The 57,671-nt window shown below is 33.3% G+C and carries 50 protein-coding genes (1 of these 50 running past the window's edge); 14 read left to right on the forward strand and 36 right to left on the reverse strand.

The genetic code is table 11. The features are described 5' to 3' along the window. Nucleotides 1–101: 101 nt before the first annotated feature. The 4 genes from L3049_RS00005 (at nt 102) to L3049_RS00020 (ending at nt 3,556) form a co-directional block, all read left to right on the forward strand. Entirely contained in the window at nt 102–662 is a 561-nt protein-coding gene (locus L3049_RS00005) for a hypothetical protein (RefSeq protein WP_275107709.1), read from the forward strand. Between the two features lie 62 nt (nt 663–724). Continuing rightward, nucleotides 725–1,570 (forward strand): CPBP family intramembrane glutamic endopeptidase, encoded by an 846-nt coding sequence (locus tag L3049_RS00010; RefSeq protein WP_275107710.1) that lies wholly within the window; start codon nt 725–727, stop codon nt 1,568–1,570. Nucleotides 1,571–2,224: 654 nt separating this feature from the next. Beyond that, nucleotides 2,225–3,007, forward strand: a complete 783-nt coding sequence (locus L3049_RS00015; RefSeq protein ID WP_275107711.1) for a ribonuclease H family protein — start codon at nt 2,225–2,227, stop codon at nt 3,005–3,007. 123 nt (nt 3,008–3,130) lie between these two features. Next, entirely contained in the window at nt 3,131–3,556 is a 426-nt protein-coding gene (locus tag L3049_RS00020; RefSeq protein ID WP_275107712.1) for a DUF3859 domain-containing protein, read from the forward strand. Between the two features lie 93 nt (nt 3,557–3,649). On the opposite strand, the gene purU is transcribed toward L3049_RS00020, so the two are convergent. Together purU and L3049_RS00030 are read right to left on the reverse strand one after the other, a co-directional pair. Beyond that, nucleotides 3,650–4,510: a formyltetrahydrofolate deformylase gene (gene purU / locus L3049_RS00025; RefSeq protein ID WP_275107713.1), complete on the reverse strand. Its 861-nt coding sequence runs from the start codon at nt 4,508–4,510 to the stop codon at nt 3,650–3,652. A 433-nt stretch (nt 4,511–4,943) separates the two neighbouring features. After that, nucleotides 4,944–6,164: a 6-phosphofructokinase gene (locus L3049_RS00030; protein ID WP_275107714.1), complete on the reverse strand. Its 1,221-nt coding sequence runs from the start codon at nt 6,162–6,164 to the stop codon at nt 4,944–4,946. Between the two features lie 383 nt (nt 6,165–6,547). On the opposite strand from L3049_RS00030, the gene L3049_RS00035 reads away from it, so the two are divergent. Continuing rightward, complete coding sequence (locus L3049_RS00035; protein ID WP_275107715.1) at nt 6,548–8,470, forward strand: alpha/beta hydrolase family protein; 1,923 nt, start codon at nt 6,548–6,550, stop codon at nt 8,468–8,470. A 72-nt stretch (nt 8,471–8,542) separates the two neighbouring features. On the opposite strand, the gene L3049_RS00040 is transcribed toward L3049_RS00035, so the two are convergent. Both L3049_RS00040 and L3049_RS00045 read right to left on the reverse strand, forming a co-directional pair. Continuing rightward, a complete protein-coding gene (locus L3049_RS00040; RefSeq protein WP_275107716.1) occupies nt 8,543–8,923 on the reverse strand; it encodes a desulfoferrodoxin family protein in 381 nt (126 codons plus the stop codon). Nucleotides 8,924–8,981: 58 nt separating this feature from the next. Then, complete coding sequence (locus tag L3049_RS00045) at nt 8,982–9,614, reverse strand: peroxiredoxin (protein ID WP_275107717.1); 633 nt, start codon at nt 9,612–9,614, stop codon at nt 8,982–8,984. A 348-nt stretch (nt 9,615–9,962) separates the two neighbouring features. On the opposite strand from L3049_RS00045, the gene L3049_RS00050 reads away from it, so the two are divergent. From L3049_RS00050 to L3049_RS00060, 3 genes are all read left to right on the forward strand, one after another. Further along, nucleotides 9,963–10,778, forward strand: a complete 816-nt coding sequence (locus tag L3049_RS00050; RefSeq protein ID WP_275107718.1) for an alpha/beta hydrolase — start codon at nt 9,963–9,965, stop codon at nt 10,776–10,778. 61 nt (nt 10,779–10,839) lie between these two features. After that, on the forward strand, nt 10,840–11,928 hold the full coding sequence (locus tag L3049_RS00055; protein ID WP_275107719.1) for a toxin-antitoxin system YwqK family antitoxin: 1,089 nt from the start codon (nt 10,840–10,842) through the stop codon (nt 11,926–11,928). 26 nt (nt 11,929–11,954) lie between these two features. Then, nucleotides 11,955–12,581, forward strand: coding sequence for an MOSC domain-containing protein (locus L3049_RS00060; protein WP_275107720.1), 627 nt, complete (start codon nt 11,955–11,957; stop codon nt 12,579–12,581). 28 nt (nt 12,582–12,609) lie between these two features. Here L3049_RS00060 and L3049_RS00065 read toward each other — a convergent pair whose 3' ends face one another. Continuing rightward, nucleotides 12,610–13,344 carry a hypothetical protein gene (locus L3049_RS00065; protein WP_275107721.1) on the reverse strand — a complete coding sequence of 245 codons (735 nt, stop codon included), beginning with the start codon at nt 13,342–13,344 and terminating at the stop codon, nt 12,610–12,612. Between the two features lie 133 nt (nt 13,345–13,477). Further along, nucleotides 13,478–14,998, reverse strand: coding sequence for a M28 family metallopeptidase (locus L3049_RS00070; RefSeq protein WP_275107722.1), 1,521 nt, complete (start codon nt 14,996–14,998; stop codon nt 13,478–13,480). 167 nt (nt 14,999–15,165) lie between these two features. On the opposite strand from L3049_RS00070, the gene L3049_RS00075 reads away from it, so the two are divergent. Further along, a complete protein-coding gene (locus tag L3049_RS00075) occupies nt 15,166–15,885 on the forward strand; it encodes a protein-L-isoaspartate(D-aspartate) O-methyltransferase (protein WP_275107723.1) in 720 nt (239 codons plus the stop codon). A 5-nt stretch (nt 15,886–15,890) separates the two neighbouring features. Here L3049_RS00075 and L3049_RS00080 read toward each other — a convergent pair whose 3' ends face one another. The 5 genes from L3049_RS00080 to L3049_RS00100 all read right to left on the reverse strand — a co-directional run bounded on the left by L3049_RS00080 (nt 15,891) and on the right by L3049_RS00100 (nt 20,803). Further along, nucleotides 15,891–16,394, reverse strand: a complete 504-nt coding sequence (locus tag L3049_RS00080; RefSeq protein ID WP_275107724.1) for a hypothetical protein — start codon at nt 16,392–16,394, stop codon at nt 15,891–15,893. Nucleotides 16,395–16,425: 31 nt separating this feature from the next. Continuing rightward, the gene (locus L3049_RS00085; protein WP_275107725.1) at nt 16,426–16,824 is read right to left on the reverse strand and encodes a DUF302 domain-containing protein; all 399 of its coding nucleotides are present in this window, start codon (nt 16,822–16,824) and stop codon (nt 16,426–16,428) included. A gap of 88 nt (nt 16,825–16,912) precedes the next feature. Further along, entirely contained in the window at nt 16,913–17,407 is a 495-nt protein-coding gene (locus L3049_RS00090) for a hypothetical protein (RefSeq protein WP_275107726.1), read from the reverse strand. Nucleotides 17,408–17,553: 146 nt separating this feature from the next. Beyond that, nucleotides 17,554–20,421 (reverse strand): M56 family metallopeptidase, encoded by a 2,868-nt coding sequence (locus L3049_RS00095; RefSeq protein ID WP_275107727.1) that lies wholly within the window; start codon nt 20,419–20,421, stop codon nt 17,554–17,556. After that, nucleotides 20,414–20,803, reverse strand: coding sequence for a BlaI/MecI/CopY family transcriptional regulator (locus tag L3049_RS00100; RefSeq protein ID WP_275107728.1), 390 nt, complete (start codon nt 20,801–20,803; stop codon nt 20,414–20,416). The genes L3049_RS00095 and L3049_RS00100 overlap by 8 nt, the downstream gene beginning before the upstream one ends. 329 nt (nt 20,804–21,132) lie before the next feature. Here L3049_RS00100 and L3049_RS00105 point away from each other — a divergent pair, with 329 nt between their 5' ends. Continuing rightward, entirely contained in the window at nt 21,133–21,606 is a 474-nt protein-coding gene (locus L3049_RS00105; protein WP_275107729.1) for an aminoacyl-tRNA deacylase, read from the forward strand. A 49-nt stretch (nt 21,607–21,655) separates the two neighbouring features. Here L3049_RS00105 and L3049_RS00110 read toward each other — a convergent pair whose 3' ends face one another. From L3049_RS00110 to L3049_RS00190, 17 genes are all read right to left on the reverse strand, one after another. Continuing rightward, nucleotides 21,656–22,642 (reverse strand): N-acetylmuramoyl-L-alanine amidase family protein, encoded by a 987-nt coding sequence (locus L3049_RS00110; protein WP_275107730.1) that lies wholly within the window; start codon nt 22,640–22,642, stop codon nt 21,656–21,658. A gap of 78 nt (nt 22,643–22,720) precedes the next feature. Further along, a complete protein-coding gene (locus tag L3049_RS00115; protein WP_275107731.1) occupies nt 22,721–23,590 on the reverse strand; it encodes a DUF4249 domain-containing protein in 870 nt (289 codons plus the stop codon). Nucleotides 23,591–23,601: 11 nt separating this feature from the next. Beyond that, on the reverse strand, nt 23,602–26,193 hold the full coding sequence (locus tag L3049_RS00120; protein WP_275107732.1) for a TonB-dependent receptor: 2,592 nt from the start codon (nt 26,191–26,193) through the stop codon (nt 23,602–23,604). Between the two features lie 144 nt (nt 26,194–26,337). Then, on the reverse strand, nt 26,338–26,793 hold the full coding sequence (locus tag L3049_RS00125) for a hypothetical protein (RefSeq protein WP_275107733.1): 456 nt from the start codon (nt 26,791–26,793) through the stop codon (nt 26,338–26,340). Nucleotides 26,794–26,846: 53 nt separating this feature from the next. Further along, a complete protein-coding gene (locus L3049_RS00130) occupies nt 26,847–27,536 on the reverse strand; it encodes a hypothetical protein (RefSeq protein ID WP_275107734.1) in 690 nt (229 codons plus the stop codon). A gap of 17 nt (nt 27,537–27,553) precedes the next feature. Continuing rightward, complete coding sequence (locus L3049_RS00135; RefSeq protein ID WP_275107735.1) at nt 27,554–28,087, reverse strand: DUF3575 domain-containing protein; 534 nt, start codon at nt 28,085–28,087, stop codon at nt 27,554–27,556. Between the two features lie 16 nt (nt 28,088–28,103). Continuing rightward, entirely contained in the window at nt 28,104–29,081 is a 978-nt protein-coding gene (locus L3049_RS00140) for a FecR family protein (RefSeq protein WP_275107736.1), read from the reverse strand. Between the two features lie 74 nt (nt 29,082–29,155). Continuing rightward, the gene (locus L3049_RS00145) at nt 29,156–29,731 is read right to left on the reverse strand and encodes an RNA polymerase sigma-70 factor (RefSeq protein WP_275107737.1); all 576 of its coding nucleotides are present in this window, start codon (nt 29,729–29,731) and stop codon (nt 29,156–29,158) included. 259 nt (nt 29,732–29,990) lie between these two features. Then, the gene (locus L3049_RS00150) at nt 29,991–30,515 is read right to left on the reverse strand and encodes a hypothetical protein (RefSeq protein WP_275107738.1); all 525 of its coding nucleotides are present in this window, start codon (nt 30,513–30,515) and stop codon (nt 29,991–29,993) included. 188 nt (nt 30,516–30,703) lie between these two features. Beyond that, nucleotides 30,704–31,873: a DUF819 family protein gene (locus tag L3049_RS00155; protein WP_275107739.1), complete on the reverse strand. Its 1,170-nt coding sequence runs from the start codon at nt 31,871–31,873 to the stop codon at nt 30,704–30,706. 130 nt (nt 31,874–32,003) lie between these two features. Then, on the reverse strand, nt 32,004–33,278 hold the full coding sequence (locus tag L3049_RS00160) for a DEAD/DEAH box helicase (protein WP_275107740.1): 1,275 nt from the start codon (nt 33,276–33,278) through the stop codon (nt 32,004–32,006). Between the two features lie 92 nt (nt 33,279–33,370). Beyond that, nucleotides 33,371–34,375 carry a lysylphosphatidylglycerol synthase transmembrane domain-containing protein gene (locus tag L3049_RS00165; protein ID WP_275107741.1) on the reverse strand — a complete coding sequence of 335 codons (1,005 nt, stop codon included), beginning with the start codon at nt 34,373–34,375 and terminating at the stop codon, nt 33,371–33,373. Nucleotides 34,376–34,462: 87 nt separating this feature from the next. After that, a complete protein-coding gene (locus L3049_RS00170; RefSeq protein WP_275107742.1) occupies nt 34,463–34,876 on the reverse strand; it encodes a DUF5655 domain-containing protein in 414 nt (137 codons plus the stop codon). A 5-nt stretch (nt 34,877–34,881) separates the two neighbouring features. Then, on the reverse strand, nt 34,882–36,468 hold the full coding sequence (locus L3049_RS00175; RefSeq protein WP_275107743.1) for a carboxypeptidase-like regulatory domain-containing protein: 1,587 nt from the start codon (nt 36,466–36,468) through the stop codon (nt 34,882–34,884). Between the two features lie 10 nt (nt 36,469–36,478). Further along, nucleotides 36,479–37,501 carry a FecR family protein gene (locus L3049_RS00180; protein WP_275107744.1) on the reverse strand — a complete coding sequence of 341 codons (1,023 nt, stop codon included), beginning with the start codon at nt 37,499–37,501 and terminating at the stop codon, nt 36,479–36,481. Nucleotides 37,502–37,506: 5 nt separating this feature from the next. Further along, a complete protein-coding gene (locus L3049_RS00185; RefSeq protein ID WP_275107745.1) occupies nt 37,507–38,061 on the reverse strand; it encodes an RNA polymerase sigma-70 factor in 555 nt (184 codons plus the stop codon). A gap of 266 nt (nt 38,062–38,327) precedes the next feature. After that, nucleotides 38,328–39,629: a carboxypeptidase-like regulatory domain-containing protein gene (locus tag L3049_RS00190; protein ID WP_275107746.1), complete on the reverse strand. Its 1,302-nt coding sequence runs from the start codon at nt 39,627–39,629 to the stop codon at nt 38,328–38,330. A 220-nt stretch (nt 39,630–39,849) separates the two neighbouring features. Here L3049_RS00190 and L3049_RS00195 point away from each other — a divergent pair, with 220 nt between their 5' ends. After that, nucleotides 39,850–40,569, forward strand: a complete 720-nt coding sequence (locus L3049_RS00195) for a hypothetical protein (protein WP_275107747.1) — start codon at nt 39,850–39,852, stop codon at nt 40,567–40,569. A gap of 64 nt (nt 40,570–40,633) precedes the next feature. Here the strand turns inward: L3049_RS00195 and nadA are convergent, their stop codons facing one another. Continuing rightward, on the reverse strand, nt 40,634–41,560 hold the full coding sequence (gene nadA / locus L3049_RS00200) for a quinolinate synthase NadA (RefSeq protein ID WP_275107748.1): 927 nt from the start codon (nt 41,558–41,560) through the stop codon (nt 40,634–40,636). Nucleotides 41,561–41,665: 105 nt separating this feature from the next. Next, complete coding sequence (locus L3049_RS00205; RefSeq protein ID WP_275107749.1) at nt 41,666–45,058, reverse strand: sensor histidine kinase; 3,393 nt, start codon at nt 45,056–45,058, stop codon at nt 41,666–41,668. 163 nt (nt 45,059–45,221) lie between these two features. Between L3049_RS00205 and L3049_RS00210 the strand changes: the two genes are divergently transcribed. From L3049_RS00210 to L3049_RS00220, 3 genes are all read left to right on the forward strand, one after another. Then, on the forward strand, nt 45,222–45,983 hold the full coding sequence (locus L3049_RS00210; RefSeq protein ID WP_275107750.1) for a hypothetical protein: 762 nt from the start codon (nt 45,222–45,224) through the stop codon (nt 45,981–45,983). Between the two features lie 80 nt (nt 45,984–46,063). Beyond that, nucleotides 46,064–46,816, forward strand: a complete 753-nt coding sequence (locus L3049_RS00215) for a copper homeostasis protein CutC (protein WP_275107751.1) — start codon at nt 46,064–46,066, stop codon at nt 46,814–46,816. 17 nt (nt 46,817–46,833) lie between these two features. Beyond that, on the forward strand, nt 46,834–49,464 hold the full coding sequence (locus L3049_RS00220; RefSeq protein WP_275107752.1) for a transglutaminase family protein: 2,631 nt from the start codon (nt 46,834–46,836) through the stop codon (nt 49,462–49,464). 81 nt (nt 49,465–49,545) lie between these two features. Here L3049_RS00220 and L3049_RS00225 read toward each other — a convergent pair whose 3' ends face one another. From L3049_RS00225 to phoR, 6 genes are all read right to left on the reverse strand, one after another. Continuing rightward, a complete protein-coding gene (locus L3049_RS00225) occupies nt 49,546–50,727 on the reverse strand; it encodes a phosphopentomutase (RefSeq protein ID WP_275107753.1) in 1,182 nt (393 codons plus the stop codon). A 246-nt stretch (nt 50,728–50,973) separates the two neighbouring features. Then, nucleotides 50,974–52,587, reverse strand: coding sequence for an ABC-F family ATP-binding cassette domain-containing protein (locus L3049_RS00230; protein ID WP_275107754.1), 1,614 nt, complete (start codon nt 52,585–52,587; stop codon nt 50,974–50,976). A gap of 122 nt (nt 52,588–52,709) precedes the next feature. Beyond that, nucleotides 52,710–54,785 carry a tetratricopeptide repeat-containing sensor histidine kinase gene (locus tag L3049_RS00235; protein ID WP_275107755.1) on the reverse strand — a complete coding sequence of 692 codons (2,076 nt, stop codon included), beginning with the start codon at nt 54,783–54,785 and terminating at the stop codon, nt 52,710–52,712. A gap of 119 nt (nt 54,786–54,904) precedes the next feature. Continuing rightward, nucleotides 54,905–55,258, reverse strand: coding sequence for a hypothetical protein (locus tag L3049_RS00240; RefSeq protein WP_275107756.1), 354 nt, complete (start codon nt 55,256–55,258; stop codon nt 54,905–54,907). 166 nt (nt 55,259–55,424) lie between these two features. Then, nucleotides 55,425–56,411: an L-glyceraldehyde 3-phosphate reductase gene (gene mgrA / locus L3049_RS00245; protein ID WP_275107757.1), complete on the reverse strand. Its 987-nt coding sequence runs from the start codon at nt 56,409–56,411 to the stop codon at nt 55,425–55,427. Nucleotides 56,412–56,573: 162 nt separating this feature from the next. Then, nucleotides 56,574–57,671, reverse strand: the 3' portion of a protein-coding gene (phoR, locus tag L3049_RS00250) for a sensor histidine kinase (protein ID WP_275107758.1). The gene runs 696 nt beyond the window's last position; the window shows 1,098 of its 1,794 coding nt (coding positions 697–1,794); the start codon falls outside the window, past its right edge; its stop codon occupies nt 56,574–56,576.

A 57,671-nucleotide genomic window follows, 5' to 3' on the forward strand; every position in this document is an offset into this window, starting at 1 on the left:
GTAGGTAATTTTAAAAAATATCTTGCAATTTATTAGAATATGTAAGATGGAAAATGATTGGTAACTATCTTGTATTAATTAAATATATTGTGAATTAAAGTATGATTAAAAACTACAGGGAAGGTGTAATGCCAAATAGATTTCTAATTCTATTTCAGGTGATTATTACAATTTTGATAGCATATATTATTGATCAATATTGGATTTTAACATTTGTTGTACTGTATTTTTTCCCTCCAAGAAAGATTGATTTAATTAAATTAGATAATGAGAAAAAAATGATTGTTCATTACAATTTTAAATGGATAAAAAAAAGAGAAGTTTCTAGATCAAATGTACCAATTGATATTAAAAATATTCTTGTAAAAACTTACTATTCAAATATTCGTTATTACCCAGATGCAAGAAATCCTACTCCTTCTTATAAGAGTATAGTTTCTTATTGTAAGATTTACTTTTTTAAAATCGACAAAACAATTGTTGATATTAACATTGAAAAAATTAAAAATCACGAAGATGCAATTTTAATAGCTCAATATCTATGTGATGAGTTAAAATTGCCTTTGTATGAAAATGAAGAAGAATACATAGATCTGTATGAAATTGATAAGGAGATTTATGAAAAAACAGGAAAAGATGCTTGGAATAGATTAAATTTTTGAAGGTTCAATAATTAACATATCATAAGCAATAATAAAACTACCTGTAACAAAAGTTAAAATTAATGGGCGGTGACGCTCAACTTGATAATGTAACAAAAACTTTAAACGCAAGCGGCTTTGATAAGGCGGTAGTTGTAATTCGCCCTCAAATTTCAGCAAGACCGTTAAAAAATAACAATCAAAGAATGATATTAGTAAAGATGAAAAATGGTGAATTGAAAAATAATGAACGAATAGTTTATGGACTTATAATCACAATAGTAGTATTTGCAATAGCTGTATTTTCTGGGAGTAATATACATTTGAATATTGACTTTTTTCCTTCTTCATTTTTGACCCATTCCTTGATGTTGATTCTTTCAATTATTTTGATTTATAGTTTGAGAAAATATGTGAATTATAAGATTGAAGTGCCACAATTCAAAAAAATATTGAAACCTTTATTGTTTGGACTATTAGCGGCGATAATTGTTAATATTTTAATGACAGTTATAATAAAAATATTAGGAGGTACAGTTGAAGCACACTCTGCATTAGCTAAAATGACCCCATTACAGATTTTTGTTTTTGTATGTATTTATGCAAGTATAGCAGAAGAAATATTGTTTCGTGGCTTTCTTATGAATATACTAAAACCATTAAAAATAAAGGGAATAAAAATTTTCAAAAGAAATATTAGTATTCCTGTAATTATTAGTGCCGTTGCTTTTGGATTGGCTCATTTAATAGTAATTACAACTGGAGCAGGTGGATTTCTTTTATTAAGAATAGTTGTTTTTACAACAATTCTAGGGTTGATAGCAGGTTATTATCAAGAAAAATATGATAATAATGCATATGCAATTGTTGTTCATATGGCAGGAAATTTAATGGCTGTAATAGGAGCATTATTAATGAATTTAAATTAGACTCAACAACCATAAAATACAAACCGCCTCAGTAAATTGGGGCGCTTGTTGTTTGTAAGCTATTCAACGAGGATGATCTATTCATTTCTCCCGTAAAAAGATACTTCAACAAGCATTTCTTTACTGTTTTCACGATGAATTAATAGCTTCGCAGGTCTGTTTATTCAATTTCAGCCTTCGATGATGCGTATAACAAGGCTGTTTACTCCAATTTTCTCGTGAATTTGGCTTTCCATTCCTGTAAAATGAAAATCCGCCCCTTGTTTTTGCCATCGCAGATGTGTTTTTCACTATAACCACCCTTGTTTTCAAGTTTACACATCCGACAAAGGGACAACTAAGCTTAGTTGGTGTATAAACATACCTGTCAATGGCAAATTCAAGCAAGATTTTGACAACTGCAGCCTTGTCGAAGACCTTTTTCACATGTGAATTTGGCAGTGTAGCTGTGTTGGACTAAAAATCAGCCTTCGTTTTCAGATTACGGATTCTTTTTTGAATAGGTGAGATCTTTATTACTAGATGAGAGCTAATCAATTGTTGTAAATGTGTTAATCTACGAGAGGTATATTATTTCAAATGATTAAAAAATAGGAATGACTCAGGAAGAATATCTGAATTAGAGGTAAATTGCAATATAAAATCACTAGCAGATTGAAAGCAATAAAAATAAAAGTTCAGATTCAGACGATTAAAAAGCAGGAAATAGAATGTATACTTTCAGATGAAAAGGAAAGTATTCGTTTGATTTATTTCCCTGTGGAAAGGAATATTGTTTATTTCGAGGATTCTCATCTGGTAAAAGTAGTTCGTAAAATCGAGTTTCAGTTCGAGAAGGTGATCCGCTCGGCTATTCAAGGTAATTTAAGGCTTGGGCAAACGATTAATTGTGTTTTTTTTGATGGTTTTAATTTTCTAAAAGAAGCTGATTATCAAAATTATATTAGAGTTGATCGGCGTACCGAAAAGTTGAAAATTACCACTAGTAAAACGGAGATGGAAGACACTCATAAAATTTACGCCGATGGATCGTATATGAGTGAGTTAAAGCAGTCGGGTTATGGTGGTTTTATCGAAACTCCTGATGGGGAGCAAAAAATATATCATCAGTCTTTTAAGCAGGGAAGTAGCAATATGATGGAATTATTGGCTGTCCTGGAAGGAGTAGAGCATCTCGAATCGATTGAAAAAATACAAGTAAATACCGATAGTCGCTTTGTAATTCGTGGACTGGTGCAGTGGATTCATTTCTGGCAGCACAACAATTGGCAAACTGCTTTTGGTAGTGAGGTGAAATTTGCAAAATATTGGCAAAAAATAAATCGCCTTTGCGAAGGAAAATTGATGGAGTTTAAATGGATAAAAGGGCATTCAGGAAATGCGAAGCAAGATTTTTGCCATTGGTTGGCCAGAGAATCTACTAATGGTCAAAAATAAACGAATATCAATCTCAAACATTTTCTCTTGAAACCCTTTCAGATTAGTACTTGTGACAAAAAAAGCTGTAGTTTTGCAATTCTCACTTAAGGTGGGAGCATCAACCAGCATAAAATAATAACAATGAATATAAAAATAGTCGATTACGGAATTTGTAAAGCGATAGGAGAAACGAAGAAAGACATTGTTCGGGCTAGTGCAACAGGATACTATTTGCATTCTGATGATATGGAGTTTGTAGAAAAAACTGATCTTATTCATCCTAAGCTAGGATTGAGTTTTGGAATAAGCTATCAGTTCGAACAGGATTCGGAAGAGGCAGAATTGGTTGATTATGTGTGCAGAATAAGACATCCTAAGTTGGTTAATCCAATAACAAAGGAACAATTTACTGAATGCTCAGAGGAAAAAGATTGTTATACTGATGAGTTAGGCTATGACTTCTACACGTTTGCATTAGACTGGGAAATGCAGCTGGGAGAATGGGTGTTCGAAATCATCCATGATGATAAGATCATGTGTAGCCAGATATTTACGCTAAAAAAATAATTTTTATTGGGGCTCCCACTTGAGTGGGATTCCCAATAAATAGACTTTATTGGTACCCTCGCTGCGAGTGAGAACACCAAGTTATGGTATAAATTAAAAAACAATCGTTCTGGTTCCATCAACAATAATTCGGTGTTCTGCTTTGTAGGCAAGAGCACGAGCCAGTACGATACGCTCCAAATCACGACCTTTACGGATTAAATCTTTAATGGTGTCCTTGTGGGTAATACGCATAATATCTTGCTCAATAATTGGCCCTTCGTCCAAATCTTCAGTAACAAAGTGGCTGGTAGCTCCAATCATTTTAACACCACGTTCATAGGCTTGCTTGTATGGGTTTCCACCAACAAATCCGGGTAAAAAGGAATGGTGTATGTTGATGATTTTATTTTTGAATGCATCAATAAAAGTAGGCGATAAAACCTGCATGTAACGAGCCAAAACTACCAAATCGATATTGTGTTCTTTCAGTAAGGCAATTTCCTTGGCTTCCTGTTCAGCTTTTGTATCCTTCGTAATTGGAAACACATGATAAGGAATGCCGTGAGCATCTGCAATTGGTTTTAGGTCCGGATGATTCGATACAATCAAAGGAATCTCAATGTCGTATTCGTTCATATTGTAACGCCACATAATTTCCTGCAGGCAATGGTCGTATTTCGAAACGAAAATGGCTACACGTTGCTTTTGGTTCGAAAATTCGATTCGCCAGTGTGCATTAAACTCCTTTGCTAGCGGTTCAAAAGCCTCGTGAAGTTTGGAAGCTGGCACTGTCGAATTAGACATGTTCCATGCTATTCGTAAGGAGAAAAACTGCTGATTTTGGTTTACATGCTCATCTAAATCGATGATATTGCCGCCTATTTCATATATGAATTGAGTTATTTTTGCTACAATCCCATTTTGATCGGGACAAGTGAAGAGTAAAAAGGCATTTACATTGTTTTCAGACATAATTGTACTATTAATCGGAGCTTACGCCCGATGGTTAATCTTAATTAATAGTTGAAAAAGTAAAGCTAACGAAATGTCCGTTATTGATAGGTGTGTAGTGCAAAATTAGAAATTTTGAACAATTATTAATTATTAATTTTGAATTATTAATTGAAAAAGGAGAAGATTGTTTCAAATGTGATACCATTTTTTTAGTTGTGTGAAAATTAATCACGCCCTAAACGTTTATGAAAATAACGTTTACATTATTTAGATGATATTATAATGTATTGTTTAAATTACTGGTTGAGTGGCATCTATTTTGGACGAGATATTCGATGGATTTGTAGGTTACAACAAACCCAGGATGATAGTAGCTTTGCTCCATTACCCTGGGTTGTAAAAATTTGAACCTTTTGGGCTCATTTATATTGTTATTCTTGAAATTGCATATCTACTCCCAATTCAATATTTTTTTGAATAAGTAGTTTTCTGCATCAGGAAGATAAGCTCTGGCTGCTTCCAAATCTTCTTCACATAGATAATGAAGATTATTATTCATTACTGTTTCAACCTTTTCGCTGTTAACATCAACCAAGCGAGGTTTTACTTTTCCATTCTCATCTTCAACATCTTTAAGAAACAGAGGAGAAGCATCACCTTTAGGATCAACAGTAATCATGCATTTCGATTTACCATCCTTAAATAGCTTATATACACCATTTCCTAACATAGTACATAAGTCCAAATCATAAGCTACAGGAGGGCAACAACGTAATCCAAAACCTAATTCAACCGGACGAGTTCCAATACCCAGATCGTATGATTTAATCTTACGCTGAATAAACATATTGAATACGTGCGATTTACTTACATTGAATAACTCCGGGTGACCATGCGCATCGTAAGTAAAGTTGATACCTGTACTCTTAATTTCTTCAGTATCCATAAAGTGAAAAACACCCTCGCTAATAATAGCAGCACCATAATTTAATCCTAGAATACGACGCTTGATAATTGAAGAAATAACCAAATTGGCAATTTTCTCAGCTGAGATATCTGTTTTATTAAACATCTCAGGGATGATAATCATTGGGAAATGAGCCGAAGCACCAATACCGAAAGCCAAATGACCGGCTTCACGTCCCATTGCTGATAATACAAACCAGTTTTGTGATGTACGAGCATCTTCATAAACAGTTGTAGCTATTCGTACACCTTCATTTTTTGCGGAATGAAATCCAAATGTAGGAGAGCCTACAGGTAAAGGAAGATCATTATCAATCGTTTTAGGTACATGAATGTTTGAAATCGAAACTTGATTATCTTCAAGATATTTAGAAATACGATTTGCAGTAGATGCTGTATCGTCTCCACCAATGGTTACCAAAAGCTTTACATTATTCTTTACAAAGAAATTGGTGTTGAAATCAGTATCTTTTGGCTTGAAACGACTCATCTTAAGAGAAGATCCACCTTTACTAAAAATACCATCAAGAAATGGGAAATCTAAATCTTGTGTTTCAGGCTTCTCTGAAAAAAGACCTTTGTACCCCTCGTGCATTCCAATTACACGATAACCATTCTTTAGAAATACTTTTCCTACACTACTTATTACTGTGTTAATGCCTGGAGCCGGGCCACCGCCACACAATATTACGACTGAATCTTTCATTGGATAAATTGGTGTTTATTTTTTTAAAGATTGGGCAAAGATAAATGATTTTTTGCTGCATCAAAATGGATAGCTTGCTGTTGTTTGGCTTAAATAGGTTTTGATGTGCGAAGAATACTATTGCAGCTATCCTTGCGTTAAGGATTGTAGTGAAAACCCCACAACAAAGCTTGAGCGTAGCGAAAGACTGCAGTGAGGAGTTGTAACGGAAAGCCTGACCTGTGTGTGGTTTTTAGCGGAGGGAAGGGAACGCCCAATTTTTGTTTGTCAATTATTTGGTCGAAAATAATATTTTGTAAACTGCGTGCTTTGTTTTAAATTTATAGGGACACCACTTCCTTAATACTCTTCAATAATGTTTTACTAACTTTTAAATCACAATTATGAAACGTAATTATTTGATTTTGATTGCCTTTTTATTTTTAATGGCGGCCTGTAAGCCTGAAAAGAAAGAAGTTCAGGTTCCATCGTATACGATTGAACAATTTTATAAAAACACAAATATTAGTGGTGGTTCATTCTCTAGCGATGGGAGTAAATTATTGGTAAGTAGTAACGAAACAGGTATTTATAATTTGTTTGAACTGCCTGTTGATGGTTCTCCTATGAAACAGTTGACGAATTCGGAAAAAGAATCATTTTTTGGATTAAGTTACTTTCCAAATAGCGATAAACTTCTTTTGTCGTATGACCAAGGAGGGAATGAGAACAATCATATCTATATGAGAGATGAAGAAGGTACAATTACTGACTTAACACCTTACGAAGGTGCTAGAGCTGGATTTTGGGGATGGGATAGAGACGAAAAGAGTTTTTATTTTCAGTCCAACAAGCGCAATCCTCGCTTTATGGATTTGTATCAGTTATCTCTAGAATCTATTGAAAAAGGTAAGCTAAGTCCGAAATTGTTATATGAAAACAATGATGGAATGGATGTTGCTGCCAAAAGCAAAAACAATAGATATTTAGCGCTAACGCAAAGTATTACTACCAATAACAACGAAATGTATTTGTATGACAGACGTACAGGTAAGAAAAAGCACATTTCAAAGCACGAAGGCGATGCAACTTACAATCCTCAGTTTTTTAGTTTAGATCACAAGCATTTATACTATTTGTGTAACGAAGATTCTGATTTTGTTTATTTGAGCAAATACGATTTAGAATCTGGTAAGAAAGAAATGATTTATAAGGCTGATTGGGATGTTTGGTATGCCTATGATTCCTACAATGAAAAATATCGAATTATTGGTATTAATGAGGATGGAAAAACCAATGTTAAAATGATTGACTTAAGCACTAAGAAAGAGGTGCAACTGCCAGAGATCAAGGGTGGTGATATTAAGTCTGTTGGGTTAACTAAGGATGAAAACCGTGTTCGTTTGGTAGTTGGAACTTCTGTTTCTCCGAATAATATCTACGTTTTTGATATGGGAGATACAAAGGCTAAAAAATTGACCAATACTTTAAATCCTGAAATTGATGTTACCAATTTAGTAGAGGCAAAAGTGATTCGTTACGAATCTTTCGATGGGGTGCAGATTCCTGCAATTTATTACCAACCTAAAATAGCTTCGGCCGAGCATAAGGTACCAGCTGTAGTTTGGGTACATGGTGGTCCTGGAGGACAATCCAGAGTGAGCTATTTTTCCTTAATTCAGTATATGGTGAATCAAGGCTATGCTGTTTTGGCTGTTAATAATCGCGGAAGTAGTGGTTATGGCAAAAAGTTTAGATCGATGGATGATAAGAAACATGGTGAAGACGATTTAAAGGATTGTATTTGGGCTAAGAAATTTTTAACTGGAACTGGTGTTGTTGACGAAAGTAAAATTGGAATTATTGGTGGGTCTTATGGTGGTTACATGACCATGGCAGCTTTAACTTTCGCTCCAGAAGAGTTTGAGGTCGGCGTAAACATCTTCGGTGTAACCAATTGGTTGCGTACCTTAAAATCAATTCCTCCGTATTGGGAGTCTTTCCGTAAAGCATTATATGCCGAAATGGGAGATCCTACAACCATTGATTCTGTAGCTTTATATAATAAATCGCCTTTGTTTTTTGCTGATCAAGTAACAAAGCCATTATTAGTATTGCAAGGAGCAAATGATGTTCGTGTATTGCAAGTAGAGTCGGATGAAATTGTAGCAGGAGTAAAAGCGAATGGAGTTCCTGTAGAATATGTTGTATTTGATGATGAAGGACATGGATTCCGTAAAAAAGAGAATGAAATTAAAGGTTACGGACAGGTTGTTACTTTCTTAGATAAATATTTAAAGAAAGATGAAGCAAGTAAAATGAAATAAAAGTTTCAGTTAATATAAAAAAGAAAGGCAGTAATCATTCGATTACTGCCTTTTCTATTTTGTTGAGATAACTTATTCAGCTATTTCTACTAACTTTTCATCAGAATGCCAAAGACCGTGCTTTGTACAGAAAGCAGCAGCAGTCAACTTCATCTTTTTACCAGGAACGATATAGAAATCTACTTCAGCCTGATTTGGAGTACTACCAAGAGCACCAGCAGTGAAGTTAGTTTGAGCTAACATGTTTTCACCATCCCAAAGCTGCACCCAAGCAATATAGTGATCGAAATCATCTGGATGTGGATAAGCATCACCAACTTTTACTTTTACAGTAAATTTTTCGCCAGCTTTTGCATTGTCTTCACAGTGAAGAAATGCTGAGTGACGGTCGATGTAATCTTTCTTTCCTTCTCCTTCGATAGTTGTAATATCTTGGTATCTGTTAATCTTCATAACTTTGTTTTTTTGATTTTATTCCCGATAAATCGAGATGAGAGGATTATTATTTTGATTAGTTTTTACTCAAATACTCAGCAACGCCTTCAGCAGTTGCATTCATTGCTTTTTCACCTTTACTCCAGTTTGCAGGACAAACTTCACCATTAGCTTCGAAATGTTGTAAAGCGTCAACCATACGAATGGCTTCATCTACACTTCTACCTAAAGGAAGATCATTAATTACAGAGTGACGAACAACACCTTGCTTATCAATAAGGAATAAACCACGGTAAGCTACAGGAGCACCAGTTGAAGTTGCGTTGCCTTCTTCATCGTAATCGTAATCAGAAGCTAATACACCATAGTTTTCAGCAATTGTTTTTGATAAGTCAGCTACTAATGGGTAAGTAACACCTTTAATACCACCTTTGTTTCTTTCAGTATTCAACCATGCGAAGTGAGAGAATTCAGAATCAACTGAACAACCAACAACAGCTACGTTACGCTTTTCAAATTCTTCTAATTTGTCTTGGAAAGCAATAAGCTCTGTTGGACAAACAAATGTAAAATCAAGTGGGTAAAAGAAGAAAACAACTTCTTTTTCACCAACAAATTGTTCCAATGAGAAACCTTCAGTAATTTGATTTCCTTTTACTACTGCGTTTGCCTGAAATGCAGGTGCTTTTTTTCCGATTAATGTTTGCATGATTATTTTATTTTTAAGTTTATTATTTCTATTTTTTTGTATGCTTGCAAATGTAGAATTGATTTGAATAAGGTACAAATTATATTAATCAATAATCTTTATATAAGCATCGAGAGAATTAATATCGTAGAATATGAAATGCTGAAATAATCAGAGTTTCAGAGATATCTAAAATTGTAATGCTTATCGAGATTCCGAAAGTTTTTATTTGAGTGATATTTTTTAGATTTGTAATGAATACCAAATTTCTTTTTTAGAAATTCGATATTGAAGATACATATATTTCGTGAAAGATATTACGATGAAGGCTTCATTTTGGAGACTTTATAATTAGTTTGAAAAGTAGATATGAAAATGCCATTTGAAAATATAAAACAACTAACAGATTTTAAGCAGTGTGCGGGAGAAATTAATATTTCTGTATTCAAAAGTGAGAATAGATCTTGGCTTCCTTATTTTGTTTACTTACCGCCAAATTGGTCTCTAGAAAAGAACTATCCTTTAGTTTTATTCTTTCATGGACAAGGTGGAGACGAAGGAACTTTTAACAAATATGTGAATGCTGAACAATTAAATGAATGGATCTTAAAAGGAGAAATCGATCCTGTTGTGATAGCCGGTGTTCGAGGTGATAATGATAGAGATAATGTTCAATGGTTTACCGAGGAAAATGAGGCTTTATTTGTAGGTGAGAATGATGGTGAATTTATTCGTTATTGCCAGAATAAGTTTAAAGCAGGCATTAAAAATGAAAATATTTCCATTGAAGGGCACTCAAGAGGAGCTGCAGGGGCAATAAATTACTTTTTAAAGTATCCTAATCGGTTCTCTTCTATTGTTGGCATGGGATATGTAAGTGATTATACTTTAAAGGCTAATATTTTACTGGGAAAGGAGAATTTGGAGTCCTTAAAGCAAGGAAAGACTCCTCTTCTCTTGGAAATTGGTTCAGAAGATAGTTTTGTTCGCAACAAACAACGAAGAGCTAGCTTTGAAATTCATCAATTTTTAGAAGAGGTAGCAGTTGACCATTCTTTTGAAGTATTGCATGGCGTTGAACATGGTTTTGATACCTTTTGGAATTATTATACAGATGAAGGTGTAATTAATGGTTTAGCTCACCTTAAATTCCATGAAAAGGCTAGAAAATCAAATAATGTTTAATCCGTGCACAGAGTTATTAAAAGTTATGTAAGTTTATCTGAATCATTTAATTTGAAATTTTATGCGCTCTTATCGTTATTTCCTTATTTTAATATTTTTTGTTCCCTTACTGTCTAATGCGCAGGATACCATCTATTTTAACCAAGATTGGTTTGTTGTCGATAAAGCTATGGCGAAGCAATACACCACAATTAATTCTTCAAAAGATAATGACAATCAGTTTTTTGTAAAAGATTTTACGTTAGAAGGTGTACTTCTTGCAGAATATGAATACAAAGGATTGCTTACTTTGATAGATTGGACTCGTATATATGAAAAAGGATTTCATATTTCTGCTGTAGAAGATGGTGTCAGTCGTGAATATTATCCTTCAGGAGAGATAAAGAAAGAACTATTCTATAAAAATGGCTTGCAAAAGGGGTTGATTAGTATTTGGAATGAAAAAGGTCAGAAAGTAAGATCCTTTTATGCTGAAAATAATGTTGCCAACGGTTTATATACAACCTATTTCGAAAATGGAAATACTAGTTTTAAAGTGCATTTTAAAAATGATACACTTCAAGGAACTGCTATTTATTATCATGAAAATGGAGAGATCTCAAAACTTGGGAGATTTAAGAATGGAGCGAAAACGGGTAAATGGCAATACATATCGGAAGAAGGGAAACCAATTGCGGAGGAAGTTTACAAATCAACATTTTTTATTGATGGACCAGATGTTAATGTGAGCTTTCCGGAAGGAAAATGGTATTTAGCGGATCGATATAAAGAGGATGGTAGTTTGAATTTCTTTTTTACTAGAATTGGATTTTCCGATTCCCAAGAAGAAGAGAGTTTCCCATCCTGTTTGATTACTTTGGATCGAGTTGGAAATGAAATTACAATGATTGAGTATTCGTCCGATCGAAGGAGTAGATTATCAATAGATGTTAATCGAGTTCTTACAAAGGAAAGTGGCCTGTATAGCTTACCGAACACAATTGGATATATTGGTAGCACGGGCAGTGAAGAGGATAAGAAACGAATTGTATATTTAGTTCATTCCTTACAAAATAGTATTGGTGTGGAAATGATTTTAGATTGTGAAAAAGAAAATTATGATACTTTTAAAGAGGAGTTCTTATACATTTTAAAATCATTAAAAAAGTAAAATATAAAAGAATTTAAATTTAGATAATGAAAGTAATTTCAACAAATATTGGCGAGAGTGTCGAAATTAATTATCATGGTAAAGTTGAAAATACAGGGATGTATAAATACCCAGTTGAAGAAGCAATATTCCTTGGTAAAGAAGATGTTGTAAATGATGCTGTAATTGATCGTCGATATCACGGTGGTGCAGATAAAGCATGCTATTGGTATTCTGAGAAGCACTATGATTTTTGGAAAGAGAAATTTCCAGATTTAGATTGGGATCTTGGTATGTTTGGCGAAAACTTAAGCATCTCTAATCTGGATGAAGGAGAAATAAAAATAGGAGATGTATATCAGATCGGAGCAACTAAGGTTCAAGTTACTCAGCCTCGTCAGCCTTGCTATAAATTAAACCATCGATTTGATTGCAATACAATGGTTAAACAATTTATTGATGCAGAATTTCCAGGCGTTTACATACGAGTTATTGAGGAGGGAGAAATTAAGAAAGGAGATGAGTTGATTTTATTGCAAAGAAGAGAAGAAAGTTTGTCACTTCGAGAAATTTATCAACTACTTTATGTAGCAAATAAGGATTCAGTCAAGTTGAATAAAGCCTTATCTGATCCTGCACTTGCAGAGAGTTGCAAAAGAGATTTACAAAAATAAAAAAAGACAGCTAATGCTGTCTTTTTGTTTAATTTCCTAAGATAACTTTCCGTATTAAAGCTTCGTGATCGGTAGTAGATATATCCATATTAAAACCGATTTTATAAATTAAACCATCGTACCAAGCGTAATATTGATAGGAGCCGGTTGATTCTTTATCCATTTGGTTATCTGCTTCATCGTACATATAGTAATCAAACATTCTTGGCCAAGTACCGAATTCAGGCTTATAGTACAAAGGATGTCCTTCCTCCAATACCAACTTTTCATAGCTACTAGGTAAGTTTTCTTCCATATCTAAGGTAACTTGTTCATCAGCAAAAGGATCTTCCGCATGTTGAGTTATCGATACAATAAAGAAATCTTTAAAATCAGTTTTATAACCTATTGGGTTTTCCAAGTACGAAAATTGAACTTGAAATTCTAGTTTGTTGAATGCATTCCAAGAAGTAACAATGTTTGCTTGTTGTTGAGCAGGAATGAACGGTAAACTACCCGCATTGAGCATGTTTAATTTGTCTCTCATTTCGGATGGAATACTTGAAAGAGCATCTGAAACGCTTATTGGCTTAAAAAAATCTACTTTTTCCCTAAATTGAAGAATTTTAAAGTCATAATTATAAGTGTGATCGTATCCATCTACTTCCGTTAAACTTTCTAGTAATTCTTCATTCGGGTCTACATAACCAGAGTGTTTATTGTCTTTTGCACAAGAAAAACTTACAACAAGAAATAATAATATGTATAAATAGTGACGTTTCATATTGATCAATTTTGATATTGCATAAACGAATACACAAACATACGTAAAAAATGATTTTATGTTATGTCTTGTTTAAAATTTAATAATCAATTTGTGATATTTCACAATATTTGATTGACCAAATGAAAACCAATTAGTTTTGATTAGCAAGTTGCCATGCTGTTAAGAATACCAATTGAGTAACTTTTTTTATGGAATTATAATCTAACTTATCAGCAGTATCACTTGTTTTGTGATAATCCTTATGCAATCCGTTAAAATAAAAAATAGCAGGAACATTCTTTTTCACAAAAGAAGCTTGGTCTGAAGCCATGTAAAGATAATTTTGGGGAGAATCGTATTTGTAGTCTAGTATTAATTGTTCAGTAAGTTGGTTTATACTATCTGATATTATTTTTAATTTAGGGTTTAAGTGACTGGCACCTAGTAAATAAACATAGTTGTTAGTGCTGTGGTTATGATCTTTTCTTCCCAGCATATCAATATTGAGATTGGCTTTTATCTTATTCATCGCAATGTTTGTGTTATCAACAAAATATCTTGATCCAAGCAAACCTTTCTCTTCGCCAGTAAAGGCAACAAATAAAATACTTCTTCTATTGGCATGTCCATTTTTACTTGCTTTTTGGAAAGTGCGTGCTAATTCTAATATGGTAGCGGTTCCGGAGGCATTATCATTGGCGCCATTAAAAATTTCAGCTCCATTTCTACCAACATGATCGTAGTGAGCAGAAACAACAATAAATTCATCTTTTTTATCAGTGCCTGTAAGTAGGGCAATAACATTTTCGGTAGGGATTTGATCGTATTTTAATTCGTAATTGAACTTGATGTATTTTGATTCGTTTTGATTTTTAATCGTCTTTTTTTTGGCATGAGCCTTTCTTAAATTTTTGGACTTTACATTTAATAGTTTTGATGCAGCGGTTATTGAAATAGCACCTTGATAAGTTGATATTCTATTTTTGAAATTTTCATAAAATTGATTTGCAGTTATAGAATCGTAAGGGTTTTTTATTTTTCTTCCTTTGGGCTCTAATTTAAGTCTCCTTGAGCTTTGATGTTTTTTTATACTGTGTAATCGAGAAAATTGACCTGATTCATTTGGATCACAAAACAACACAAGTTTAGCACCCGATGAATTGACGATATCATTCGATTTAATAGCACCTGCATATAAATTTGAAGTAAGAAAGAGAATGGCCTTATTTTTGAAATTTTTGTTCTGATAGCTTTCCAAAGGTGCAGTTCCAAGAAAAATGAATTCTAAGCTGTCATTCGAATAATCTTTCAAGCCTGATATTAAAAGGTCATTACTGTTTTTTAATTTTTTACCATTGGAGATAATTATTGCTTGGTCGCTTTTTTGTTTGTAAATAATGAACTTCTGAAAATATCCTAAACTATCAAATTTCTCTGAATTGTTTTGAAGCTTCGCATCTGTAAATTGTTTGTAGATGTATTGGGCAGCAAGTTTTTGCCCTTTTTTACCTGTTTCTCTGCCTTCCATCAAGTCCGATGATAGTTTATAAACATCTTGTTTAATTCTTTTAGCCGATATTTTATCAGCGTAATCAAGAGCTACTTTGTTTTGCCCTAAGACTTGAATTAGATTTGTTAAAATAAATATTGAAGCGAGAAATACATATTTCATGGAGAATAATTTGCTTGTTTTATCTGTAACTTGAAATTAAACATTTTATCCATTTAAAGGCTTTTTATTGATTAATATTTGAAATTTTTAAGCTTCTATAGAAGTAATGATTGATTCGAATTTTCAATGATAATGTCGTAACTTTGTTAGAATAAACAGATTGTGAGATGAAAACAAAAATTTGTTTACACTTATTAATTATATTGTTGTTGAATGGTTCATCGTTTAAGGCAAAGGCTCAAGAAATGAAATTTGAGAATATGCGCACTAATATGGTGCTTGATCAATTGATAAAAAGAGGAATTAAGGATTCTTTGGTGATTCGTGCTATGGAAAATGTAGAGCGACATTTGTTTGTACCTATTCGTCTAAAAAAATATGCTTATCAAGATCGACCATTGCCAATTAATGAAGGGCAAACAATATCTCAGCCATATATTGTTGGCTTTATGAGCGAGCAATTGAAATTAGATTCTACTAGTCGTGTTTTAGAAATAGGAACTGGTTCGGGGTATCAGGCGGCTGTTTTGGGAGAAATCTGCAAGGAGGTATATTCAATAGAAATCATTAAATCCTTACAGGAGAGAGCTTCTTTTGTATTGGATTCATTGCAATATAAAAATGTAAAAACCTATTTAGCTGATGGATATTTGGGATTACCTTCAGATGCTCCTTTCGATGGAATTATAGTGACCTGTTCGCCAAATAATATTCCAAAACCTCTTTTGGAACAATTAGCTGATGGAGGAAGGATGATTATCCCTGTTGGCGAAACTGGAGTGAAGAAATTGGTACTTTTAAAAAAGCAAAACGGGAAAATCAGCAAAAAAAATGTATTATCTGTTCGCTTTGTTCCAATGGTAGATAAACGTGGTATTTCCTATTAAGAATATTACTTCTTCTTCTTGTAAATTCCTTCGAATTGGATACTCCAGTTTTTTCCTTTGTCGATAGTCGACTCCCAGGATTGTTTTACATCTCCATTGGGTAATTGCATCCATGTAATTTTATGAATGGAATTTTCTTCTCCCATATTGGAATCTGGATCACTTACTAAAATCATTTTCCCATCAGCAAATATGCCTTTTAAAAGCAAGTTACTTCCATTTTTATCAATCCATATTTGTTGCCATTTTTTGATTTTGGAATTGTAGAAACTAAAACTTGTACCCGTAAAATTCTCCTTCTCGGATATCCAATTTTCTTGTAATACATTTCCATTTTGTAGCAATTGAACGGTATTTTTACCAACGATTTCATCATTAGCATAAACTTCCCAATCACCAAGCCAAAAATCAAACTGTCTTTGAGATTCGGTGTTTTCACTCTTTACAGCTTCCTGAGAAAAGGACACAAAATATAAAAGGATGAAAATTGGTAATAGTAATCGTTTCATAGGGCAGCGTTTTTGATTTATAAGACAAATATTAATCAATCCCCTCAAGGTAAGTAAGACAGCGCTCCATTTTTTGTTTTAATTCTTTAGCAAATGGCTGTAATTCTTCATTTTCGATTACATTAAATGCCGCAGTAGGGTCCATTATTGAGATTTCTACATGTCCATTATCTTGTTCTATAACGGTAACATTACATGGCATCATAATGCCAATTTGATCTTCAACCTGAAGAGCTTTATGAGCAAAAGTAGGATTGCAAGCACCAAGGATACGATAGTTTTTAAAATCTACATCAATTTTTTCTTTAAGAGTGCCTTTAACATCAATATCGGTTAATATTCCAAATCCTTCTGTTTTAAGAGCTTCAGTTATCAAATTAATGGCTTCATCAAATTTGTAGTCGGTACGTAGGCTTATAAAATAACTCATAATCAGATTTATTAGAGGTTTATTAATTGACTTTATGTTTAAGGCTTTATTAAGTTATGAAAAAATATTTACGATGTAAATAGTAATTCTAGATATTCTGATCGTATTTGGTTTTGTTGTATTTGCGCCGCGGAGAAAGTTCACAAGCTTTAAATAAAAACCATATTAAGATAGAGAAGGCTAAAATTCGCAAATAGCCCAAGACAGGCTCAAATTCTATTCCTAAAGGTCCAGGAACATAACTTGTGAGCATTATGATGCTTAAAGGAATGAATGATACCATTAATACGATTAAAATGATGGCAGCTTCTTTATGAACTCTACGAATAAGGAGTCCAACGCCACAAACAACAATAACAAAGCCTGCAATATTTACTATTTCGTAAGTTGAATTACTAATTGAGGAGAACATGTGCTCAAAAAATGAGGGAAACAGAATATGCATCGCTCCAATACTAATAAATCCAATTCCGTAAGCAAAACGCAATCGATCATTATTGCTGAATTTTCGCAGGTATTTACTCAGAAGTGTGGCAAACCAAACGAACAAGAATGAAATAAATATTACAAGTAAAAAAAGCATCGGCAGAGTGGTTGATGATACACATGGTTTTAATCAAGATACGAAATTGATGTTTTGCTTGCAAATTGCTTGCTTAAATCTTGATGATATAAAATGAAAAAAGGCCGCATTATTTAATGCAGCCTTTCAAGTAGCTTCTTAATTTGTTATTTTTTCATTCGAATGTAAACAACGCCATTTTTTGCTTTTTTTCCGTATTGGTCAATTGCATTTTGCCCTTTTAAAACATCAATACTTTCAATCTTGTTCGGATCTATTTTTTCTGCTTTTTTTGGAGATATTTTTTTGCCATCAACAATAAACAGAGGAGAATTTTTATCTGATCCAAATTTCATTCGTACAGATGATTGACTTTTATTATTTAATGCTTTACTGGTAATCAATACAACGCCATTTGCACCTTCTTTGCCATATTTATTAATAGCACTAGCATCTTTAAGCACGCTTATGCTCTCAATTGATTCCGGTGGAATATTTTCCATTGCCTCATTGCTGACTTTCTTACCATCTATAATTATTAGAGGTTGTTTTGTAGGATCTTCGGACAAAATTGAAGATTTAATTCTTATAGGACCCTTGTAACCAGTTCTAACATTGCCTTTTGACTTTCCATATCCAATTACAACAACAGAATCTGCTTTTAGCTTATTTGCTTCAGATTTGCTTGTAATTAAAATTACACCATTTGCACCACCTACTGTGCCATACAATGCTGTTGCAGTAGCATCTTTTAGAACATTTATTTTTGCAATCTCATTTGGTGGAATTTGATCCATGGTTTCGCGCGATATTGTTTTTCCATCAAGAACGATAAGAGGTTGTCCGTTTTTAGGTATAATATTTCTATACGAAGGAGCTACTCTGAAACCAGTTCGAACCGTACTTTTAGGCATAGGATAACCTACTTTAACATTACTCATAGGAGTTATAGAATCTATATGGTATCCAGTTCTAACATTACCCATTGGTGTCAATCCTAAATGAAAACGGTTTTGGATTATTTTCGAATCGCCGTAGCTAGGAGCTGTGCTTGAACGTTTTTGAATATTCTCTTCTAACTCTTTGCGATATTCATCAGAATTAATTCTCTTAATATGTTCTTGAATTTGCTTTTTACTTTCCTGAATACGTTGATTCATATTTTCTTTGAATTCAGCAGATTCAATTCTTTTAAGCTCACGTTTAATATTTTCCCTTTGTTCTTCGATTCTTTGTTTAAATTCTCCAGATTTAAATTCTGCTTGGTGTTTTTCTAGAGATTCTTTCGCTTTTTCTAGTTGTTTTTTTAGCTTATTTTGGAATTCTGTTGAATTCATTCGTTCAACGGATTCTTTTAATCTTGCTTTAATATTTTCTTTTTCCTTCTTGTTTAATTCAGAGCTCTTCTCAATTTCTTTTAATTGATTTTTAAGCTCTTTTTTTTGAAGTTCACGTTCCTTTTCAAATTCTTTTAAGTAGTTTTCATCAGAAAGTTCTTTCAGCTGCTCTTCAATTTCACTTTCCTGCTCCTTCATTTCATTTTGAAACTCTTCTGAGTTGAAATCCAGATGCTTTAAGCTTTCCTTAAGCTCCTTTTTCATTTTATCAAGGTCGAAATCAAATTTCATCTCTTGCATATCTTTTGCAGCAGATTTCATTTCTTCCATTTGCTCTCGAATAATTTCATCGGCTTTCATTTTTACCCACTTTTCTGATTTTACAGAATCTTTAGGGAATTCAAAATCATGTGAATCAATAGGAGAGACAGACATTGCTGTAACAGATGTTTCTGATTTTGTTTCTTTAACAGCATCAACTTCTTTTACAAGCTCCAATTCTTGAACTGCTTCAACTTCTTCTACTAGTTGCAGCTCATCATTCTTTTTTTGATTTTTCTTCTTCCTTTTGTCTTGTTCAGTAATGGTTGAATTTGCTTCAGGAGAGATTGCTTCTTGAAAGTTTTTTTGATCAAGAACATTGATTTTTGAGAATGTTTTTTGAATATTGGTATTGCCCGAAATTGCAAAATTCGAAATCAAGAATAAACCAACAAATAGGAGTGTAAAAACACCGCTAAGCATAAAACGTTCTCTTCTCGGACTAATTGTTACTTTAGGCCTGAGTATGCGTTTGATTCTACCCAATACTTTTCCCTTTTTACCGGAAAATCCTAAAACCATTTCGTACTGCTTTTTTCTGATAGCTTCCATATTATTTAATGCTTTAATTAGTGTTAAGGATTCACCACAAATCTTAACCGCCAGATCGTCACAAATGTGCTCTCTTTCGGCATTTACCACAGAAGATAGCCACCAAACAACAGGATGATAAAAAAATACGAGTTCAATAATTCCTTGAATGAATTGTAGCAAATAATCGTGTCGACGAATATGTGCTAATTCATGTGCTATGATAATTTCCAATTGATTTTCTGGGATTCCACTTAGCATGCTAACTGGCAGAAGTACAATTGGTTTAAAATATCCAATTACAGATGGGATTTCGAGAAATCCGGATTCTTTAAAAATGACTTTTTGTTTGAGCTGATATTTGTTTATAATTCGATCAGCAATTTCTTTATATTCAGACCTTAAGGGGAAAGTCAGATGTTTCTTTAATTTTTGTGTATTGATGTATTTTATTATCAAATTGATGGAGAGAAAAAGCATTCCAATAAGCCAGATGTTAACGAGGATTGGGAAGCTATTTTCAATTTGGGCATTTAAGTAAGTCCACAATTGAGATAAGTAGGATTCATTGAATTGAGTTAATCCCGAATAGTTTATCTGATCTGTTAAATCAGCTACAGTTGCACTTGTTTCTTTCGGAATGTAACGTAAAAATGTAATGGAAGATGCAAGGCAGATCAGGACAAGTCCAAGCCCTGATAATGCATATCTTACACGAGCATTATCTTTGGAAATAAATTTGAATAGCAACCAAATAATCCCACCTATAATAGCAGCTTGCCATAAGGAATGAAAAAGGGTCCAGCCAATGGTCTGACTCCAGTCGTACAAGTTTATATTAGTCATTGGTTTCTGGATTTTCAATGTTATTAATTAACTTTTTAATTTCATCTAGTTCTTTGCTCGAGCATTTTTGATTACCCAAAGCTTGCAGAACCATTCCAGAAGTAGAACCTCCAAATAGGGTAGAGATAAATTTATCGATTAAATGATTTTTAGTTTCTTTTTCTTCAATTACCGCTTGGTAAATATGTGTTCTTGATTTTTTATCACGCACAAGCATGCCTTTTTCAGTCATGATCTGCATCACTTTAAGAGTGGTTGTGTATCCAACGTTTCTTTCCGATTTTAACTGATCGTTTACAAATCGAACATTAGAAGGACCATAAGTCCATAGAACTTGTAAAATTTCTAATTCTGCTTCGGTTGGCTTAATCTTCTGTGACATATTTTTGTGGTGATATCCGTATTACGATTAATTTCGTAGGTAAATATATACGAAAGGTTTCGTAATACAAAATATTTAATACGAAGAATTTCGTAATTAATGTTAAAAATGAATTTTACATCTATCGCAATTAGATATAAATTGCTCAGGAATATTTCAATCTACTTTACTTAGCGCTTTTTTTTTCGTATTTTAAAGAGTACTCTGTATTTTCTTAAAAATAAGGGAGAAGTAAGAATCGAAAACAAAAACCCAATTGGTTATTCCAATTAAAGGTTGTAAAAAAAACCTTCTGTATGTAGATATTTTAAACCCTTAGACTTAAAATTATGCCTATTCGTAAATTAAAAGAGTATTTAGATGAGCGACAGATTAAATATGTCTTGATTCGGCATTCATCGGCTTACACTGCACAGGAAATAGCTGCTTCGGCTCATATACCAGGTAAAATGCTCGCAAAAACGGTAATGATAAAAGTTGATGGAAGAATGTGCATGGCTGTATTGCCAGCTTCCTATTTAATTGACTTTGATTTGTTAAAACAAATGCTTGGATGTAAAAAAGTAGAACTGGCGCATGAGCAAGAGTTCAAAGATATATTCCCACAATGTGAAGTAGGTGCAATGCCTCCATTTGGTAACTTATACAACTTGGAAGTGTATGTATCCGAGAGTTTAGTAGAAGATGATGATATCGTATTCAATGCAGGAACTCATACCGAATTAATAATGCTTTCGTATGATGATTTCCACAATTGCGTTGAACCAGTAGTATTGAAATTTACACATAAGACTTACGCATAACCTATTAAATTAAGATGAAACAAACTATTGATTCTATTCTTTTCGATTCTTACTTCTTTTTTTCTTTTTGATAGTTTTCAATAATACCTTCACATAACCAATCGGCAAGAGCTTGTCGATTGTCTGCTTTTGTAAAACGCAACTGATCCCTATAGTTATTTATATTGCCTAGCTCCACAAATACAGATGGTGGAGTAGTAGTTTGTAGCATGTACAATCTTCTTGTGCCCACTGTTCCAGTATATTCTCTATTTGGTTGGAAACGGGCGTATTTATCTTTCATTTTCTGCTGCAATGCATAGGCTAAACTTTTGCCTTTTTTACTTACCGAGTGATGATAAAAATAAACGTCGGTTCTGTTTTTTTTGCTTCGTGAATCAAGGTGAAGAACAATTAATCGTTGATAAGTTGATTTGGCTTCTTTTCGGGCTAAAATATTAATGGCAGCAGCTCTTTGTCTTAATCTTGGCGTGTGTTTTCTAGGAATTACCTGCGAAGGATAGCATCTTTCGTCCTTATCGGGTTTCAGGTAAGCAGCCTCACGAATTCCATCATTAGGGTCTTGAATAATGAAGTGAACCTTAGCTCCGTGCGAAATAAGCTCTCTTCCCATTCGTAAAACAATATCGTAGGCATATTCATCTTCTGTAATTTTATGACCAGAAATCTTACCTACGGCACCAGGATCTGGTCCACCATGGCCAGCTACAAGGTGAATAACAGCTCCACTCATGCTATTGTCAATTTGTTTCACACTTTCATGTTTGCTTCCCAAAATAGGAAACTTGTGCATGCTATAGCGCAGTGGTAATTTGTACTTTTTACCTGCAATTAGTTGACCATTTTTGGTGAAGCGACCTTTGTTTAAAGCTTTGAACTTGGCAAGGTCTTTAACTGGTGAAATATGGTTTCGCAAGAGAAAAGAATTAAATCCTTCTCCATTTTTTACAGTTCCCCATTCGTAATTTTGCTGTGCAATTGTTGTAATAGGAGAAAATAGTAATACTGCAAGTAGCAGGAAAATATATCGGTACATGTAAAGTGTTCATTTTTATGATTCAATAAAAATAATCAAATAGTTTAGAAAGATTGATTCCTTCGAATAGAATTCGCATTATTCTATATTGATTGATTTTGAATCTGCCGCGTAGGATGTGAATATTCCATATCCATTTGTTACGTTCGAATGAAGGTTAACTTTATTGTAAAAAGGTACATCCTCACGGTTATTAAATGTTATCAAGGAACGTTCGTATTTATAGTAGTCTTGAGTAATATGGTATAATGTGACGTGATATTCTGAAAAAAGTTGATTGATGTCAATTAGCTCATTATAAACATAGAACGAAATGCTAATTTCATTTCCATTGCGGTTTTCATCTGAAAAACTCCGACTTCCACGCAGAATATTCTGTTGCAAACCAATTGAATTAATGGATAAATTACCATTGAAAATAATGTCATCACTGTTGTATTCAATATCATTTAACTTGTTGTCTTGTTTGCCTTTTAGCAGAATCATATAATAATTTTCTTGCGAAGGATCATCTTGAAATACAATCGTAAAATCAAGTTGGTTTGCATTCTTTTTTTGATAATTTATTTGCTTAATCAATACTTTTTCGGGAACCTCCGTTTCGGCCGTACAAGTTTCAAAATTTGGATGTGAAATTTCTATTTGATATGTGTTGTTTGATTTTAAATAAGTATTCTCGAGTGTGTACCAACCATTTTCGTTATTGATCAGTTGTTTAAGTGCAGTATTGTTTTCTTTAATCTGCACCTTGGCATTTTCAACATTTATATTATTCGTATTTAAGATTGAGCTATTTGTAATGTGTACACGAAGTAAACTATCGCTGCCTAATAATGAATTGATTACGACTTTCGATTCTTCGTCTGGAATATCAAGAGAAAGATCACTTTCACAAGAAATTTGTGTTGAAAGTACAATGCACGTAAGAATCAGTAATATATATTTCATGAATTAGAGTCTTAAAATTTATAAGAATAGCTTACACTTGGCAAAAAAGAGAATAAACTTATCTTTTTTATGCTGTATTGTTTTGATCCTTGTTCGTTAACTTCTTCTTTGATGTAAGCGTAATTTGCATTTTGCCTGTTGTAAAGGTTATTTATACTGATGTTCCAAGTTCTAATCCCATGTTTCTTAAATTTTCTAAAATTGATTGAAAAATCCATTCTATGATATTCGGGTAATCTAATTCCATTTCTTTTCGAAAAGATAGGTGTGGAATTAATCGAGCCAGAATCGTAAGGGGATATGGAAGCAATATTGGTAGCAGATAAGGTTATAGGTAATCCACTTCCGTAAAACCAAGAAACTGAACAGTCTACTTTCTTACTTAGTTTTTGGTTGATGTTAATCGAAAAATCATGGCGTCGATCGTAAGGGGAAGCAAATGTTTTACCTCCATTAATTACAGGGTATTTTACAAATGATTTAGAAATTGTATAAGCTGCATTTCCTGTTGTACTTCCTCTTGTTTTGCTTAAATTAAATTCCAATCCACGACTCCAACCTTTTCCTGATTCAACAGCTTGTTCCCAGTTGGTATAAGTATTTTGAAAATAAGAATCATCGCTTAATTCGAGTATGTTACGTGATAATTTGGAGTAATATTCCGCAGAAAGCTTTACGGATTGAGAAAAAGAATAATTTGTGCCAGCAGTGTATTGAAAGGAATCAATTGGTTTTATTTTGCTGGTTACGGGTAACCACAAATCTGTTGGTAAACTAAGCGAACTTGTTCTTACCATATGAAGGTATTGCGTCATCTGAGAAAAACTGCCTGTAATTGACCATTTTGGTTTAAGAAAATATTGGGCACTTAATCTTGGTTCAATAGTAGAGTAATAGGTTCCTTCAACAATAAAACTGCTCCATCTTGCTCCCATATTTAAAAGGAACTTTTTACCAAATTGAATTTGTCCTTCACCATATAAAATCATTTCTTTTGATGTGATTACCTCATCAGTAGAAGTATTTTGTTCATTTTGATTGTTGTTTCGATAAAGTTCACTACCAGGCTTGGTATGATGCAAGGAGGCTTCCATCCCAAATTTAAGGTAGTGTTTAGCGTCTGGAATCCAATCAAATTCTGATTTAACAGAAAAATCGCGAATACCAGATTTAAAGCGGTAATTGTAGTTTTCAAGATAATCTTCATTCTCATCCCGTAAGGATTTCTTATCCTTTGCAATAAAAGTGTACCTGCTTAAAATTAAAGTGGTATTACCGAATAGATGATTGTTATATATGTGGTTCCATCTAAGTGAATTGGTGAAGTTTCCCCAGCCGATCTTATTTTCAGATTTTTCCTTATTGTCAGCAGTAAGTTGCTCTATATTTTTAGCTTTAAGTAGGTCTCCTCCCCAATAAGTGCTAAAAAATAATTTGTCGCGCTGAGAGAATTTATGCGTTAGTTTAAAATTCAAATCTCCAAAATAATAGCCAGCATTTACATCTGTATCAGATAATTCAAGAATTCCATTTAATAATAAATCTAGATAGGAACGACGTAGGGAAAGGTTAAACGTAGTTTTGTTCTTTTTGATTGGACCATGCAGATTGAATTTCGCGGTAAGCAATCCTATACTAAAATCACCACCTATTTTTTTTGAATTTCCATCTTTCATTCTGATGTCCAAAACCGAGGATGCCCTTCCTCCATAATGCGCTGGAAATCCACCTTTAATCATTTTCACATGCTTAATTGCATCAGGGTTAAAAACAGAAAACAATCCAAGTAAATGAGAGGAGTAGTAAACAGGTACATCATCTAACAAAATTAAATTTTGATCATGTGAGCCATTGCGCACAATAAACCCTCCTAATCCTTCATTTGAGGATTGAACCCCGGGAAATTGTATCAGGCTTTTAAAAAGGTCACTTTCTCCAAGTACACCCGAATTTTTCATTTGTTCTGAACTTAAAGAACTTGTACTCACAAACTGATGATTGATATTGTTGCCTTTTTTATTCGCAATTACCTTTATTTCGTTCAGAATCGTTCTTGGTTCTAACTCAATGTTGATACTTGTATCCTTAACTGGATTTATATTGATGGAGTAATCTTGGTAACCAACATATGAGATTTGTAATTTGTATGCTTTTTTACGGAGAGAGAAACTATAGAAACCAAAATTATTACTGATTGTCCCAGATCGATCCTCTAAATTAATAATACTTGCATTGATTAGAGATTCTCCCGTTGCAGCATCCGTTACAAAGCCACTAATGCTATATCTACGATCAGAAGGGGGAATGCCAACAAAAAATATTTTGTTGCCTTTTGAGACAATTTTGAAGGCTTTTTTATCGATGATCTCGTTCAAGAAATATTTAAGGCTTCCAGTTAATGCCGGCAGTTCGATATACTGCTTTGTATTCAATTCACTGGTGTAGCTAAATTCAATGTTCGTTTGCTTGCTAATTTCTTCTAGTAAAACATCTAATGGATAAGTTACATCCTCAAAAAAGAGCATTTTTGATAGCCTAGAATCCTGACATACGGCTGAAAAGGAGAAGAGTAAGGAAGAGATAAGGACTAGTGAAATTCTCATATTAGCGAACAGGTTCGGGATAAATTCAGAGTAAATTTAAGCAATGTACTCCTAAACAACAATAGGAAGCCCAAAGGCTTCCTTATTATTGTCTTGATATGCTAACTCCAGTTTTGGAGTTGTAAGTAAATGTATAGTTGAAAATTAATTTACTTTCTTAAAGATATAACGTGTGATGAAAATACCTTTCCCGTCACCTTTTCCGCTATCACTTTCAACAGCTGAAGTCACAAATGCTAGTTCCCAACCATCTGCGACTAATGTGTTGATTTTAGATGAGATTAAAGCATCATTAGAAGCGATATTCTGGAAATTGATACCTGCAATACTGTAAAAATTAAGCAATTTCGTTTCTGCAAATAAAGATACTTTCGCATCAGAACGTTTAACATCTTTTTGCTTGCTTTTTTTACCATCGGTTCTTTCTGTAGTAAAATTTTCTGCATCAATACCGCTTTTTTCTTCAACAATTCTAGAACGACCTAATCCCATAGGAACAATTGATTCAACTGATGTGATTACTTTGTATTGTACTGATTGTGCATTTGATTCAAAAACAAATGCAAGTGCGATAAACGCAATAAATAATAACTTTTTCATTCTTTTAATTTGTGTTATTGTAATAGGTTAATTATTCTTTTTTTGTACTTGTTCTAGTAGAGATAAATCTCTTTTCTATCTTTTAAAATGATGATTTTCTTTCCTCCAGCATATTCATCTTCTTCATCCAAACGATATTTTTTTTCTCTTTCGATATGAATTGTTGCATTTCCTGGATAGAGTCGTCTTAAATCCTCTGCCTCAAAATAAATATATCGATCGCCTCTGTGATGTGTGCTTTCCGAAATACTTCTTCCAGATTGTTCAATGCTTATGCTTAAACTTTCACTATTTTCAATAGGAGCGCCATCCCAATATATTTTTGCTGACGAACTAATGTCAATTTCATCTAAATCATGCGGAATTATTGTAAAGGCAATATCATCTGTATAAATGGTATTGAAGAAATCTTGATCCCAATTCTTATTGTAAAGAAAATCTACATCGGTAAACCCTCTACTTTTCCAATTATACTCATGAAATACTGGCCAATAATCGTGATGTCTTTCATTATTAAACCTGATATAAGCATCTTCCACCAGTTTGATATGAACACCAGAACTATTTCTTACTTTAAACTCGGCAGTTGCTGTTGTTTCGTTGTAATAATTGTCATACACCAGCTTGTACGATTGATAAACAGGTGTATCGTAAGCCAAATCATTAGAATTGACTTTTTCACAACTAATTAAACTAATGCTAACTAATATGGCGAATAGGTATGTAAATAATTGTCGTGTCATAAGTCTAAATTTTAATGTTAAAAGGCTATTCCAACGGTTAATCCAGCTCTAAGGGTAAATCCATCCCAATTGCCTGTGTCAAAATCATCTTCAACTCCTGATTTTACATCTAATTCAGCATTTGTATAGGCTGGGCCAAAAAACCATTCGAAACTTACTCTTTCTTTAAAAATATATTGCTGACCGATTATTAAACCAGCTCCAATACTTTGCAAATTGGCATTCGAATTATCATCACTTGTTAAATCGTAATTCAAATATCTGGCATAAGGGGCAACAAAAAATCCTTTTGGTGCTGCCGATTCCGATAAATAGAAACGATATTCAGGTGTAATTCCAAAGCCTCTTACTTTGGTGTCATCAACTTTCGCGCCAGAATATAAAAGCCCTAGTTGAAGACTGCTATTATCGTTCAGTTTTTGTTCAATAAAAAACGATCCTGTACGAACCAATGGACTTAGCAAATTTCCCTTTATTACAGTATTTTGTGCTTTTGTAAACGATATGCAGCCAAGCATCAGAAAAGCTATTAATACAATTCTATTTTTCATTTGTTCAATTTTAGATTTAGTTATTCTCATCTGAAATTATTAGATGATTTCCCTTTTGTGAGACGTGAACCTTAAGGCCAATTTTAAGTTCTTCAATTACCTTGTCGAGCTTTGCGTTGGTAAAGGTGTTGGTGTAAGTTAGCGTATCAATTTTAAGGCTCTTGTTGGTGATTTTTACACCATAGTGTTGCTCAAGATCTGCAAAAACTTTTTTCATTGGTGTTTCTTTAAATACAAGAACACCAGTTTTCCATGATTTGTAGTTGAACTCCTTGTTTACCGATTCGCTAAGCTCTTGCTTTTGAATGATTCCTTTTTCACCTTTGGTTAGATAAACCAATTCACCAGTATTCTGATTTTTAAGGCTAACCTTACCCGAGTTTACACTCACAATTGTTGTTCCATCTGTTCTGTTGTTAACATTAAAGCTGGTACCAAGCACTTCAATGATAGCATCTCCAGATTTGATTATAAATGGTTTGTTAGGATTACGCTTAACTTGAAAGTAAGCTTCTCCTTCCAACTCTACATTTCTGATTTTTGAATTGAAATATTTAGGATAAATTATTTTACTCTTTTTGTTTAGAAATACTTCTGTGCCATCCGCCAAAAGAATTTGTTCTTTTTGCATGATTGCATGACTCTGAGCATATTTTCCAAAGCCAGGCGTGGTTTGATATAAATAAACCAAGCTAAGAGAAATTAATACCAGAACTGTTGCTGCGTATCGCATGACCAGTTTTGTAGTGTTTAACTTTCTACTTTTTCCTGATTTAGCTTTAATCATTTTCCAATCAGCTGCTTCATCAATTCTTTGAAATACTTCAATCTCTTTACTCGATTTCCATATTTTTAGCATCTTTTGAAAAATCTCTTCATTCTCAGGAGTAGCGTCAATCCAATTCTGGAAATTTAGCTTATCCTGACCTGTCGCTCTCTCTTCTAGTATTGCTACTAAAAGCTGTTCGTCGATATGTTGATTGTTGTTCTTCATTTTGCTGTTTCTAATAGTAAGACAAGTAAGTTTGCCATCACACGTATTCTAATTTGAAAAAAAATGCAAAAAAATTATTTCAAGGCATTTAAAAGGAAGATGATTAGAAGTTTTGCCATTGATGGGCCAATTTTAACTCGTAAGGTTTTTAGCGCTTTTGAGATTTGCGTTTCCACAGTTCTCTTCGAAATACCTAACTGATCAGCTATTTCCTGGTTGGTAAAACCATCAAAGCGATTTAGTTTGAAGATGCGTTGGCATTGTTCTGGCAGTTCATCTATCGCTTTAAAAATTTCATGTTCTAGTTCTGTTTGCTCAAGAATTTTATCTGCTTGCATGCTTACGCCTGAACTCAAATATTTAATGTTCTCGTGATGTGTTGCATGATTTTTCCGCTGCTTAATGGTATTTAAGCAAGAATTGCGAACAGAAGTAAACAGATGTGCTTTAGCCGATGTGTGAATCTTAATTGAATCTTTATTATCGAAGAGTTTTACAAAAACATCTTGAACAATTTCTCTTGAATCATCCAAATCTGTGAGGAATTTGTTTGCATAGGCGGTTAAAATAGAATAGTGCTCTTTAAAAAGTGCTTCTATATTTGCTTCTGTTAGCTTTTCGTATGAATGGTTTTGTAATGTGTGTTCCATTTATTCAGTAAAGAGTAGATTATGCATAATATAAAAAGGGAATTTAGCCTCTTTCTAATCAAAAGACAATTAAATGGCTTATAACACGTATGTGAAATCGAAAAAAAATGAAATTTTATTTGAATGGATGCTTAATGCGCCTTGTGGTTTTAGTATTTAGTCAATATTAGCGCTTGTTTATTAAGTGTTAACACTAAAAAAAACCAAAGCGGATATGCTTTGGTTTCTTTTTATATGTTGTTTCTACTATGCTTAATAATTATGCTTTCCCAATATTCTTTTGATTTACTCGAATGATCCAATTAGATAAAGCTTTTGCATTTGTTAATAGGATATAGCCTAAGATATACTGTAATAGGGTAGCAACTGAAAAAGCAATAGATGGATTACTTTGCGGATGAATACTGGTAAACTGACTTACTATTTGAGTAATGCTAGATACAAAACTAGAGAATTTGAAAATTAGAATAATTAAACCCAAAATCATTAATGAAATTTCTAATACTTTGCTGTAATTCAAATCAAAAGAAAGATTAATGTCAAAATCATTTTTACAGATTTTACGAGCAATTTTAGTGGATTTAAAAATCAACAAATATCCAATAACGAATACCAATAGGCTAAATCCTATTAATATTCCAAGCCCTGTGTAATTTGTATTATTAGCTTCTACAGTTGCCATAAGTCGCAAGTAATGGAAATTTTGCAAATATAAAATTGCTGAAGCAATAATGTAGAATCCAAATATTTTAAGAGCTAAGTCAATAATGTCAGATTTTTTCATTTTTAGATTGTTTAGGGTTATTGAATAATTAAAATTAAACAAATAGTTTAACTATGAAGAAATCTATGTTAAAAGAATGTTTCTATATTATGACTTCTTTCGTTTTGCATTGAGTTAAATTTATTTGCATAAAAAAGGCCTTGCAATAATGCAAAGCCTTAAGATCAGAAATATGGTTTCTGTATGTTTTAGGTAAGGTAAATAGCAATTGAAACACCAATAAAGGTTCCTATGATATAACCTAATATGCCAACCAGAATTGCAGGAGTTACTAATTTCTTTTGTCCCATAGAGGCAGCCATTGGTGCTGCAACCGAAGGGCCCATAATATTCGCAGCTGAAGAAATAACTACTTCGTAAACATCTAATTTAAAGAGTTTTGCTAAGGCCATCATAAATAAGAAATGGAAGATCATAATCGTTAAGTAAAAGCCTAATACTGCTGGGCCTATACTAAAAATTTGTGTCATGTTAGTAGCGGCACCAATTACAGCTAAAAAGATGTACATCATCCACAAGCCAAGTGAGAATGCGGTATCTTCCAAAGGTTTTAATCTCTTTGGGAACAGGTTCGCAGCAAGCACCGCTAAAACGGTAATTACGAGTATACTTAAGTTTAGTTTTGTGTGCAATAGACTTTGAAGGTATGGAGCTAAAAGGTTCCCCAATCCAGCTATAAGTGCAGCAATAAATACTGAAACAGCTATTCGTTCTAAAGTCATCGGAAATTTAGCTTTTTCTATTGCTTTAGTGTCTTCAACTTGATTCTCTTTTTTAGGTTTTACAAAGAATCGAGCTAAAAACATTAAAGATGGCGTTAGGAACAAGAAGAGTGTATAAAGGTTCGAAACCAAATTGTCGACAGCAATAGTTGCTGTAAACATAGGGTTGGTACTGAAATTTAAACTCTCTGCTGCAGCAATAAAGTTGACACTACCACCAATTAGCGTTGCAGCAATAACGCCTGCTGTATTTCCGGCATCTTCGCCTAAATCGATTAACGAAAAAGCAAGAAAACAGCCTAATACAATTCCAATTGCTCCTATGGTGTAGGCCAGAAGTAGCTTACCACTTTCCTTTACAATTTTCAGCAGATTGGAGCTAAACAAAAGCATCGGGATTGAGATAGGAATGAAGTAAGTAAACACCATATCGTAGACCTCAACTTTTACGTTGGGATTAGAAGCTACAGGAAGAACGCCCAACATGGCTAATATAGACATGGATATCATGGTAACAAGAATACCCGATAGTTTTCCAAACCATTTTTTTTGTTCAGAATAGATACCAAAAGCTGCAGCACCTGCTACCACGAAGAACAAAACCAAATTGTTTTCGGGAGAGATTAGTGATTGCATAGGTGTTTGTTTAGATTATGAGAAACGAATATATTTCGATTTTTGCCGAAAAGCAAAGAAGCAGTAATAAAAATGAGATGTTAAAAAAAGAACCTCAAATTCGTGTGATTTTGAGGTTCTTTCTGAGCTATTATTTTTTCTTCTTCTTTGGTTTCTTAACCGCCTTCTTTTTAGCGTTTTTCTTTTTTGGAGTTTGCATGAAGTCTTCTGCTTCATCCATCAGTTCTTTCAAGCTTTTAGAATAATCTTCCGAGAAATCAATGGTGGCAGTATATTCTCCCTTAGAGATATCCATTACTTGAATTTCTGTTCCTGTATATTCTTGTATATCTGTTAGTAAATTTTGTTCTTCTTCAGGACAGCAAAATGAAATCGCCAACCCTTTTTGAACTCCACGACCAGTTCTACCTACACGGTGAACGTAATTTTCTGCCACATCTGGCATATCGTAGTTTACCACATAATCTACATTTGCGATATCGATACCACGTGCACTTACATCTGTTGCAATTAAAACTTTAACTTTACCTGATTTGAAAGCCTCTAGAGCAAGCAAACGATCATCTTGGTTACGATCTCCATGAATCGTTTGGCTGATAATATCAACCCGTTCCATAGCTTTATGAACTCTTTCAGCTCTAATTTTTGTACGTACAAAAACAAGAATCTTACTGTCGATATGCTCTTTTATTAAGCGCTCTAAAAAGAAGCGTTTATCATCCATACTAACAAAAGCAACTCCATGTTCTACATTCTTTGAAACAGGATCTTTTGGAGAAATTTGGATGCGAATAGCACTTCTAACAAGCGAATAGGCAAGTTTTTTAATTTTAGGAGTGATCGTAGCCGAAAAAAACAAGGTTTGACGTTTCTTAGGAAGATATCGTATTAAATCTTGAATGTCTTTAATAAAACCTAAATCCAACATGTGATCGGCTTCATCGAGAACTAAAGTTTCAACTTTGTCCAAATAAATATGACCTTGACTAACTAAATCGAACATTCTTCCAGGTGTGGTAATAAGAATATCAATGCCGTCTTCCAAACTTGCAATCTGAGGAGCTTGTTCTACGCCGCCAAAAACACAAAAACTTGTCACCTTTGTATGTTTGCCAAGTTCTTGAAAAACTTCTGTAATTTGAATGGCAAGCTCACGAGTAGGCACCATAACAACGCATTTGATCTCTTCGCTGCGTCTACTTTTTTTGCTTTTATGCAATTTGTCTATAATAGGAATTGCAAAAGCAGCTGTTTTTCCGGTACCAGTTTGGGCAATAGCCAGCACATCTTCACCTCTTACAATTGGAGGTATAGCTTTGTATTGAATATCGGTAGGTCTGTTAAAACCTAAACCTTCTAAATTCTTCTTGATATCTGGGGAAAAACTATATTGACTAAATTTCATTTTTTGTATTCAGATGATTTATCGCACAAAGATAGGTCTAAAATATGATTTTGTGGAATGCTTTACAATCTTGATGAGTATCCTTTTTCGATTTAGGACGTTTTTATTTTATTTTTCGCCTTTATTTCTACCCAATATCGGAAATATCCATAACCACCAAGAATAATTGTACCTATAAATGTTAATCCATTTGAAAGAATTCCAAAACTAATGCCAGCATTTGGGTCCAATTGATAGGCTAAAAATAATTGAAGTAGAAAAAAATGAGTTGTACCTATTCCTCCTGGACTTGGAAGTGCCCAACCAATGCCGCCAATGAATAAAATTATCAAGGCAAAGCCAATTGAATAACTTGAAGTTTCAGGCAAGCAAAGTAAATAGATGTAGTTTAGAAGGACCAAGAATATCCAAATCAGAAGTGTTAAGATTATAAATTGGATTCTTTTTTTTAGAAGTAATCCTTGTTTTAAGGACAAAAACATACTTTGTAAAAACTCAATAGGCTTTTTCACGATACGCCTTTCAGATTTCTTTAATCTGCGTAAGCTAATTAAGAATAAAAGAAGAAGAACTACAAAGGCAATCGGAAATACATATAAATATCGGTAGCCGTAAATGTGAGAAATTCCACCAATTGTAGAATCTATTATGACTTGTAGGCGATCTAATTCAATCCAAAAAATGGTAAATACACCTAAGCCAAGAATTAACAAATCGTAGGCTCTTTCCGCCATCATACTTCCCATGGAAACTGCAACAGGTACTTTTGTCGTTTTTTGAAGTGATGTACAACGAATAATTTCGCCGAATTTTGGAGTGAAACTGTTTACAAAGTAGCCTATTAAGATCGAGGTTAAAACTTTATCTGATTTTGGTGTTTCTCCAGACTCTTCGATTAATAATTTCCAACGTAGAGCTCTTAAATAGAAAACGATAAATAAACATACGAAGCTAAGTAAGATGAAAAAATAATCGGCATTCGCTAGACTTTCCCATACAGGTCCCATTGGTTTTTCACGCAATGTGAGAAACAGAAATACAGAACCAATTATAAGTCCAAGTGAATTTTGTACTATGCTTTTTATTTTACTCCCCATTTACTTTAGTTCGATTTTAAATGAATTTACAAAGAACTACAAAAATAGAAAGACTTTTAGAATGGCCTCTTTTTTCGGTCAAAATTGTTATCTCTTTTTTATTGTATGATAAGCTTCCAAGAGCCAATTTCGTAATTGTTGGTCAAAATCTGCTATTTCTGCAATTGCAATACGATGAAGAACTCTATTTTTTGATATCCTTTTGCAAATATAAATAGGGAATTGATCTTCTTCTCTTGTTAATTGAAATTCTAGATCCAATCTGTCTTTTTTAGGGTAAACAGATAAAAATGTAGCACCAATCTTAAATTGAATACAAGTTTTGAGGTAGATGATTTCAATTCCATCGAAAGATTGAAGATGGGAGAGAAGCGATTCATATAAAGCTTCAATTTCCGAATTCATTTTGTTCAAATGAGTTTCTTTATCAGTAATAAAACAAGAATGATATTGATTTGGACCTGATAGGACTCTTTTGCACGTAGGACAAGTGTAGGGCATAAAAATTATTCTTCCTCTTGAGTATCCATTGCCACTTGTTGCATGCTACTGCTAATTCTTTTAATTGCTTCCTTGATGTTCTTTTCTGGTTTGATAAAGGTTTGGTTTCCCCAGAAATTCTGATCGTAGGTTAAGTTTTCCGTCGACATTATGGTTTCGGGTGATATTGTTTCTCGGAATTTATATCTTCTGATATTTGTTGTATCCAATTTTGTGGTTGCCATTTCGAAAGATGTTGAAAAACTTTGCGAAAATAGTTTTTTTCTATTTCGAACCTTAAATTTTAAGTTCCCTAAACTGTGATTTAAGTAATATTTACCATCTATTTGACGGTAGTTAACAGCATAATCTACATGTAAGGCTTTAACCTTTGTTTTGGCATTTCCTTTGCTAATAAATTGTCTCGTAATTTCATGTAATCGATCTGGGTTATAGCCAAATTCGGCACTAATAATTGCCAATGATCTTGTGGCAATTATTATTTTCCCTTCCATTAATGGAGTCGATAAATTAGGTTTAGGCCTGAACTCGATAACGTAAACGGGCTTATTGTCAAAACTACTTATATCTGACAAATGGTAGTTGTAAAAATGCATGTATTCTGGGTCCAAGAATTCTGGTGTGTGTTTAATGATATCTAAAAATAAACAACCTTGTATTCCTCCTTTTAATCTGAATGAGATGGTGTCTAAACGCGAAACATCATATATTTTGCGACTTTTAAATATTTTGACTTTGTCTTTATGATCGATTCTATCATAAGAAGGTTTGTAGATTTCTAAAATAGATTCCAGGTAAATCATATACTTGTTGTTCTTAAGTACCGATTCTCTGTAAAAGGATGTGATATTAGTTGGTTTTTGAGGGTAATTCTTTTCTATTTTATTAATCGCGGCTCTTATCAAAGATTTTGGTTCCTTGTTTCGAATAATAACTTCCTGAAGCGAAATAAAATCTTCTTTTAGTTTAATATGAATTTTGTTTTCCGTGATTTCGGAGACTGGTATTTCTGTGTTTTTATATCCTACGTAGGATACAACTAAAGTATCATGAATATTGTTGGATGATAGAGTAAGCGTAAAATCGCCATCCTGATTGGTTATTGTACCTACATGTTTTCCTCTTAACCCCAAACTAGCATATGGCAAACCAGTTTTTGAATTTTGATCCGTAATTTTTCCACTAATCTTACGATAAGATAGGTATGGAATTAGATCAGTCGTAAGTGCTTTGCTCTTTTTGTAATTGTTCGGAACAATTATAATATGCTTATTAACAAGCTGAAAGTTGAGACTCGTATCTGGAATAAGCTTTCGTAAGATAATGTTGAGAGGAGTGTCTATTTCTTCTAAGCTAACCTTTTTCTCTTTCGAAAATAAATTGGAATTGTAGGTGAAATAGCAATTGTTTTTTGCGGCTAAAGTATCTAAAGCATCAGTAATAGAAAGTTCTGAAAAACGTACAGTAGTTTTATTCTGTAATAGATTTTCTTGAGCAGAAAGTTGAAAACTTGTAAGACATATGGATACAATAAGCATACTCTTTAACAAAGTATTACAAATGTATTGGATATGTTCTTTTTTAGTTTTCATTTAATCAATATTATTTTAATTCTTTTTTAATGATAATACGAACTCCACTCTTTTCGTAACTTAAATTATGTGGACGACAAAGACTCTCTAAGACCTCATCAAGTGGAGTTTGATTAAATGTGGTAGTTATAGGTAGTTTTTGAATGGCGGTATCGCTAAATTGAATGTTTACTTGATAGGTACGGTTAATTACTTTGGCTACATTATGCAAGCTCATAGCTTTAAATACCATCAATTGAGTTTTCCATGAAAGGTAATTTTCATCATTCTGGGATGTTTTATTAAGTAGATTTTCACTTAATACACCAAAGTCACCTTTTTCAAGTAAAATTGCTTTATTAGGATCTTTAACAAGCGAAAATTTAACTTTTCCTGTTTCCACAAGAACCTCGACATGATTAGTAGTAGCATTTACATTAAATGATGTTCCTAAAACTTTAATCTCAGCATTTTCAACCGAAATAATAAATGGTTTGTTCGGATTTTTTGCAATGTCAAAAAATGCTTCCCCGGTTAATTTCACTCGTCTTTCGTTGCTCCCGAAAATTCTTGGATAAGTCAGGCTAGACTTTCCGTTAAGCGTTATGCTTGATCCATCGGCTAAGGTAATTGTTTTGCCACTTTCGTTTAGTTCGGAGCTGATACTCTGATAAGGAGCTATTTTATCGGTATAGATATGGTAAGAAGCCAAGCCAAGTCCGATTGTAATTACTACCATAGCCGCAAGCTGAACTATTCTTCTCGCATTTTGAGCTGAAAAAATGCTGATTGTATTTTTTGAGTTGTCTAATTTAGACTCGCTTAATTTCGATCTAACATTTGTCCAGGCAGAATCGACCTTGAATTTTTGTTGAATTTCTTTTACATCCTGAATTAGTTCCAAATCTTTATTTGATGCAGCTACGATTTCTGCATATTCAGGATTGGAATCCATTAACTTTTCAAAGTTTAATTTCTCCTCTGCACTCATTTCTCCACTCAAGTATTTCGAAATGATTTCCCACTCAATTGTATGTGACGTTTTTTCTTTCATCTTTTTTATAGCACAATAATTCCAACGTAATCTTTTAAATTCTTACGAAAAGCTTTTAAAGCTTTTCCCATGTTTGCTTCAACAGTTTTTACTGATATTGATAATTGATCAGCAATTTCCTGATACTTCAAGCCTTCAAATCTACTCATTTTAAATATCTGTCCACAACGACTAGGCAGTTTGATTAGGGTTCTCTGTATGATATTATAGATTTCATTTTCTTCAACTAAATTATTTGGCTGACTTTGTTCAGACTTGTGATTTTTAACGTAATCAACGTATTGGTTTTTTATTCCTCTTTTTCTTAGTACCTGAAGGCTATTAAAATAGGTTGATTTGTACAAATAGGCTTTTAGTGAAGTATGAATTTTTAATTCTTTTCTATTTTCCCATAATTGACAAAACAATTCCTGAACAATTTCTTCAGCTTGGTCTGAATCTTTTACAAACCTAAGAGCGTAATGACATAGCAAAGGGTAATATTCTTTAAACAGTTTTTCAAACTCCTGTAAATTACCATTTTGTATGTTCTGTAGTATCGTTTCTTTTTCTTCCGACATTTTCTGTTTCTATTCCTTTATCTAAAGCTCTTAATGCGCTTTCTAAGTTAGGATTTTTCAATCATTAGAGAAAAGATCTGGTTATTTACTTATAATAATATCGAATAGCAATATTCGATATAGAATTTTATTTCTTGATTGAAAAGAACCGTTCAGAATATCTCATTTCCCCTTTATGAGTGAACGGCTCTTTTGTTTGTCATGAATTCATTTATTCAAAGGTTTCGTAGGTTATACATTCCCATTTTTATGAATTCGCTAACAATTTATCTAGCTTTTCTTTTTAGTTTTTTAATTGCAGATTCAATAGATTGATCAGGTTCAATTGTGTTGTAAGCTCCCCAGAAGTTTGCATCCGCAAAATTACTTACCTCTTCGGTCATAATCTGGTTTGATTTAAATTTTTCAAATCCTTTAAAGCGAATAATATTCTCTTCGTTTCGATCGGTAATTGCAATTTCAGTCATTGCAGAGTAATTGGTATTAAACAGTTTACGCTTCCAGTTGCACTTAAAATTAACTTCTCCTCTGGCATAGTTGAAATACCATTTCCCATCTTTTTCATGGTAATTTACCAAGTAATCGGCAGAACTTGGAGTTACTTTTACGCCTGCTGGTTTCCTTTTAATGAACATTCTACTAGCCTCAGTTTCATTACTTAGGTTCATGCTGAATTTAGCACTTGCTAAAGCCAAATTAGTCGATTCAATATATAATAAACCGTAGTATAATGGTAAATCAATGTCCTCTTTTTGTTTGAATTCAACTACATAATGAATTTTACCATTAATTTTTGTTACTGATTTAATAGAGAAGTCATAATTGGTGATAAAATCAGGCGATAAAAGATTGTATGGATTTTTCACAATATCCAAAAGAAGTGAAGTAGTTGGACCACCTTGTAACTTGAATAATAGCGTATCCATTTTCTTTACATCTTGACTCTTTCGACCTTTGTAAATTTGAACTTGATCTTCTCTTAATTGTCTGTATCCAGCTTTGTGTATGTTTACCACAGCTTCAGATATAGCTACATATGTTCTGTTCTTTTTAACGGTTTCTCGATAAAATCCTTTCATCATATTCGGATTCTTTGCATAGTTTTCTGAAACTTTTGCAAGAATACTTTTTACAAGAAAAATAGGATCCATAGGATAAATATTAATCTCGCCCAATGGAACTGACACAGATTGTAATTTGAGAATATTTCTTTTTGCCTTTAAAGAGTTAATAGGGTATTCTAGATTTTTGTATCCAATATAACTTACTTCAATTTCACTTACCGGTAGATCTTTTGCAATTTTCAAAAGAAACTCTCCTTCGTTATTTGAAACGGTTGCAACATTAACGCCTTTTACCGTAATGGTTGCAAACATTAAAGGCTCATTCGTGTCTTTATCTTGAATTTTACCTTTATATACGTTATACTTTAAAGTATCTATTACTTGTTGTACTTTGGTCTTTTCTTTCTTTTTCTTTGTACCCTCAGCGGCCATTGAATTGGTGAAAGAGAATAACAAAAATGCAGAAAGGATAACTGCGAGGTAATATCTAATTTTTGTTTTCATGACATTATATTTTTGTTGAATAATGGATTTAAATGATATGAGAAAAACGATCGTGTATTTTCTGATTTCTATAAGTATGATGCTTTAGAAAATAAATACCCTATCTTTTTTTTCGCTTTTTTTCGAAAAATTGATTTATCTAAATTTCTTACGTTTTTTTAGATCCTTTATATGTTTTATATTTAGATGAATAATTAATATAATTTAAAAAATTAAATTCATGAAAGTAGATTATTGTAAAGAAGATCTGATTTTAAAGGTGTTTCCAACAATTGGTGGCTGTTTTGAGGAGGGATGGAATGTACTAAAGAACAATTTTTTACTTCTATTACTTATAATAGTTGTTTCCGCAGTTATTGACGTACCAATGGGATATGATAAAATGAATATGCTTGAGGATGATTCATTTAATATTGGTTTGTCATTTATTAAACTATTTGGATTTATCTATTATATATTGGTGGTTACACCATTTAGTTATGGTGCCGATTGGATATTTTTGAGGGCTTCAAGAAACGAAAAACCACAATTTGAAGAAATACTGAGTGGATTTAAAAAGTTTCTATATGTTATTTTGAGTCATTTACTGGTTATTGGTATTGTTGGTGTTGGCTTTGTTTTATTAATTCTTCCTGGTATTTATTTGATCTGTAAATTAATTTTTGTGCCTTATCTGATTATGGATAAGAAGATAGATCCTATTCAGGCAGTTAAATTGAGCTTTTACTTGACCAAGGGTTATTTCTGGACTATATTTGGTATGGGGATATTGTCCTTTTTGATTATACTTCTTGGCCTAATTTGTATGATTGTTGGGGTTTTCGTGTCTATTGTTTGGATCCATTCAGCTTTTGCAATATTGTATAGAGCTGTAGAAGAATTACATTTAGAAGAAGCTTGTCAATTGGCCGAAATTAATATGGAGAGTATTAATGAGTAATAAATCATATGACACGAAAAATGGAGACCTATGAAGATCTCCATTTTTTGTGTTTTGAGTATTTTTATTTTATTAAATGTCTCGATAATTCGAGCATGCGCACGAGTGGAGCTTTTGCTTTGTCCATAATTTCGTCAGGAAGATTTATTTCAGGCTTTTCGTTTTTAAGGGCCAGATAGATTTTTTCCATGGTATTCAATTTCATATAAGCACAATCGTTACACGAGCAAGATTCATCAGCAGGAACAATTAAAAATTCTTTTTCAGGGGAGTCCTTTTGCATCTGATGCAGAATACCGGTTTCAGTTGCTACGATAAATTTTTTCGAATCAGAATTCTTTGTATAATTAAGCATGGCTGTGGTTGAACCGACAAAATCAGCTAGTATTAATACCGGGTGTGGACATTCAGGATGAGCAATAAGCGTCGCATCCGGGTTTTCTATCTTCATTTGCATAATTTTCTCAGCAGATAAAATATCGTGTACCTCGCAAGATCCATCCCAAAGAATCATTTCCCGACCTGTAACTTCGTTAATATAGCGTCCCAGGTTTTTGTCCGGTGCAAATATAATTTTTTGATCTTTAGGAAAAGATTCAACAATCTGTACCGCATTACCCGAGGTGCAGATGACATCTGAAAGTGTTTTAATTTCAGCAGAACAATTGATATAGGAGATCACAATATGATCGGGATATTTTGCTTTAAATTTGGCAAAATCATCTCCGGGACAGGACTCTGCAAGCGAACAACCTGCTTCTAAATCAGGAATCAGAACTTTTCTTGTGGGGTTTAAAATTTTAGCCGTTTCGCCCATAAAATGAACACCGGCAAATAAAATAATATCCGCATCAGCTTTAGCAGCATGTTGTGCCAGTGCTAAACTGTCACCTTTAAAGTCGGCTATTTCTTGTATATCTGGAGTTTGATAATAGTGCGCTAATATAATAGCATTCTTTTCTTTTGCTAATTTTAAGACCTTATCTCTCATCAAGTATATATTTTCGTAGTCTCTCGTTAGATAAATACAGATGCAAATATCTTTAAATTATACCGAAAATCAAACCAATACAAGATGTTTTGCCAAGTGAAGCTCTTATTTTGATTGTGGTAGGACAAAGAAAAAGGTACTTCCTTTACCAATTGTACTTTCAGCCCATATTTTACCACGATTTGCTTCAGCAAACTCTTTGCAGAGTAATAATCCAAGTCCAGTACCTTTTTCACCTGAAGTCCCGACTGACTTATATTTCAGATCAATTCGGAACAATTTACTTAGATTGTCTTTATCAATACCAATACCTTCATCTGCAATCTGAAATTCTACAAATTTATCTTTTGTGGCAATTTTAATTTCAATTTGACTGTTTTGATTTGAAAATTTTATGGCGTTATTAATTAAATTTCGAATGATGGAACTACTCATATGTTTGTCTGCAAAAGCTAGCTTTTCTTTTGTGTCAAAGAATTGAATTTCAATCTGTTTCTTTTCTGCAGATGCTTCGTAAAGGCAAATGGATTGTTTTACCAATTCGTTAAGGTCAAAGGTTTCGGGATGAAAATCTATTTTTCCTGTTTGTGATCTCGACCAAGTAAGCAGGTTTTCTAACAAAGTATAAATGTGTTTTACTGATTCGTGAATTTTTCGAATTCCAACTCTTTTTTCTGGATCATCGACCATTTCATAGTTTTCATGAATCATTTCACTAATAGAGAGTAAACTGGTGAATGGGTTTTTTAAATCATGAGAGATAATTCGGAAAAATTTGTCTTTCGTTGCATTTAATTCTTTCAAATTTCTTTCTGATTCTTGAAGTTGCAAATTCGTACTTTTAATTTCTTCGTTTTGAACGGTTAGTAGTTTGTTAGTCTTGGCATGTAGTAAGAATCTGTAGATGAAAATGAATAGTAAGCTTACCAAAATACTTGCAAGTAAAATAAACCACCAGCTCAGGTAAAATGGAGGTAATATTTTTATTTTAAGTTCTTTGGCATATTCGGACCACATTCCATTCTGATTTTGAGCCTTAACCTGAAATGTATATTCACCTAAAGGAAGATTGGAATAGGAAATGTAGTTGCGATTCCCCGAATTAATCCATTTTTTTTCTAGCCCTTTTAACCGATAGGAATAGTTGATTTTATCAGAAGCAAAGGAAGACAAAGATGAATATTCCAGTGTAACAAAACGATGTTTGTAATCCAGTTCAATAGCATCTGTATAGGCAATGTTTTTTTTGAGGTAATAGGTATCATCCTCATTGGAATAATGAATCTGTTTTTCAGAATCGATGTTGTTATAAGGCGCTACTTTAACTTCATTGCCATGAATTTCAAGTTTTGTAAATACAAGCTCATAATTTCGCTCATCTTTAAATTTCTTTTTAGGATCGATAATGTTTAAACCATAAACTCCACCGAAGTATAGCTTTCCACTTTTCCCTTTGTGATAGGCACCACCATTAAATTCTTTGCTTTGTAAGCCGTCGTTAATTGTAAAGTTTTTTACTGAATAATCCGAAGTTGAAAAGCGACAGATTCCATTATTTGTACTAAGCCATAAATGGTCATTCTTATCTGGTAAAATACTATAAATGACATCGTTTGGTAAGCCTTCATCTGTACCGTAATGAGAAAACACTTTCGTTTTTGGATTGTAACGGTTTAGTTTGTTGTTGGTTCCCAGCCAAATTGATCCTTCCTTATCTTCATGAATGGAAAATACCACGTTATCGGAAATGCTATTTGTACTTTCTTGTATGTATTGAAAGGAATTGAACTGGCCTGTGTTTTTGTCAAATATATTAACACCACCACCATAAGTTCCAATCCACAATAAACCTTTTGAATCTTCAAAAATAGTTGAATAGATGAAATTACAGGAAATGCTGGATGGATTACTTTCCTTGCGTTTGTATTGTTTAAATTGTTTTGTTTTAGGGTGATATTGATTGAATCCATCGCGAGTACCAATCCAAATAATACCGTCACTGTCTTCAAAAATCGTGCGTACAGAATTATTGGATAGGGAAGTGCTATCACCTTCAATATTTTTGAACTGAACTTGTTCTTTGCTTAGTGGATTGTATTTAAATAATCCTTCTCCATCGCTTCCAATCCAGATATTGTTTTGGCTATCTTCAAATACTTTCCGGATTGCTGTGTAGGGATGTTTTTTTGATTTTCGGATGTCAATATGAATAAAACTGTCTTGTTTTACAAGGTATTTGGATATTCCTTGATTATTTGTTCCAATCCAAATATCTTCGTTATGATCTTCCCAAATAGACCAAATGAAATTACAAGCTAAGCTATTTTCACTTAGCGGATTATTTTTAAGAAGATCAAATTTATGAGCTTGAGGATCGAAAATGCTGATGCCTGCACCAAATGTACCAATCCATATAATTCCATTGCGGTCCTCGTAGATACAGTTTATAGAATTTTCAGATAAACTTTGTGGGTCGGCTGAATTGTTTTTGTAATGTGATTTTTTATTTGTGCTTGTATTGATTCGAAAAAGACCTGATCCGAATGTTCCAAACCAAATTTCATTATTTTCACAAGATAATATGGGCTTGTTTGTATTTATGGAGAGACTGTTGGTTGATTCGAAAGATTTTACAATTTTTGTGAATTGATCAGTTTGTGATTCTTTTTTAAGGAGTGCCTTATTGGTAACTACCCATAAATTTTGTGAATTATCTAAACTGATATTCTCAATACTAGTATTGGTCAAGTATTCTTTTTGATTAGGATTGGATGCGGTTTCATTGATTGAAAAGAGCCCTTGATCTGTTCCAAGCCAGAGTAGATCTTGTTCTTTTACGATACTAGTGATTTTTACTTGTTCACTAGTGTTTTTTAGTTTTAATTTATGAAATACATTATTTTCTGAATTAGTATAGAAAAGTCCATTGTTAGTAGCAATCCATAGGTATTTATCTCCTAAAAGAAAGCAGTTTACTCTGGTGTTTAATTCATTTTTATACTTGATATTTTCAAGTTTGCCGTCATCAATGTTTATGCAATTAATTCCCTTTAAACTTCCAACCCACAAGCGCTTGTTTTTATCTTCAAAGAAAGTAGTAATGGTATCATTACTTAATTGATTGTTGGGTTCCACACCTCTGAAGGGAGTAAAGGTTTCAGTAATTGGATTAAATCGTGTTAGTCCACCTCTTGATCCGAACCATAAATTTCCATTAGTGTCCTCTATAATTTGTTCTATCCATTTGTATGAAATACAATTGGGTTTGTTAATATTGTCTCTGTAAACAGTGAAATTTTTACCATCGTACTTATTTAAACCATCTTCTGTTCCAAACCACATAAAGCCTTTTGAATCTTGAAAAATACAATAAACAGAACTTAAGGAAAGTCCATCATTTATAGTAATTCTCTTGAACCTAATATTGTTTTGCTGAGAAAAAACAGAAAGAACACAAAGTAATCCACCCACTAAGAGAACTAGTTTATTTTTGGTCATTACATCTAGATGTTTTTGGTTTTATACAAATTAGTGAAAAAATATGATAATGGGTAATACGCTAATTTTAAATTATTTTGATTAATAAATACTATGTATTGGTTATTTAATTAAATACTTTTATCAGATGTTAAATATTAATTAAATCACAAAAATTAAGAAAATGAAGTTTATTAACCTACCAAAATTAGATGAAAGCAGATCTAATTTTAGAAATTTAAAAGCCATTATGGGGATAGGGCTTTTAATGCTATTGTTATGCCAGACAAGTTTTGGACAAAAAAATACGGCATTTAAAACCAATTCTATGAGCGTGTTTGATGGAAATATTGTGAAAGATCCAAGTCTTCTTAAATTAAGAAGGAAAACGTCGCAAATTGGATCGTATTATTTAAATGAAGATTGGAAGAGGGCTGATATTTATATGGTCGTTGATAGTAGCATTGTGAGAGGTTTGGAGACTCGAATTGACTTGCGCACTAGTGAATTGGAAATTAAATATAAAGGAGAGATTAAGGTTTTACCTAGCTTTAGAGTAAGGAGTGTTGTATTTACAAAGGATAAGAGTTTATTTGTTACAGAAACTCTTTTGAAATCTAATAATAAAGGGTTTTATGAGGTTCTTGTTGATGATGAAAATACTTTGCTTCGGAAGTATGATACGAAATTGATGTCACCAAGCTACAATGTGCAATTAGATGCAGGTTCTAAGTCTAGTAAAGTTGTTAAAGAACAATCTTATTTTGTATTTAATGATTTAGGGATCGTAAAATTAGCAAAGACAAAAAATAAGCTAAAAAAGCAACTGAATAAACAAAAAGAAGTTTTTAACTTTATCGATGAAAATAAAATAAATCCTAAAAAGGAGACTAATTTAATTTCTCTAGTGAATTTTTTAAATAAAAATCACTTAATGATGAATTAGCGTTTGTTCTAAGTAAAATATTGTTTTAATAATAAGGAAGGTTATCTCATCGAGATAACCTTTTTTATGAAATTGTAAAAATGAAAAATTCTCTTTTAGAAATTTGTTGTTATTCAGTCCAATCTGCGATTAATGCCGAACTTGCTGGTGCCGATCGAATTGAATTGTGTGCAGGTGTGCATGAAGGTGGAACTACTCCTAGCGCTGCCTGTATTCAACTTGTAAAAGAATTAGTTAAGATTCCTGTATTTGTTATTATTAGACCACGAGGGGCTGATTTTTGTTATTCAGATGTGGAATTTGAATGCATGTTAAAAGATATAGAATTTTGCAAAACATTAGGTGTGGATGGCATTGTTTCAGGTGTTTTGCTACCAGATGGTGAGATTGATAGTATTCGAACAAAGCAATTGTTAAATGCCTCTGGTTCTATGAGTTTTACTTTTCATAGAGCTTTTGATATGGTAAAAGATCATGTAAAAGCGTTGGATCAATTGATTGAGCTTGGTGTTGATCGGATTTTAACTTCTGGGGGAGAGCAAACAGCAGTAAAAGGTTGCGAGACCATAAAAACATTAACTGAAAAAGCCGCAGATAGACTTATTATAATGCCAGGAAGTGGGATTTTAGAATCAAATATTCAACAATTGAAAAATATTACCCGAGCAAAAGAATTCCACTGTTCCTCTAAGGTGTTGGTAAAGGGGAAGATGGAATATAAAAATCCTAAAATTGCTATGGGTGGAGAAGAAAGTGTTCCAGAATTTGAATATTTTGAGGCAGATTGCAATAAAATTCGTAAAATTGTATCTATCCTAAAAGCCGAGGACTAATTTTTAATTTTATAAAAATGAGGAAGATCATCATCCTTCTACTTTGTCTCAATTTTTGTTGGGGCTGCTCTGAGGTACACTTTATTAAAGACAAATCGATTCGTGAACAGGTATCAAATCGCTTTGATTCAAGAAAAGAATTTGCGAAAAAACGTTCTGTAGCACTTTTCTCTGTATTAGAAAAAGACATTACTCAAGAAGAATCAGAAGCGCTTCAATTTTTATATTCATACATGCCTTTGTGTGACTTAGCTGATTACAATGGGGAGTATTTTCTTGAACAAGTAAGATCTTCCTTTGAAGCAAGAGAAACATTTAAATGGGGAAATCAAGTCCCAGACGATTTGTTTCGTCATTTTGTCTTACCATATCGTGTAAACAATGAGAATTTAGATTCGGCACGTCAGGTATTTCTAAAGGAACTAAAGCCTCGTGTAATAAACATGACAATGAAAGAGGCTGTTCTGGAAGTTAATCATTGGTGTCATGAGAAGGTAAATTATGCACCAACAGATATCCGAACAAGTGGGCCATTGAGTTTGGTCCGTACCTCTTGGGGAAGGTGTGGTGAAGAATCGACTTTTACCGTAACAGCATTACGCTCGGTAAGTATTCCAGCGCGTCAAGTTTATACGCCACGTTGGGCACATAGCGATGATAACCATGCTTGGGTTGAAGTTTGGGTTGATGGAGAATGGTCGTATTTGGGTGCATGTGAGCCAGAACCAGATTTAAATATGGGATGGTTTACCGAACCAGCACGTAGAGCAATGTTGGTACATACAAAGGTGTTTGGTGATTATCAGGGAAGTGCTGAAGTGGTTAAGAAATCTGATAATTTTACGGAAATTAATGTGGTTGAGAACTATGCTGATGTAAAGAAAATTTACGTGCATATTACGGACAAAGATGGTGCATCTATAGATAATGCTCAAGTAGATTTTGGACTGTACAATTATGCTGAATTTTATCCAATAGCAAGTAAACGAACTGATTCAGAGGGATTTTCATTTTTAACTACAGGCTTGGGTGATTTGTTAATTTGGGCTCAAAAGGATGGGGTATACTCAGGTAAGAAAATCAGCGTTAAGCAATCGGATACAATACAACTAGAATTGGGAAGAGGTTTTTATGGAGATAAATTTGCTGATATAAATATGGTTCCTCCAAAAGAGAATAATCCATATTCGGTAGATGAAAGTAAGAAGAAAGAAAACAATATTCGCTTATCCAAAGAAGATGCTATGCGAATAGAGTATCGTACTAGTTTTATTGATTCTTTGGGAGCTTCTCAGTTAAGTGAAAGAGTTGGTTTAAGTACACAAGTTGTTTGGGATTTCTTGAAAAAAAGCCAGGGGAACTGGAAAGAAATAGAAAAATTTATTGGGAATGCAACAAAGGAGAATCGCGTTTTTGTTAAGGAATTGCTTCATCAGATTGCAGATAAAGATCTAAGAGATACAAGAGCTGATATATTGAATGATCATTTGATCAATACAATTGAAAAATATAAGCTTGATGATTATAGTTCGAAGGAGATTTATTTGAAATGCCTTTTGAATCCTAGAATAAAAAATGAGAACTTAATTGATTACCGAGCATATTTACAGAATGCATTTGAGGGGAAATTCGAAGGAAATAGAATCGAGCGTGCTGATTTAATAAAGAAATGGATAGTAGCTGAAATTCAGCTTACCGAAAATGAGAATTATTACAATCTTCCAATTACACCAAAAGGAGTTTTAGAAATAGGTATTTCGAATGCTGAATCTCGCGATGTGTTTTTTGTTGCTTTGTGTCGTAGTTTAGGTATTCCATCTCGATTAGAGCCTGCTGAAAAAACACCACAATTTTTTGATGGCAAAAAGTGGATGAATGTTTATTTTGAGAAGCAAATTATTAATCAACCGGTAATTGGTTTTGCAAGTTTACAAAATAAATCAAATGGTTTTGATCCATCTTATTATAAGCATTTTACAATTGGAAAATTGATTGATGGAAGGTATGAGAGTTTGGATTATGGCTGGGGCAGTAAATTATCTGATTTACCTTCAAAATTAGAACTAGAAGTTGGTAAGTATCGATTAGTTACTGGCAGAAGAGGTGTTGATGGAACGGTTTATACTCATTTGAATCATTTTGAAATTGAAAAAGGGAAAAATACCAAACTCGAATTGAATTTTCGTGATCCAGAAGTAGAAAGCAAAACATTTGGGCATTTGGATCCTAATCATATCATTATCAGAAAAGATAACAAGACAAGTACACTTTCATCCTTGGAAAAGAAAAATGCTATTGTATTGATGTGGTTAGAGCCAGGAAAAGAGCCAACTAGGCATTTAATGGAAGAATTTAAAGCTGCAAAATCGAGATATGAAAAATGGGATGGCACTATTTTAGTGATGCAAGCTGAAGAGATTGATGATGAGAATTTGTCAGCTGAATTTTTTGTGAATATGCCTTCGAATTATCAATTGTACAAAGATGAAAACAATAAGTTGATTGATCTTGCAAAAATAGAATTAGGAATTACTGGCAAAATAGAAAAACCATTAATTCTAGTCTTAAAACCGAATGGTGATATCAAATTCGCTTCGAGAGGTTATAAAATCGGAATACATGAACATCTGTTAAAGGCTTTGGAATAATCAGAATGTTGATTAGATAAAATAGAATATAAAAAATGCCGCCTCAAATAGTTGAGGCGGCATTTTCTGTATTAATATATTTTAGTTGTAAAGCTCTTCAGCAAAACTACCTTCTGTTTGAGTCCCTAATAACAATTCTTCAACAGTTGCAGCTATATCAGCAAATGTTGTTCTTGTTCCTAAGTTGATATTTGATTTAATATTTTTACCATAAACTAATACAGGAATATATTCACGGGTATGATCTGTTCCTTTATAGGTTGGATCGCAACCATGGTCAGCTGTCAAAATTAGAATTTCATCCTCTTTCAGACGGCTTTGAATCTCTGGTAATTGTTGATCAAATTCTTCTAGTGCTGCTTTATAGCCTTCAGGATTTCTACGGTGACCATAAGCCATGTCGAAATCAACAAGATTGGTGAAAATTAAACCTTTAGTATCTTCTTTAAGAGCTTTAAGCGTTTTAGCAACACCATCGTTATTATCTTTGTTCGTACCACGGGAATCAGATATGCCTTGCCCGGCAAAAATATCACTGGTTTTACCAATACCTATCACATCAAGTTTATTTTCCAATAAGCGATCGAGCACAGTCGGACGGGGAGGTGTCACAGAATAATCGTGACGATTAGCTGTACGAGTAAAGTTTCCTTCACCACTTCCTAAATAAGGACGTGCAATAACACGTGCAACAGGTGCCAATTCAGTACAAATTTCTAAAGCTATTTCACAAGCTTTGTTCAATTCCTCTAAGGGAATAATCTCTTCGTGAGCAGCAATTTGAAAAACAGGATCGGCAGATGTATAAACAATCCAATTACCCGTTTTCATTTGTTCTTCACCATATTCATCCAATATAGCTGTCCCTGATGCTGGCTTATTTGCCATTACCTTACGACCAGTTCTTTCTTCAAAAAGGCGAATAACTTCGTCAGAAAAACCATTACTGTATGTTGGAAAAGGCTTGTCTATAGCCACACCAGCAATTTCCCAATGGCCAGTTGTTGTATCCTTCCCTTTAGAAGCTTCAGCTGCTTTACCAAAAGCACCATTTGCATCTGAAGTAGGTGCAACACCTTGAATGTCGGTAAGGTTACCCAAACCTAATTTTTGCATGTTTGGAAGGTTTATTCCACCGCAGTGGCTGGCAATATTTCCAAATGTATTAGAGCCTACATCTCCAAAATCAGCAGCATCAGGTAAAGCCCCAACACCAGCACTGTCAAGAACTACAATAGTAGCACGTTCAATTCTAGGAATCATAAACTTGTGTTTAAAGTGTATAATTTTAGTTATACAGATGAAGGGTTGTTTAGAAAGTGAAACAAAGGTAATGGAAGAAATAATAATTCACAATTTATTATAGTAAAATTGTGATTAAATCAGATGTGTTTATCTTTTTTTTAATTGAAAGGAAAGTATTTGGCTATAGAAGTGAAATTAATAGATAAAAAAATCCCCCAAACAAATAAATGAATGGGGGATGAAATATATAAAGTTTAAATAAACTTATTGATACAATGCTTCGCGTTGTTCTTTGATTTTTTCACTAGAAATGTAATCATCGTAATCCATTAATTTATCAATAATTCCGTTAGGAGTTAATTCAATAATACGAGTTGCAACGGTTTGAATAAATTCGTGGTCATGAGACGACATCAAAACAGTTCCACCAAAGTTAATCAACGAATTATTGAACGATTGAATCGATTCCAAATCCAAGTGATTGGTAGGTGTATCTAATACCAATAGGTTGGCATCTTTCAACATCATACGTGATACCATACAACGAACTTTTTCTCCTCCAGAAAGAACGTCAGCTTTTTTGTAGATGTCTTCACCAGAGAATAACATTTTACCAAGGTATCCACGAAGATAAACTTCACTTGTATCGCTTGAATATTGCGCTAACCAATCAATTAAAGTCAATGGTTGACGGAAGAAATTACTATTGTCAAGAGGTAAGTATGCTGGTGTAATGGTAACTCCCCATTCGAAGCTTCCGCTATCTGCTTTTTCTTCTCCGTTAATAATATCAAAAAGAGCCGACATTGCACGAGGATCTTTTGATAGGAATACTACCTTTTCTCCTTTTTCGATCGTGAATTCTACATCTTTAAACAGAACATCATCCTGCATTTTTTTGCTAAGACCCGTACAAGAGAAAATTTTATCACCGGCTTCACGCTCTTGTTGGAAAATGATACCTGGGTATCGACGTGTAGATGGTTGAATATCTTCAATATTCAGTTTGTCAATCATCTTCTTACGAGAAGTGGTTTGCTTGGATTTTGCAACATTGGCCGAGAAACGAGAAATAAACTCCTGAAGTTCTTTCTTTTTCTCTTCAGCTTTTTTATTCTGTTGCGCTTGCTGACGTGCTGCTAATTGAGATGATTCATACCAGAACGTGTAGTTTCCAGAGAACATTTTCACTTTACCGAAGTCAATATCAACGATATCAGTACAAACTGAATCTAAGAAGTGACGGTCGTGAGACACCACAATTACAGTATTGTTAAAGTTAGCCAAGTAGTTCTCTAACCACATTACTGTTTCAAGGTCAAGATCATTTGTGGGCTCATCAAGAAGCAAGTTGTCTGGGTTTCCAAAAAGAGCTTGAGCTAAAAGAACACGTACTTTCTCTTTACCACTCAATTCAGACATTAACTTGTAATGCAATGCTTCCTTAATACCCAAACCACTTAATAGTTCAGCAGCATCACTTTCAGCATTCCATCCGCCCATTTCAGCAAACACTTCTTCTAACTCAGACGCTTTAATACCATCTGCTTCAGAAAAATCCGGCTTAGCATATAAGTCGTTCTTTTCTTGCATTATAGCCCAAAGCTCTGCATGGCCAGCGACAACCGAATCCAGAACTGTAAACTCATCAAATTCGTAGTGATCCTGCTTTAAAACGGCTAGACGCTCACCTGGCTCCATAGCTACACGACCTGTAGTAGAATCCAGATCGCCTGATAGAAGTTTTAAGAAAGTTGATTTGCCGGCACCGTTAGCACCAATAATTCCGTAACAGTTTCCTGGAGTAAATTTTAAGTTAACATCCTGAAAAAGTGTACGCTTACCAAACTGAATGGATAGATTTGAAACTGAAATCATACAATTACTTCCTTTAATTATTTAGGCGGCAAAAGTAGTGATTTTTATCGAGATTTAAGCCTCTGTGGCGATTAAGTTTTGTAATAAATGCAAGTTAGTGAATTGCTTTTATGAAAAGATTTTCAATTCTTGCTCGAATTTGAAGAAAGAACAGCTCCAATTTCTTCTGTATTTTCTCCACAAGGAACTGTAAATCGGAAAGTTGTTCCTTTGTCTATTGCACTTTCAACCCAAATTTTCCCTTTGTTTTGTTCGATAAACTGTTTGCAAAGAACTAGACCTAACCCATTTCCTTTTTCACCTTTTGTTCCTAGATGAGTTTTAGAACTATCAATTTCGAAAAGCTTTGGTATTTGATCTTCAGAAATGCCAATGCCACTATCTTTAACCCAAATCTCAATAAAACCATCGCCTTGCTTGGCACCAATTGCAATAATACCACCAGGGAGCGTGAATTTTAGTGAGTTGTTAATTAGATTCCGAATAACTGTATCGAGCATTTGGCGATCTGCGAACACAAAGATTTCATTTTCAAGAACCAATTGTAGGTGTATGCTTTTTTGCTTTGCCACGCTTGAAAAGGTCTTAATATTGGTGCGTAACAAAGGCTTTAAAGAAATGATTACAGGATTGTATGGTAATTTTCCTGATTGGTTAAGTGACCAGGATAAGAGGTTATCAGTAAGGTTTAAAACGCTGTTAACACATTCTTCCATGTCTTTACTAGACTCATCAAGTAAATCGTATTTTTTTTGTTGAATAAAGATTTTTATTAGTTGAGAAAGATTATATACAGATGCTAAAGGAGAGCGAAGATCGTGCGATATAATTTGAAACAATCTGTTCTTCGTATTGTTGGACTCCAAAAGTTCAACATTTTTTTTATCCAAAACACTTTTATGCCACTCAATTCTTGTTTTTTGTATACGTAATAATCGATTTGTTTTTTTGTTGATGTAGTAGGAGCGAACCAAGAAAATAGCAAATGCAAGTAGCAAAACTAAGAGAGTGATTAGCCAATTTCTTTGCATCATTCTAGTGTTGCTTTCTTTCTCTAAAAGTACAATTTGGTTTTCCTTTTTTTCTGACTCATATTTAGTTTGAATTTCGGCAACTTGTTTTAAAGTTTCATTTTTTAGAATGCTATCTCTTAGTTGTTTATGGATGTAAAAATAATGGATAGCGCTATCGGCTTTATTCAGATGCGTAAATATTTTGAATAATTCTTTCGTACTGGTTTTTTGATATTCAATATTCCCAACCTCTTTTCCCAAATGAAAGGCTCTTTTGCTATATTTCAGAGCTTGATCGAAATTATTGAGTTTGTAATTTGATGCTGATATGCTGTTTAATGATGTGATAATTAGATTTTTATTTCCTATTTCTTCTTTGAGTTCCAAGCTCTGATTTAAATAGTTTAATGCAAGAGTATTCTGACCCATTTCCCAAAAGCATGTGCCAATGTTATGGTAGGTTTGAGCTTGCTTGTACTTATTGGGCTTCGCTTTTAAAATTTCAAGGTTTCTTTTGTAGAACTCAAGAGCTTCTTTGTGCTTTTTTTGAAGAGAATAAATATTTCCTATATTATTATTAGAACTATAGAAAGATGAAACCTTATTGTTTTTCTTATATAACTTTTCAGCTTTAAAATAATATTCAAGTGCTAAATCGTATTTTTTAAGATTTTTGTATACAACTCCAATACTATTGCAGGCAAGTGATAGGTGAAGGGTATTATTATGCTTCTCATAATATTGCATACACGCAAATAGGTCGACAATCGCTAAATGGTATTTACTCATATTTCGGTAAACAATACCTCTATTTAGGTAGGTGTTATTCATACCAAAGGAATCTTTGGATATTTTGAATTTTTCTAAGGCATTATTAAATAAGTTTATGGAATTAGAAAATTCTTCTTTGCGAAAATGAATTAATGCTACTCTAATTAGAGCATTCCCAGCTCCAGAATAGTTCTCCGATTGATCAGCAAGCTTGATTGTCTTTTCAGCGTAGAAAAGTGCTTCAGTAGGTAATTTTCGGTAGTTCTTGCCTGTCCATTCATTTAAGAATTCAATTTTTTGAGAAACGTCCGAAATTGAATCTAATTTTTTGTCAACTGAATCTACATCCTGAGCTAGAAGCAAAGGTTTTGTGACGAATAAAAATAAGATTGAAAACAAGCTTAGTAGTCTCATTTGAAAGATAGTCGGTATTTTGCACCAATTTAAGTAAAAATAATGAATGACAAATATCAGAAGACTTAAGTTTATCAACCGCTAATTTATCATTCATCACATATAGTAAATAAGTTTTATTAAGGCACGGTCACTTCAGAATCATCATAATCCACATCAGTACTGTCGTCTTCTTCCGGATTAGGTGTACCACCAAGCAATGATGACTGAACCATTACCATGCTTACTGTATTGACTTCTTCGGTAGGTCCTTGTTTTAGTGGAACTGCGAATTCTACAATATCTGTTTCCAGAGAACCATTAGTTGTAACAGAGGCAGTAACTGCCCAAACTTTTTTACCATTTTTCTCAATTAATCCTTGATCTATAGAACTAAGAGCGTAATCTTTAGGTAAAGAAACTACTGCATTTAATGTATAAACTCCAGTCGATTCTGATTTTGTGAGGTTTACAAAAGGTTTGAATAATTTCATAATTGGTAGATGTTAGTTTAATATTTAATAACATGCGAGAATGAAATTAACAATATCTCATTTAAGATCAAATACAATTAGCACATAAAAATTGAAGATGAATAAAATATAAAAAGGATTCCTATTTAAAATAAGAATCCTTTTTGTATTGGGTAATTACAATATATTATTTCAAAATGTTCTCAATTTTAGCGAGCTCATCTTTTCCAAAATCTAAACAATTAACACTTTCGATATTTTGGCTTAGCTGCTTTACAGAACTTGCCCCAACAAGTACTGAAGTAACCCGATCATCTTTCAATAACCATGAAATAGCCATTTGTGCTAAAGATTGACCTCTTTCTTCAGCAATATCATTAAGCGCTTTCACCTTATTGATAACTTCCTCTGTAATGGTATCTTTTTGCAAAAAGCCATGAGCTTTTGCTGCTCTCGATCCATCTGGAATTCCTTTTAAGTATTTGTTAGTCAGTAAACCTTGTGCCAAAGGAGAGAAGGCGATTGCACCAATTCCATCTTCCTCTAAAACATCCAATAAGCCATTTTCAGACCAACGTTCGAACATCGAATATTTTGGCTGATGAATTAAACAAGGCGTTCCCAATTCACGAAGTACCTTTGAAGCTTCTTTGGTTTGCTCCGCACTATAATTGGACAATCCAACGTAAAGTGCCTTTCCTTGTCGAACAATGTGATCCAATGCCGTCATGGTTTCTTCAATTGGCGTATTTGGATCTGGTCTGTGCGAATAAAAAATATCAACATAGTCCAAATTCATTCTTTTTAGACTTTGATCCAGACTAGAAATCAAATATTTACGTGATCCCCAATCTCCGTAAGGACCAGGCCACATTCCATATCCTGCTTTGGTTGATATTACCATTTCATCTCGATATCGTCTCAAATCATCTTTTAAAATCATACCAAAGTTTTCTTCGGCAGATCCTGGAGGTGGTCCATAATTATTGGCCAAATCGAAATGCGTAATTCCCTGATCGAAAGCAGAGAAAATAATTTCTCTAAATTGACTGAAGATATCTACATTCCCAAAATTGTGCCATAAACCAAGCGAAATGGCTGGTAGCATTAGGCCACTTTTTCCGCATCGGCGGTAGGGCATATTTTTATATCGGTTCTCTGATGCTCTGTACATTTGTGTTAAAATTAATGAATAGGAAAGATAAGAATTAATGGTTTAATTTCTTGTTAGAATTGTTAACGACGAGTTAAAATATTATAACAATCGTTTGCAATTGATGCAAAAAAAAGAGCCACAGGAATTTTCCTTTGGCTCTTATCATATATTAATCGAAATTTAAATTCCTTTTTTTAGAGAAAAGAAGAATTGAATTCCATTTCCCTTAGGTTTTTTAACAAATATTCTTCCTTTGTGATAGGCTACTGCGTTCTTCACAATAGATAAACCTAAACCTGTTCCACCCATTTTGCGTGATCGTCCGTTATCGGCTCTGTAAAAGCGTTCAAAAATACGAGGTAGATGCTCTTCTTTAATGCCAATTCCATTATCAGTAAAAGAGAAGTAGTGGTAGTTGTTGTCTTCGAAATAGTTCTGAATCTCAATTTTAGAACCTTCGCCAGCATATTTTATCGAATTGTCAATTAAGTTTCTAAAAATAGAATCTAGAAGCTCCGTGTTTCCGTTGATGCTTAATTCATCAGGGAATTTTAATTCTATTTCCATTTTATATTCTTCCAGCTTCAGCTCAAAATCGGAAAGCATATCCGTAAGCATGTTTTTTACATCCACGGTTTCTACAGGAAACAGTTGGTTCGTTTCTTCAATTTTTGTCAAAAAGGATATGTCTTGAATTAGATTTGATAATCTATTGATTTGAATACAAGATCTTTCGATGAATTGTACCTTTTTCTCCTCTGGCATTGTTGGATTGTCTTTAATGGTTTCCAAAAATCCAGACACGGCAGTTATAGGAGTTTTCAATTCATGAGCAATGTTCAGCGTCATTTCCTGCTTAATGGTTTTCTCATTTTCCAATTTGGTGATGTCGTTTACCGAAATTTCAAAATTGCCATCCAGAAAAACCACAACTTGAAAAAGAAAGACCTTATGACCAACAATTATTGTCTTTTTCGTACTAATAATGTCATTGTTGGGAATGTAATTCGCCTCTAGCTCTTTGCTATTTGTATTGATAAACTCGGTTATCTCGGCCAGCTCAGGAAGTTCGAACATTTCCTGGTAATTATGACTAGAGATGTGTGCCAAATAGTTGATGTAATCGATAAAGTGACTGTTCCAAAGAATCAGGTTTTTCTTTTTATCGAAAATTGCCACACCTTCTTGCGAAATTTGAAGGTGCATAATCAATTTTTCTTTTTCCTGTTTTAAAGCCTCTGTTGTTTTGGTCAGCTTTCGATAAATCTTTACAATTTG

This window comes from Labilibaculum sp. DW002 (assembly GCF_029029525.1).
GTDB classification, from domain to species: Bacteria; Bacteroidota; Bacteroidia; order Bacteroidales; family Marinifilaceae; genus Paralabilibaculum; species Paralabilibaculum antarcticum.

What these genes read in the sequence shown, in the direction of transcription:
- L3049_RS00120 (WP_275107732.1), bottom strand. Translation starts at nt 26,193, where the DNA reads ATGAGAATTTCACTAGTCCTTATCTCTTCCTTACTCTTCTCCTTTTCA.
- L3049_RS00115 (WP_275107731.1), bottom strand. Translation starts at nt 23,590, where the DNA reads ATGAAATATATATTACTGATTCTTACGTGCATTGTACTTTCAACACAA.
- L3049_RS00135 (WP_275107735.1), bottom strand. Translation starts at nt 28,087, where the DNA reads ATGAAAAATAGAATTGTATTAATAGCTTTTCTGATGCTTGGCTGCATA.
- L3049_RS00210 (WP_275107750.1), top strand. Translation starts at nt 45,222, where the DNA reads ATGAAGTTTATTAACCTACCAAAATTAGATGAAAGCAGATCTAATTTT.
- purU (WP_275107713.1), bottom strand. Translation starts at nt 4,510, where the DNA reads ATGTCTGAAAACAATGTAAATGCCTTTTTACTCTTCACTTGTCCCGAT.
- L3049_RS00140 (WP_275107736.1), bottom strand. Translation starts at nt 29,081, where the DNA reads ATGAAGAACAACAATCAACATATCGACGAACAGCTTTTAGTAGCAATA.
- L3049_RS00175 (WP_275107743.1), bottom strand. Translation starts at nt 36,468, where the DNA reads ATGAAAACTAAAAAAGAACATATCCAATACATTTGTAATACTTTGTTA.
- L3049_RS00150 (WP_275107738.1), bottom strand. Translation starts at nt 30,515, where the DNA reads ATGAAAAAATCTGACATTATTGACTTAGCTCTTAAAATATTTGGATTC.
- L3049_RS00110 (WP_275107730.1), bottom strand. Translation starts at nt 22,642, where the DNA reads ATGTACCGATATATTTTCCTGCTACTTGCAGTATTACTATTTTCTCCT.
- L3049_RS00125 (WP_275107733.1), bottom strand. Translation starts at nt 26,793, where the DNA reads ATGAAAAAGTTATTATTTATTGCGTTTATCGCACTTGCATTTGTTTTT.
- L3049_RS00205 (WP_275107749.1), bottom strand. Translation starts at nt 45,058, where the DNA reads ATGACCAAAAATAAACTAGTTCTCTTAGTGGGTGGATTACTTTGTGTT.
- L3049_RS00075 (WP_275107723.1), top strand. Translation starts at nt 15,166, where the DNA reads ATGAAAACAAAAATTTGTTTACACTTATTAATTATATTGTTGTTGAAT.
- L3049_RS00020 (WP_275107712.1), top strand. Translation starts at nt 3,131, where the DNA reads ATGAATATAAAAATAGTCGATTACGGAATTTGTAAAGCGATAGGAGAA.
- L3049_RS00235 (WP_275107755.1), bottom strand. Translation starts at nt 54,785, where the DNA reads ATGAGACTACTAAGCTTGTTTTCAATCTTATTTTTATTCGTCACAAAA.
- L3049_RS00180 (WP_275107744.1), bottom strand. Translation starts at nt 37,501, where the DNA reads ATGAAAGAAAAAACGTCACATACAATTGAGTGGGAAATCATTTCGAAA.
- L3049_RS00160 (WP_275107740.1), bottom strand. Translation starts at nt 33,278, where the DNA reads ATGAAATTTAGTCAATATAGTTTTTCCCCAGATATCAAGAAGAATTTA.
- L3049_RS00215 (WP_275107751.1), top strand. Translation starts at nt 46,064, where the DNA reads ATGAAAAATTCTCTTTTAGAAATTTGTTGTTATTCAGTCCAATCTGCG.
- nadA (WP_275107748.1), bottom strand. Translation starts at nt 41,560, where the DNA reads ATGAGAGATAAGGTCTTAAAATTAGCAAAAGAAAAGAATGCTATTATA.
- L3049_RS00105 (WP_275107729.1), top strand. Translation starts at nt 21,133, where the DNA reads ATGCCTATTCGTAAATTAAAAGAGTATTTAGATGAGCGACAGATTAAA.
- L3049_RS00050 (WP_275107718.1), top strand. Translation starts at nt 9,963, where the DNA reads ATGAAAATGCCATTTGAAAATATAAAACAACTAACAGATTTTAAGCAG.
- L3049_RS00145 (WP_275107737.1), bottom strand. Translation starts at nt 29,731, where the DNA reads ATGGAACACACATTACAAAACCATTCATACGAAAAGCTAACAGAAGCA.
- L3049_RS00100 (WP_275107728.1), bottom strand. Translation starts at nt 20,803, where the DNA reads ATGTCACAGAAGATTAAGCCAACCGAAGCAGAATTAGAAATTTTACAA.
- L3049_RS00035 (WP_275107715.1), top strand. Translation starts at nt 6,548, where the DNA reads ATGAAACGTAATTATTTGATTTTGATTGCCTTTTTATTTTTAATGGCG.
- L3049_RS00040 (WP_275107716.1), bottom strand. Translation starts at nt 8,923, where the DNA reads ATGAAGATTAACAGATACCAAGATATTACAACTATCGAAGGAGAAGGA.
- mgrA (WP_275107757.1), bottom strand. Translation starts at nt 56,411, where the DNA reads ATGTACAGAGCATCAGAGAACCGATATAAAAATATGCCCTACCGCCGA.
- L3049_RS00055 (WP_275107719.1), top strand. Translation starts at nt 10,840, where the DNA reads ATGCGCTCTTATCGTTATTTCCTTATTTTAATATTTTTTGTTCCCTTA.
- L3049_RS00090 (WP_275107726.1), bottom strand. Translation starts at nt 17,407, where the DNA reads ATGCTTTTTTTACTTGTAATATTTATTTCATTCTTGTTCGTTTGGTTT.
- L3049_RS00225 (WP_275107753.1), bottom strand. Translation starts at nt 50,727, where the DNA reads ATGATTCCTAGAATTGAACGTGCTACTATTGTAGTTCTTGACAGTGCT.
- L3049_RS00190 (WP_275107746.1), bottom strand. Translation starts at nt 39,629, where the DNA reads ATGAAAACAAAAATTAGATATTACCTCGCAGTTATCCTTTCTGCATTT.
- L3049_RS00080 (WP_275107724.1), bottom strand. Translation starts at nt 16,394, where the DNA reads ATGAAACGATTACTATTACCAATTTTCATCCTTTTATATTTTGTGTCC.
- L3049_RS00005 (WP_275107709.1), top strand. Translation starts at nt 102, where the DNA reads ATGATTAAAAACTACAGGGAAGGTGTAATGCCAAATAGATTTCTAATT.
- L3049_RS00195 (WP_275107747.1), top strand. Translation starts at nt 39,850, where the DNA reads ATGAAAGTAGATTATTGTAAAGAAGATCTGATTTTAAAGGTGTTTCCA.
- L3049_RS00165 (WP_275107741.1), bottom strand. Translation starts at nt 34,375, where the DNA reads ATGGGGAGTAAAATAAAAAGCATAGTACAAAATTCACTTGGACTTATA.
- L3049_RS00010 (WP_275107710.1), top strand. Translation starts at nt 725, where the DNA reads ATGGGCGGTGACGCTCAACTTGATAATGTAACAAAAACTTTAAACGCA.
- L3049_RS00060 (WP_275107720.1), top strand. Translation starts at nt 11,955, where the DNA reads ATGAAAGTAATTTCAACAAATATTGGCGAGAGTGTCGAAATTAATTAT.
- L3049_RS00045 (WP_275107717.1), bottom strand. Translation starts at nt 9,614, where the DNA reads ATGCAAACATTAATCGGAAAAAAAGCACCTGCATTTCAGGCAAACGCA.
- L3049_RS00070 (WP_275107722.1), bottom strand. Translation starts at nt 14,998, where the DNA reads ATGAAATATGTATTTCTCGCTTCAATATTTATTTTAACAAATCTAATT.
- L3049_RS00130 (WP_275107734.1), bottom strand. Translation starts at nt 27,536, where the DNA reads ATGACACGACAATTATTTACATACCTATTCGCCATATTAGTTAGCATT.
- L3049_RS00220 (WP_275107752.1), top strand. Translation starts at nt 46,834, where the DNA reads ATGAGGAAGATCATCATCCTTCTACTTTGTCTCAATTTTTGTTGGGGC.
- L3049_RS00230 (WP_275107754.1), bottom strand. Translation starts at nt 52,587, where the DNA reads ATGATTTCAGTTTCAAATCTATCCATTCAGTTTGGTAAGCGTACACTT.
- L3049_RS00085 (WP_275107725.1), bottom strand. Translation starts at nt 16,824, where the DNA reads ATGAGTTATTTTATAAGCCTACGTACCGACTACAAATTTGATGAAGCC.
- L3049_RS00155 (WP_275107739.1), bottom strand. Translation starts at nt 31,873, where the DNA reads ATGCAATCACTAATCTCTCCCGAAAACAATTTGGTTTTGTTCTTCGTG.
- L3049_RS00065 (WP_275107721.1), bottom strand. Translation starts at nt 13,344, where the DNA reads ATGAAACGTCACTATTTATACATATTATTATTTCTTGTTGTAAGTTTT.
- L3049_RS00240 (WP_275107756.1), bottom strand. Translation starts at nt 55,258, where the DNA reads ATGAAATTATTCAAACCTTTTGTAAACCTCACAAAATCAGAATCGACT.
- L3049_RS00170 (WP_275107742.1), bottom strand. Translation starts at nt 34,876, where the DNA reads ATGCCCTACACTTGTCCTACGTGCAAAAGAGTCCTATCAGGTCCAAAT.
- L3049_RS00030 (WP_275107714.1), bottom strand. Translation starts at nt 6,164, where the DNA reads ATGAAAGATTCAGTCGTAATATTGTGTGGCGGTGGCCCGGCTCCAGGC.
- L3049_RS00095 (WP_275107727.1), bottom strand. Translation starts at nt 20,421, where the DNA reads ATGACTAATATAAACTTGTACGACTGGAGTCAGACCATTGGCTGGACC.
- L3049_RS00185 (WP_275107745.1), bottom strand. Translation starts at nt 38,061, where the DNA reads ATGTCGGAAGAAAAAGAAACGATACTACAGAACATACAAAATGGTAAT.